General features: G+C 68.9%; 51 protein-coding genes and 4 pseudogenes (1 of these 55 cut by a window edge). 22 read left to right on the top strand and 33 right to left on the bottom strand.

All coding sequences use genetic code 11. From position 1 onward, the window contains the following. Positions 1–22, top strand: the 3' end of a protein-coding gene (locus tag ACWD4J_RS30110) for a TetR/AcrR family transcriptional regulator (RefSeq protein ID WP_451398597.1). 599 nt of this gene lie to the left of the window's left edge; 22 of the gene's 621 nt are visible here — the last part of the coding sequence; its start codon lies off the left edge, out of view; the stop codon is at positions 20–22. Between the two features lie 330 nt (positions 23–352). On the opposite strand, the pseudogene ACWD4J_RS30105 reads toward ACWD4J_RS30110, so the two are convergent. After that, a pseudogene (locus ACWD4J_RS30105) lies at positions 353–949 on the bottom strand (LysR substrate-binding domain-containing protein); the annotation flags it as partial. A 4-nt stretch (positions 950–953) separates the two neighbouring features. On the opposite strand from ACWD4J_RS30105, the gene ACWD4J_RS30100 reads away from it, so the two are divergent. From ACWD4J_RS30100 to ACWD4J_RS30070, 7 genes are all read left to right on the top strand, one after another. After that, positions 954–1,550, top strand: coding sequence for a TetR/AcrR family transcriptional regulator (locus ACWD4J_RS30100; protein WP_451398596.1), 597 nt, complete (start codon positions 954–956; stop codon positions 1,548–1,550). Between the two features lie 471 nt (positions 1,551–2,021). Further along, complete coding sequence (locus ACWD4J_RS30095) at positions 2,022–2,834, top strand: SDR family NAD(P)-dependent oxidoreductase (protein ID WP_451398595.1); 813 nt, start codon at positions 2,022–2,024, stop codon at positions 2,832–2,834. Positions 2,835–2,848: 14 nt separating this feature from the next. Beyond that, positions 2,849–4,066 carry a serine hydrolase domain-containing protein gene (locus ACWD4J_RS30090; RefSeq protein WP_451398594.1) on the top strand — a complete coding sequence of 406 codons (1,218 nt, stop codon included), beginning with the start codon at positions 2,849–2,851 and terminating at the stop codon, positions 4,064–4,066. A gap of 16 nt (positions 4,067–4,082) precedes the next feature. Further along, positions 4,083–6,332, top strand: a complete 2,250-nt coding sequence (locus tag ACWD4J_RS30085; protein WP_451398593.1) for a cytochrome P450 — start codon at positions 4,083–4,085, stop codon at positions 6,330–6,332. A 249-nt stretch (positions 6,333–6,581) separates the two neighbouring features. Then, complete coding sequence (locus ACWD4J_RS30080) at positions 6,582–6,884, top strand: transposase (RefSeq protein ID WP_451398592.1); 303 nt, start codon at positions 6,582–6,584, stop codon at positions 6,882–6,884. A 195-nt stretch (positions 6,885–7,079) separates the two neighbouring features. After that, entirely contained in the window at positions 7,080–7,286 is a 207-nt protein-coding gene (locus ACWD4J_RS30075) for a hypothetical protein (protein ID WP_451398591.1), read from the top strand. 279 nt (positions 7,287–7,565) lie between these two features. Further along, positions 7,566–7,970: an integrase core domain-containing protein gene (locus ACWD4J_RS30070; RefSeq protein ID WP_451398590.1), complete on the top strand. Its 405-nt coding sequence runs from the start codon at positions 7,566–7,568 to the stop codon at positions 7,968–7,970. Between the two features lie 32 nt (positions 7,971–8,002). Here ACWD4J_RS30070 and ACWD4J_RS30065 read toward each other — a convergent pair whose 3' ends face one another. From ACWD4J_RS30065 to ACWD4J_RS30000, 14 genes are all read right to left on the bottom strand, one after another. Then, on the bottom strand, positions 8,003–10,948 hold the full coding sequence (locus tag ACWD4J_RS30065) for an FAD-binding and (Fe-S)-binding domain-containing protein (protein WP_451398589.1): 2,946 nt from the start codon (positions 10,946–10,948) through the stop codon (positions 8,003–8,005). Positions 10,949–10,968: 20 nt separating this feature from the next. Beyond that, positions 10,969–11,802, bottom strand: coding sequence for a 2-keto-4-pentenoate hydratase (locus ACWD4J_RS30060; protein ID WP_451398588.1), 834 nt, complete (start codon positions 11,800–11,802; stop codon positions 10,969–10,971). Continuing rightward, positions 11,799–12,761, bottom strand: a complete 963-nt coding sequence (locus tag ACWD4J_RS30055; RefSeq protein ID WP_451398587.1) for a 3-carboxyethylcatechol 2,3-dioxygenase — start codon at positions 12,759–12,761, stop codon at positions 11,799–11,801. The genes ACWD4J_RS30060 and ACWD4J_RS30055 overlap by 4 nt, the downstream gene beginning before the upstream one ends. Beyond that, complete coding sequence (locus tag ACWD4J_RS30050; protein WP_451398586.1) at positions 12,718–14,433, bottom strand: bifunctional 3-(3-hydroxy-phenyl)propionate/3-hydroxycinnamic acid hydroxylase; 1,716 nt, start codon at positions 14,431–14,433, stop codon at positions 12,718–12,720. Before ACWD4J_RS30050 ends, ACWD4J_RS30055 begins: the two co-directional genes overlap by 44 nt. 29 nt (positions 14,434–14,462) lie before the next feature. After that, entirely contained in the window at positions 14,463–15,332 is an 870-nt protein-coding gene (locus ACWD4J_RS30045) for an alpha/beta fold hydrolase (RefSeq protein ID WP_451398585.1), read from the bottom strand. Positions 15,333–15,384: 52 nt separating this feature from the next. Next, on the bottom strand, positions 15,385–16,401 hold the full coding sequence (locus ACWD4J_RS30040) for a 2-dehydropantoate 2-reductase (RefSeq protein WP_451398584.1): 1,017 nt from the start codon (positions 16,399–16,401) through the stop codon (positions 15,385–15,387). Positions 16,402–16,475: 74 nt separating this feature from the next. Continuing rightward, a complete protein-coding gene (locus tag ACWD4J_RS30035; RefSeq protein WP_451398583.1) occupies positions 16,476–17,915 on the bottom strand; it encodes an MmgE/PrpD family protein in 1,440 nt (479 codons plus the stop codon). Continuing rightward, positions 17,915–18,934 carry a TauD/TfdA family dioxygenase gene (locus ACWD4J_RS30030; RefSeq protein ID WP_451398582.1) on the bottom strand — a complete coding sequence of 340 codons (1,020 nt, stop codon included), beginning with the start codon at positions 18,932–18,934 and terminating at the stop codon, positions 17,915–17,917. The genes ACWD4J_RS30035 and ACWD4J_RS30030 overlap by 1 nt, the downstream gene beginning before the upstream one ends. Before the next feature lie 125 nt (positions 18,935–19,059). Next, on the bottom strand, positions 19,060–19,368 hold the full coding sequence (locus ACWD4J_RS30025; RefSeq protein ID WP_451398581.1) for a DUF4387 domain-containing protein: 309 nt from the start codon (positions 19,366–19,368) through the stop codon (positions 19,060–19,062). Position 19,369: 1 nt separating this feature from the next. Continuing rightward, positions 19,370–20,737: an acyclic terpene utilization AtuA family protein gene (locus ACWD4J_RS30020; protein WP_451398580.1), complete on the bottom strand. Its 1,368-nt coding sequence runs from the start codon at positions 20,735–20,737 to the stop codon at positions 19,370–19,372. 277 nt (positions 20,738–21,014) lie between these two features. Beyond that, positions 21,015–21,896: an ABC transporter ATP-binding protein gene (locus ACWD4J_RS30015; RefSeq protein ID WP_451398579.1), complete on the bottom strand. Its 882-nt coding sequence runs from the start codon at positions 21,894–21,896 to the stop codon at positions 21,015–21,017. Beyond that, positions 21,893–22,675: an ABC transporter permease gene (locus ACWD4J_RS30010; protein WP_451398578.1), complete on the bottom strand. Its 783-nt coding sequence runs from the start codon at positions 22,673–22,675 to the stop codon at positions 21,893–21,895. The genes ACWD4J_RS30015 and ACWD4J_RS30010 overlap by 4 nt, the downstream gene beginning before the upstream one ends. Positions 22,676–22,721: 46 nt before the next feature. Continuing rightward, entirely contained in the window at positions 22,722–23,486 is a 765-nt protein-coding gene (locus ACWD4J_RS30005; protein WP_451398577.1) for an ABC transporter permease, read from the bottom strand. A 149-nt stretch (positions 23,487–23,635) separates the two neighbouring features. Beyond that, positions 23,636–24,625, bottom strand: a complete 990-nt coding sequence (locus ACWD4J_RS30000; RefSeq protein WP_451398576.1) for an ABC transporter substrate-binding protein — start codon at positions 24,623–24,625, stop codon at positions 23,636–23,638. 575 nt (positions 24,626–25,200) lie between these two features. Between ACWD4J_RS30000 and ACWD4J_RS29995 the strand changes: the two genes are divergently transcribed. Further along, complete coding sequence (locus ACWD4J_RS29995; protein WP_451398575.1) at positions 25,201–25,692, top strand: MarR family winged helix-turn-helix transcriptional regulator; 492 nt, start codon at positions 25,201–25,203, stop codon at positions 25,690–25,692. 270 nt (positions 25,693–25,962) lie between these two features. On the opposite strand, the gene ACWD4J_RS29990 is transcribed toward ACWD4J_RS29995, so the two are convergent. The 9 genes and pseudogenes from ACWD4J_RS29990 to ACWD4J_RS29950 all read right to left on the bottom strand — a co-directional run bounded on the left by ACWD4J_RS29990 (position 25,963) and on the right by ACWD4J_RS29950 (position 35,108). Further along, positions 25,963–26,241 (bottom strand): hypothetical protein, encoded by a 279-nt coding sequence (locus ACWD4J_RS29990; RefSeq protein ID WP_451398574.1) that lies wholly within the window; start codon positions 26,239–26,241, stop codon positions 25,963–25,965. A 587-nt stretch (positions 26,242–26,828) separates the two neighbouring features. After that, positions 26,829–27,029, bottom strand: a pseudogene (locus ACWD4J_RS29985) (SUMF1/EgtB/PvdO family nonheme iron enzyme); the annotation flags it as partial. A 546-nt stretch (positions 27,030–27,575) separates the two neighbouring features. After that, entirely contained in the window at positions 27,576–28,226 is a 651-nt protein-coding gene (locus tag ACWD4J_RS29980) for a response regulator (protein ID WP_451398573.1), read from the bottom strand. Further along, positions 28,223–29,482, bottom strand: coding sequence for a sensor histidine kinase (locus ACWD4J_RS29975; protein WP_451398572.1), 1,260 nt, complete (start codon positions 29,480–29,482; stop codon positions 28,223–28,225). The genes ACWD4J_RS29980 and ACWD4J_RS29975 overlap by 4 nt, the downstream gene beginning before the upstream one ends. A gap of 132 nt (positions 29,483–29,614) precedes the next feature. Further along, entirely contained in the window at positions 29,615–30,754 is a 1,140-nt protein-coding gene (locus ACWD4J_RS29970; RefSeq protein WP_451398571.1) for an ABC transporter substrate-binding protein, read from the bottom strand. Positions 30,755–31,140: 386 nt separating this feature from the next. Continuing rightward, a complete protein-coding gene (locus ACWD4J_RS29965; protein WP_451398570.1) occupies positions 31,141–31,761 on the bottom strand; it encodes a flavodoxin in 621 nt (206 codons plus the stop codon). A gap of 92 nt (positions 31,762–31,853) precedes the next feature. Then, a complete protein-coding gene (locus ACWD4J_RS29960; protein ID WP_451398569.1) occupies positions 31,854–32,627 on the bottom strand; it encodes an SDR family oxidoreductase in 774 nt (257 codons plus the stop codon). Between the two features lie 143 nt (positions 32,628–32,770). Further along, positions 32,771–33,622, bottom strand: a complete 852-nt coding sequence (locus ACWD4J_RS29955; protein ID WP_451398568.1) for an aldo/keto reductase — start codon at positions 33,620–33,622, stop codon at positions 32,771–32,773. Between the two features lie 43 nt (positions 33,623–33,665). Continuing rightward, positions 33,666–35,108 (bottom strand): MFS transporter, encoded by a 1,443-nt coding sequence (locus ACWD4J_RS29950; RefSeq protein WP_451398567.1) that lies wholly within the window; start codon positions 35,106–35,108, stop codon positions 33,666–33,668. Between the two features lie 171 nt (positions 35,109–35,279). Between ACWD4J_RS29950 and ACWD4J_RS29945 the strand changes: the two genes are divergently transcribed. After that, a complete protein-coding gene (locus tag ACWD4J_RS29945; RefSeq protein ID WP_451398566.1) occupies positions 35,280–36,197 on the top strand; it encodes a helix-turn-helix transcriptional regulator in 918 nt (305 codons plus the stop codon). Positions 36,198–36,254: 57 nt separating this feature from the next. Here ACWD4J_RS29945 and ACWD4J_RS29940 read toward each other — a convergent pair whose 3' ends face one another. Continuing rightward, positions 36,255–37,169, bottom strand: coding sequence for a helix-turn-helix transcriptional regulator (locus tag ACWD4J_RS29940; protein WP_451398565.1), 915 nt, complete (start codon positions 37,167–37,169; stop codon positions 36,255–36,257). Positions 37,170–37,271: 102 nt separating this feature from the next. Between ACWD4J_RS29940 and ACWD4J_RS29935 the strand changes: the two are divergent. After that, positions 37,272–37,514, top strand: a pseudogene (locus ACWD4J_RS29935) (aldo/keto reductase); the annotation flags it as partial. A gap of 650 nt (positions 37,515–38,164) precedes the next feature. Here ACWD4J_RS29935 and ACWD4J_RS29930 read toward each other — a convergent pair. From ACWD4J_RS29930 to ACWD4J_RS29905, 6 genes and pseudogenes are all read right to left on the bottom strand, one after another. Beyond that, a complete protein-coding gene (locus tag ACWD4J_RS29930; protein WP_451398564.1) occupies positions 38,165–39,517 on the bottom strand; it encodes an MmgE/PrpD family protein in 1,353 nt (450 codons plus the stop codon). A gap of 113 nt (positions 39,518–39,630) precedes the next feature. Next, on the bottom strand, positions 39,631–39,978 hold the full coding sequence (locus ACWD4J_RS29925) for a hypothetical protein (protein ID WP_451398563.1): 348 nt from the start codon (positions 39,976–39,978) through the stop codon (positions 39,631–39,633). Between the two features lie 117 nt (positions 39,979–40,095). Beyond that, the gene (locus tag ACWD4J_RS29920) at positions 40,096–40,842 is read right to left on the bottom strand and encodes an alpha/beta fold hydrolase (RefSeq protein ID WP_451398562.1); all 747 of its coding nucleotides are present in this window, start codon (positions 40,840–40,842) and stop codon (positions 40,096–40,098) included. A gap of 20 nt (positions 40,843–40,862) precedes the next feature. Next, positions 40,863–41,571 (bottom strand): annotated as a pseudogene (locus ACWD4J_RS29915) (2,3-bisphosphoglycerate-dependent phosphoglycerate mutase). A 156-nt stretch (positions 41,572–41,727) separates the two neighbouring features. Then, on the bottom strand, positions 41,728–43,005 hold the full coding sequence (locus tag ACWD4J_RS29910; RefSeq protein WP_451398561.1) for an MFS transporter: 1,278 nt from the start codon (positions 43,003–43,005) through the stop codon (positions 41,728–41,730). Between the two features lie 186 nt (positions 43,006–43,191). Further along, positions 43,192–43,359, bottom strand: a complete 168-nt coding sequence (locus ACWD4J_RS29905) for an NAD(P)-binding domain-containing protein (protein WP_451398560.1) — start codon at positions 43,357–43,359, stop codon at positions 43,192–43,194. A 421-nt stretch (positions 43,360–43,780) separates the two neighbouring features. On the opposite strand from ACWD4J_RS29905, the gene ACWD4J_RS29900 reads away from it, so the two are divergent. From ACWD4J_RS29900 to ACWD4J_RS29875, 6 genes are all read left to right on the top strand, one after another. Further along, on the top strand, positions 43,781–44,863 hold the full coding sequence (locus tag ACWD4J_RS29900) for a zinc-binding dehydrogenase (protein ID WP_451398559.1): 1,083 nt from the start codon (positions 43,781–43,783) through the stop codon (positions 44,861–44,863). A 12-nt stretch (positions 44,864–44,875) separates the two neighbouring features. Then, positions 44,876–46,042, top strand: a complete 1,167-nt coding sequence (locus ACWD4J_RS29895; RefSeq protein WP_451398642.1) for an iron-containing alcohol dehydrogenase family protein — start codon at positions 44,876–44,878, stop codon at positions 46,040–46,042. Between the two features lie 39 nt (positions 46,043–46,081). Further along, positions 46,082–47,254, top strand: a complete 1,173-nt coding sequence (locus ACWD4J_RS29890) for an FAS1-like dehydratase domain-containing protein (protein WP_451398558.1) — start codon at positions 46,082–46,084, stop codon at positions 47,252–47,254. A gap of 63 nt (positions 47,255–47,317) precedes the next feature. Beyond that, entirely contained in the window at positions 47,318–48,913 is a 1,596-nt protein-coding gene (locus ACWD4J_RS29885) for a class I adenylate-forming enzyme family protein (RefSeq protein WP_451398557.1), read from the top strand. Further along, on the top strand, positions 48,910–49,656 hold the full coding sequence (locus tag ACWD4J_RS29880; protein ID WP_451398556.1) for an enoyl-CoA hydratase/isomerase family protein: 747 nt from the start codon (positions 48,910–48,912) through the stop codon (positions 49,654–49,656). Before ACWD4J_RS29885 ends, ACWD4J_RS29880 begins: the two co-directional genes overlap by 4 nt. Positions 49,657–49,694: 38 nt before the next feature. Beyond that, positions 49,695–50,465 carry an IclR family transcriptional regulator gene (locus ACWD4J_RS29875; protein WP_451398555.1) on the top strand — a complete coding sequence of 257 codons (771 nt, stop codon included), beginning with the start codon at positions 49,695–49,697 and terminating at the stop codon, positions 50,463–50,465. Here the strand turns inward: ACWD4J_RS29875 and ACWD4J_RS29870 are convergent. Next, positions 50,445–51,329, bottom strand: a complete 885-nt coding sequence (locus ACWD4J_RS29870; RefSeq protein ID WP_451398554.1) for an alpha/beta fold hydrolase — start codon at positions 51,327–51,329, stop codon at positions 50,445–50,447. The two genes, ACWD4J_RS29875 and ACWD4J_RS29870, sit on opposite strands and share 21 nt — an antisense overlap. A gap of 274 nt (positions 51,330–51,603) precedes the next feature. On the opposite strand from ACWD4J_RS29870, the gene ACWD4J_RS29865 reads away from it, so the two are divergent. Together ACWD4J_RS29865 and ACWD4J_RS29860 are read left to right on the top strand one after the other, a co-directional pair. After that, positions 51,604–53,016, top strand: coding sequence for an aldehyde dehydrogenase family protein (locus ACWD4J_RS29865; RefSeq protein WP_451398553.1), 1,413 nt, complete (start codon positions 51,604–51,606; stop codon positions 53,014–53,016). A 17-nt stretch (positions 53,017–53,033) separates the two neighbouring features. Next, the gene (locus tag ACWD4J_RS29860) at positions 53,034–54,083 is read left to right on the top strand and encodes an NAD(P)-dependent alcohol dehydrogenase (protein ID WP_451398552.1); all 1,050 of its coding nucleotides are present in this window, start codon (positions 53,034–53,036) and stop codon (positions 54,081–54,083) included. Here the strand turns inward: ACWD4J_RS29860 and ACWD4J_RS29855 are convergent. Continuing rightward, on the bottom strand, positions 54,041–54,562 hold the full coding sequence (locus ACWD4J_RS29855) for a SpoIIE family protein phosphatase (protein ID WP_451398551.1): 522 nt from the start codon (positions 54,560–54,562) through the stop codon (positions 54,041–54,043). The genes ACWD4J_RS29860 and ACWD4J_RS29855 overlap by 43 nt on opposite strands. A 23-nt stretch (positions 54,563–54,585) precedes the next feature. Here ACWD4J_RS29855 and ACWD4J_RS29850 point away from each other — a divergent pair, with 23 nt between their 5' ends. The 3 genes from ACWD4J_RS29850 to ACWD4J_RS29840 form a co-directional block, all read left to right on the top strand. Continuing rightward, positions 54,586–54,741: a hypothetical protein gene (locus ACWD4J_RS29850; RefSeq protein WP_451398550.1), complete on the top strand. Its 156-nt coding sequence runs from the start codon at positions 54,586–54,588 to the stop codon at positions 54,739–54,741. A gap of 483 nt (positions 54,742–55,224) precedes the next feature. Continuing rightward, on the top strand, positions 55,225–55,986 hold the full coding sequence (locus tag ACWD4J_RS29845) for a DeoR/GlpR family DNA-binding transcription regulator (RefSeq protein ID WP_451398549.1): 762 nt from the start codon (positions 55,225–55,227) through the stop codon (positions 55,984–55,986). A 95-nt stretch (positions 55,987–56,081) separates the two neighbouring features. Further along, on the top strand, positions 56,082–56,548 hold a 467-nt coding region (locus tag ACWD4J_RS29840; RefSeq protein ID WP_451398548.1), incomplete at its 3' end, for an extracellular solute-binding protein.

Below are 56,548 nucleotides of genomic sequence, written 5' to 3'. Positions count from 1 at the left end.
TCTGGGGCACAAGCACCCGTAACGTTGCTTGGGTATGCGGCCTGACGGTGTGGCAGTCAGCGGGCGTGCTCAATCTAGGTGTGCGCCTTACCGCTTTTGACGGAATGTCAGTTCTTTTTGACGACCGGTTAGGTCCGTGCTCCTGCAGTACACATTGCTGCCGAACTGCGCAGGTTGCCGCTCACTCTGCCTCGGCCTGCGTAGTAGTCGGCTGCGTGTGCCCGTGCGAGCGTCGGGACAATCTGATCCGCCGCTACTTCAAGCCGTCCCCGGAGGCGATCGCCGAGCTCACGAGCCTGCTCGCTCCCGGCGATAACAGCCGTCGAGCCCCGTTCCTTGATCGTTCTCACCGCTAACCCTCGTGGCTCGTGACGTCGTTGCCGCTGGGGTGCCGCTGTGGTGTTGAGCGCTGAGCCCATTTCGGTGTCCAGGTGTCGGTGTCGGGGTGGTCGGGCTGCGTGGAACCGAGGTAGTTGCGGAGTGTGGTGAGTGCGGGGTGCGGGTTGTCGCTGCGCCAGATCAGCGAGTGCGGGTAGACCGGTGTCGGGTCGTGCACGGCGATGCGCCGTAGGTCGTAGTGGGCGGGCCAGACGAGCCGGACCTCTTCACCGACGAAGGTCGCCAGTGCCGAGGAATCGGCGATCACGTCCAGGAGGGCGTCGGTGCCGAAGTTGGGGCCGATCGCGTCGAAGGTGAGCCCGAACTCGGTGGCGAGTTCGTCGTAGTAAGCGGCCCACTCGGTACCGGGGACGATGGCGGGCATCCAGATCCGGTACCCGGCAAGATCGGCGGGCGTGACCGCGCGGACGCCGGCGAGCTCGTGGGCCGGCCCGGTGAGGAGTTGGAGGGGGTCGTCGAGGACCGGCTTCGTCTTTCTGCTGGTCACAGGCCCTTCGGTAGAGTGGACACACGTCCGATCGGAAGGGTCTCTAGTGCCGGAGAAGGCTGCCCGAGTGTCGCGCGCCGAGCAGAAGCGTCGCACGCGCGCCGCGCTGGTCTATGCCGCGCGCGGCCTGTTTGTTGCGCAGGGTTACACGGCGACCACGGCAGACGCCATCGCGCGCGCGGCCGATGTTTCGCGGGCGACCTTCTACCTGCACTTCCGCTCCAAGGGAGAGATCGTCGTTGAGATCATGCGTGGAGTCGAGCCGGACGTGGTGGCCGCGTACGAACATCTGGCGACACTGGAGCCCACGCCTGCCGTAACGGGTGAATGGCTGCGGGAGCACGCTGCCTTGTGGCGCCGGTACCGCATGGAATTCACCTCGATGGAACAGGCGCTGGCAAACGAAGAGGCTGTGGCCGAGGAGTGGTTCGCCCTCTACGGCCGCCTCACGGACGCGATGCCCGCAGCAGTTGGCCGGCTCACCGAACACGGGGTGGCGACGGAGCGGGCTCGGGCGCGCATCATCGCACTCATCATGGCAATCGAGCGTGCGTTCTACTTCGCTGTGGTGCGCGATCGCCCGGCGTTCTTCGACGTGATCGTGCTGGAACTCGCCGATGCCCTCGCCCATGCCCTGAGTGGGCAGCCAAGCCACTCCGACTGATCTCAGTGGATTGACGGCCGTCTAGCCAATATGCACCCCCTGTGCGATGGTGCGCAGGGGCGCGGTCGACGCGTGCCGTCACGTCCGCGCCAGGGGCACGGGGATGCTCGGTGGCCTCCCGCGGGCGATCCGGCTGCTGTTGTGCAGTGGAATTCGGCACCGCATCCCGCGCCATGCGGTTACCGCCCAGAGGCGCAAGGCCGGCCCTGTCGGCAGGAACCCTTCTGTAGCGTGGTAAACCGACGCCGCCTCGGGAGCCGACGGCCTCCGTGGCCCTTGCCTGGCCAGCCGCCGCGGTTTTGCTGCGGGGGCTCGACGCCGCACCACTCGTAGCGGTGCGCCTCACGCCGGAGGGTGGTCGCTGCAGCAAAAAGGCACTCCACTTTCACTAGACATATGTCAAGCAAATGTGCGAGCCTCCGTTGTGCTGATCCCCGGTGTCAGGTGACCTGGGAAGTTGCAGGAGGAACAATGAAGTTCGCTGATCACGTCGTTCTCGTCACTGGAGCGGCGTCCGGCATGGGTCTCGCGGTGGCCCGTGCCTTCCATGCGGAAGGTGCCGTCGTCTACGGCGCCGACATCTCCGCTGAATCTCTGGGCGAAGCGTTCAAGGGCATGGAACGCGCGATCCCGCTTGCCTTCGACATCGCCGACAGCACGGCTGTGGGCGAGGCACTGGCACGGGTGGAAGCGGATCATGGCCGCCTGAACACCCTTGTCAACGCCGCCGGTGTCAACGCGCCGAACCGCGCCGCTCTCGAAGCCCTCAACGAGGAGAACTACAAGGGATTCATCGCGGCGAAGGAGGGGCGCCGCCACAACCCGGAGTTCATCGAGCACATCACGGACGAGGACTTCGACCGGGTGTTGAGGATCAACCTCTACGGCACCTTCTACACGATGCGGGCCGCCACGCCACTGCTCAAGAGGAACGGTGGCGGCGCCATCGTCAACTTCTCCTCGGCCGCGGCGCTGATGGGTGTGGCCATGCCGTCCTACTACCCGGCTTCCAAGGCGGCCGTTCTCGGCCTCACGCGCGAGGGTGCGGTGGAACTCGCTCCGTTCGGCATCCGTGTCAACGCGCTCGCCCCGGGCGCCATCGACACGCCGCTCTTCCGCCAGAGCGACGACGAGTTCATCGACTTCCTCGTCGGCATGCAGCCCATTCGCCGCACCGCCGCACCGGAGGAGATCGCCAGGACCGTCCTGTTCCTCGCCGGTGACGAGGGCTCCTACTACACCGGCCAGACGATCTCGCCCTCGGGCGGGCTCGTGATGCAGTGAAGGGTCTGGCGATCATGACCTCTGACACCACCACCGTCCCCGTCGCCCAAGCCGCCGGACCCGGTGTCGTCGCCCGGGACGACGTCGACCCCCGCGCGCTGGCCCGGCTCGTCGCCGAGATCACGAGCGACATCGCCGACGGCACCTACGACGGCGCGCACATGATCCTCGCCCGGGGCGGCGACATCGTCGCGGACACCGCACTCGGCTGGCACGAGCGTGCCACCGGTCGTGAGCTCGCAATGGACGCCGTGTTCCGTGTGCTGTCACTGACCAAGGCTTTCACCAACGCGATGGCTCTGCGTGCGATCGGCGAGGGGAAACTGGCTCTGTCCACACGCGTCGTGGACCTGATCCCGGAGTTCCTGGGAACCGATCCGTTCCACATGCTGCGCAAGGACAAGATCAACCTCATCCATCTGCTCACCCACCGCTCCGGCATGCCGCCGACGCCCAACCCAGGACTCGGGCCGGACCGCTTCGGGGCGCTCGCGGACGTCGTCCAGGCGCTGGCCACGGTAGACGTGCTGTTCGACCCCGGCACCAACCTCAACTACGCCCCCGCGATCAACCACGCGCTCATGGGCGAGATGGTGCGGCGGGCGTACGGCGCTGCGTCGTTCCGGGACCTGGCGCGAGAGCTGATCTTCGATCCGCTGGGCATGGACGAGACCTCGTTCGGTCTGCCGGCGACGCTGAAGGACCGGGCCGTGCCGCTCAAGGCGTACCTGCCCCAGGGCGGATTCCTACAGCCGAGCGACATCGAGTGCCTCAACGAGCACATCACCGAGGACGCGGAGATGCCGTGGGTGGGCTCCGTATCCACCGCCCGTGACGTCTTCACGTTCGCCGAGATGATCCGCCGCCGTGGCCTGCATGACGGGCAGTGGGTGCTGGCCCCGGCGGTCGTCGACCAGGCCACCACCCTGCAGACCGGTGACATGCCGAACGACCTCTACGCCCAGATGGCGGTAGCCCGCGGCTGGGAGGTCCCTCAAGGCAACTTCGGTCTGGGCTTCTCCCTGTCGGGTACGGGCACCGCGCCCAGCTTCTTCGGCCCGTTCACCTCGCCGCGCACGCACGGCAACTACGGCGCCGGATCGTCGCTGTTCTGGATCGACCCGGACCGCGACCTCACCTTCGTTTTCCTGTCCGCCGGAGTCATGGAGGAGAGCGAGAACGTCGCACGTTTTCAGAAGCTCTCCACCATGGCCGTGGCTGCGGCCCTGTGAGAACCCGGAGTCGGCGATGATCGAAACAGCAATACCGCCCGCCACCGGCCGTTGCCCCGTAGCGCACGGGTTCGACGCGATGAGCGACGACTACTACCACGACCCCTCCATGCACTTCGCCAAGGTGCGCGACGAGCACCCGGTGTTCTGGTACGAGTGGCTCAACGCCTGGGTCGTCACCAAACGCCAGGACGTGCTCCGTGTGCTGGCCGACTGGAAGGAGTTCTCCTCCTCCGGCAACACCGCGACGATCGACGTCCCGCCCAAGTACCGGGACGTCGTCCCCCAGGGCCTGATGTCCCAGATGATCGTAGGCATGGACCCCGACCTGCACACGGTTCACCGCAACGCGGCTCTGCGCGGGTTCAGCAAGGACCGCATGGAGGCGCTGCGCCCGCAGATCGAGGAACGCGCGCACCGCATTTTGGACAAGATCGAAAACCAGGGCTCTGCCGATCTGATGGAGGAGTACTGCCTGGAGCTGACGACCCAGACCCTTCTCGCCCACCTGGGCCTGGGCTGGGAGCACGACGCCATGATGCGCCGGCTGCGCGGTGACATGGGCCGGGTTCTGTCCTCGGCGCAGGAACAGATGCCGCCGGAGATCGTCGACGAGGTGTGGGAGCGGTTTGCCTCCTCCTTCGCCCAGTTGCAGCAGGTCGTCACCGAGCGTCGTGAAAACCCTGGTGACGACTTCATCAGCGATATGGCGACGCAGCGGACCAGCGACGGTCAGTACGTCCTGTCCGTGCCCCAGGTGGCCTTGCACGTCTGCGAGTTCGCACTCGCCGGAGCCGACACCACCGCCCAGGCGATGGCGAACGCCGTGTTGTTCCTCGGCCCCAGGCGCGACTTCGTCGACGAGGCGCTCAAAGATCCCGCGCTGTGGGCGAACGTCTTCGAGGAGACCGTCCGCCGCCGTCCGTCGTCGCCCTTCGCCTCCCGCAAGGCGATGCGCGCCATGGAGATCTCTGGTGTGAAGATCTCTCGGGGCGACATGATCTGGGTCTCCCTCGCGAGCGCGAACACGGACCCGGCCCACGTCGAGCGGCCCTTCGAATTCGACATCCACCGCGAGGACCCGGCCGACCATCTGGCCTTCACCGCCGGCCGGCACACCTGTCTCGGGCAAGCGCTCGCCCGCGTGCAGGGCGCGATGGGGCTCCAGGTCCTCTTCGAACGGTTGCCTTCCCTGCGCCCTGCCGACGAGGTCCCGCTCGACTTCGCGAGGATGGCGCTGCTGCCGGTCCGCCTGTCTCTGCCCGTGGTCTGGGACCCAGCTGACGTCGAGCGTCAGAAGAAGCGGGTCAAGCGCGAGATGGAGCTGGTCCTGGTCGGGAAGGAAGCGGTGGCGGACGGTGTCGTCGCACTGCGCTTCGCCCATCCGGACGGCGAGGCCCTGCCGGAATGGGGTCCTGGCGCGCACGTCGACATCCGCGTGCCGGTCAACGGAGGCGTCGTCGTGCGGCAGTACTCACTGTCGTCGTCGCCGTCCCAGCCGGACGAATGGCGGCTGGGCGTGCTGCGGGAGGCCAACGGCCGCGGCGGATCGCAGGTACTTCACGACACGTGCGAGGTCGGTACCCGACTCCGCCTGGGCTGGCCACGCAACAACTTCCAGTTCGTGTCCTCACCGCGCTACGTCTTCGTCGCGGGCGGCATCGGCATCACCCCGATCCTCCCGATGATCGAACAGGCCGAGGCAGCGGGCGCCGACTGGGAGCTGCACTACGGCGGTCGCACCCGCGCGTCGATGGCCTTCCTCGACGAGTTGGAGAAGTACGGCGACAGAGTGAAACCGGTACCTCAGGACGAGTTCGGCCACCCGGACTTGCCGGGCATCTTCGCCACCGTCCAGGCCGAGACGCTCGTCTACGCATGCGGCCCGGAGCCACTGCTCCACGCACTTGAGGGCGCGCTGGCTCACTGGCCGGCAGGGAGCCTGCACACCGAGCGGTTCGCACCCAAGAAGGCATTGCGCGACCTACCCGACGCAGCGTTCGAGGTGGAGTTCGCCCAGACCGGCGTGCGGGCGGAAGTACCCGCGGGCCGATCCGTCCTCCAAGTCGCAGAGGCCCATGGCATCACCGTGCTGTCCTCTTGCAAGGAGGGGACGTGCGGCACCTGCGAGACACGGATTCTGTACGGAGCCGCCGACCACCGGGACTCGATCCTCACCGCGGAGGAGCAGGCAGCCAACGACACGATGATGATCTGTGTGTCACGTGCCACCGAGGGCTGCCCCCGTCTGGTCCTGGACCTCTGACACCTTCGAAGCAATACACATGACGACGTGGCGGGGCATCCCAACAGCGGATGCCCCGCCACGTCGTGGGCAGGGCGGCGGCCTCCCGGCAGGTCTTCCGCTCGAGTGCTGGAGGTTGCGCCTGTGGACAGCCCCACGAAACCGCGCACCATCAATACGCGCGCGGTACGAGCTGGCGGTGCTGAACCTTCCCCTTGATCGTGGACACCTGGAGACTGGGACGTGAGGTTCCAGAGGAAGTAGTGCCAGGTGGGAAGCAAGAGCAACCGCAGCAAGCGGTACACGGAGGAGTTCAAACGGGACGCGGTCGCGCTCGTGCGCTCGTCCGGGAAGACCGTCACCGAGGTGGCCCGGGAGATCGGGTCAGCGCCGAGAGACTGCGGAACTGGGTCAAGCAGGACACGATCGACCGTGGGCAGGGGGGCGCCGGGAGAGCTGACGACGGCCGAGCGCGAAGAGCTGCGCCGACTGCGGAGACTGGCCGCCGAGCAGGCGGAGACGATCGATGTGCTGCGAAAAGCAGCGGTCTTCTTCGCGTCAATGCCAAAGTAGAGGGCGCCGGCACCCGGGTGGTGTCAGAGTGGCAGGACCGGCGGGGTTGGCTCCCCGCCTGCTCAAGCGTCGTATCTCGGACCGGGTCTTCCGTGCTCTGCTCGCCGATGAAGCCGCACGGCTCCAGTGCAGCCAACCCGTTCCAGAGCCAGTTGAGTTGGCCGCTTGACATAGGAGCATCAAGGAGAGCGATCGATGAGCGAGGTGTACGCGTTCATCGAGGCGGAGAAGACCACCCACAATGTTGCCCTGTTGTGCCGGCTGCTGAAGGTGGCCCGCTCCTCCTTCTACGCGTGGCTGGCCAGCGAGAAGGCGCGCTCGGCGAGGAAGGCCGCCGATGACCTGCCGGTGAAAGGGAGGCGCCCGCCACAACCCGGCGAACCTATGCGGCCACAGCACTAGCTGCGCTCGGCATCAAGGTGCCGGCTCCACCGTCTGGGAGATCCTCGAAGAACACGGCATCGCTCCCTCCCCCAACGCGACCACGGGACCTGGGCCGACTTCCTGCGCAGCCAGGCGGAGGCGCTGCTCGCGTGCGACTTCTTCGAGACGCGCACCCTGACCGGGGCACGGCTTTACGCCTTCGCTGTCATCGAGCACGCCACCCGGCGCATACGGATCCTCGGAGCCACTGCGCACCCCACCGGGCAGTGGGTTGCTCAGCTCGGGCGCTACCTCGTCATGGACCTCGAGGATGCGGGCGCGAAGGCGAAGTTCATGATCAGTGACCGGGACTCGAAGTACACCAGGGCGTTCGACGCCGTGCTCAAGGTTGCCGGGCTGCGCGTGGTGACCACAGGGATCCAGATGCCACGCATGAACTCGATCATGGAGCGCTGGGTGCAGACCTGCCAACGCGATTTGTTGGACCGCACCCTGGTCTGGAATCAGCGCCACCTTCTGCACGTGCTGCGTGAGTTCGAGCGCCACGATATCGAACACCGGCCCCACCAGGCCCTTGGCCAGGCCGCTCCGCTGCATGCACTGCCCGGCCCGGTCACCGATCCGGACCGGATCACCCGCCTCGATGTTCACCGACGCAACCGGCTCGGCGGCACCCTCCACGAGTACCGACATGCCGCGTGACCTGCCCGGATGATGTGTCGGCACCCGCACCGTCAGTCAGTGCCGCCGCCCCTGCCGGTAGCGGTGTTGGGAAGGTGGCGAGCGAGGAGCTGGGCGAGGTGTTCGCCGCGGCGACCAGCCAGGTCGTCGAGCTGGGTACGGCAGCTGAAGCCGTCGGCGAGGACGGTGCCGTCCACGGAGGTGGCACGTACCGCGGGCAGCAGCTGCCCTTCGGCGATGGCGACGGAGACCTCGTGGTGCCCCTGTTCGACCCCGAAGTTCCCCGCGAGTCCGCAACAGCCGCCCAGGCGCTGGATATCTGCTCCGGCCCGGCGCAGCAGGGCGGCGTCCGCCTCCCAGCCCATGACGGCGTGGTGGTGGCAGTGGGGCTGGGCGATGCCGGTGGCGTGGGAGAGGTCGGGTGGTGTCCAGCCAGGCGTGGCGGTCAGTAGCTCGGCGAGGGTACGGGTGGCGGCCGCGATGTCCTTCGCGCCTTGGGCGGCTTCGTCGTCACCAGCACCTGCGAGGAGTTCGGCGGCGTCGGCGCGCAGTACCCCGGTGCAGGAGGGTTCGAGTCCGACGACGGTGGCGCCGCGTTGTACGTGCGGCAGCAGCGCGCCGACCGTTCGCCTCAACTGGGCGCGGGCGCCGTCGAGTTGACCGGTGGAGATCCAGGTGATGCCGCAGCACACGGGTTCGGCGGTGACTGTCACCCGGTATCCGGCGTCCTCCAGGACCGCCACCGCGGCCTGGCCGACCTCGGGCGAGAAGGCGTCCGTGAACGAGTCCACGAACAGCACGACCTCCCCGTGGGGAGCCTGCGCGCCGCCAGGGCGGGTGCGGGAGCCGAACCAGCGGCGGAAGGTGACCGGCGCGAATGACGGCAGCCCGCGGCGGGCGTCGATGCCCGCCGCCCACGCCACCAGGGGCCGAAGCGCACGGGACTGGAGGACGGCGCCTGCGATGCGGGCGCCGTGCGGTATGCGGGCGGCGAGACGGGTCCAGCGGGGCAGCCAGCCGAGCGCGTAGTGGCTGCGGGGTCGCAGGCGGCGCCGGTAGCGCTGGTGCAGGGCCTCCGCCTTGTATGCGGCCATGTCGATGCCGGTGGGGCAGTCGGAGGCGCAGCCCTTACAGGACAGGCACAGGTCGAGCGAGTCGTGCAGCTCCTTCGAGCGCCAGGGGTTGGGGCCGAGTTTGCCGGAGACGGCGTCCTGCAGGACGCGGGCCCGGCCGCGGGTGGAGTCTTTCTCCTCGCGGGTGGCCTGGTAGGAGGGGCACATGACGCCGCCAGTAGAGGTGTTGTCGGCGCGGCACTTGCCGACGCCGGTGCAGCGGTGCACGGCGAGCGACAGGTCGCCGACGTTCTCCTCGTATGCCCAGGCCAGTGTGGGCAGTTCGCGGTGGGTCAGCGGGGACACGGTGGCGGCGCGCAGATCTGCGTCCACAGGCGCGGGGCGCACGATGACACCGGGGTTGAGCAGGTCATCCGGGTCGAAGATCTGCTTGACCTTCTCGAACAGGCCGATGGCCGCGTCGGAGTACATGTGCGGGAGCAGTTCGCCGCGGGCCCTGCCGTCACCGTGCTCGCCGGAGATGGTGCCGCCGTGCCGGGCGACCAGCGCCGCCGCCTCCTTGAGGAAGGCGCGGAAGACGCCGCTGCCGCCGGGCCGGTGCAGTGGGAAGTCGATGCGTACGTGCACACAGCCGTCGCCGAAGTGTCCGTACGGCACCCCGGTCAGACTGTGCTCGACGAGCAGCGCCTCGAAATCTCGCAGATAGGTGCCGAGTTTCTCGGGCGGTACGGCGGCGTCCTCCCATCCGGCGTGCGCGGGGGCGCCGGTCTCGGTGCGGGCGACGAGGCCGGAGCCGTCCTCGCGGATACGGAACAGCGCGGCGGCACGTGCCGGGTCGTCGACGACCATCGCGTCGAGGGCGCCGGAGTCGGAGATGAGGCGCTGGGCGGTGCTGACGAGCTCACCGATGCTCTGGCCGGCGAGTTCGACGAGCATCCAGCCCGATCCGCGAGGCATGTCGGGCACTGCCCGGGCCCCCCGCCGCCGGCGTACGACGTCGGTGATCCGGCTGTCGAGGCCCTCGCAGGCGACCGGGGAGTACGGCAGCAGCGCGGGTACCGCGTCGGCGGCCTCGGCCATCGATGCGTAGCCGAGGACAACGAGGAGCGTCGCGGCGGGCTGACGCACCAGGCGAAGCCGGGCGCCCAGCGTCAGCGCCAGAGTGCCTTCGCTGCCGACGAGGGTGCGGGCGACGTCGAAGCCCCGCTCGGGCAGGAGGTGTTCGAGGGAGTAGCCGGAGACCTGGCGGCCGAACCGGCCGAACTCGGTGCGTAGCACCGCCAGGTTCGCGCGCGTCAGATCGCGCAGCGAACGGAGCAGCGGGTGGTCCCGGTCGGCGTCGGTACCGGGCATCTGGCCCAGGCGCAGCCGGTCGCCGGTGCCGCAGGCGACGTCTAGGCCGAGGACGTTGTCGCTGGTGCGGCCGTAGCCGAGGGCGCGGGAGCCGCAGGCGTTGTTGCCGATCATGCCGCCGAGGGTGGCGCGGGTGCGGGTGGAGGGGTCGGGTCCGAAGCGCAGCCCGTGCCGTGCGGTCCGCCGGTGCAGCTGTTCCTGGATGACACCGGGCTGCACCAGCGCGGTCCCTGCTTCGGGGTCGATCTCCAGGATCTGGTTGAGGTGGCGGGAGGTGTCGATGACGACGCCGGGCCCGACCGCGTTGCCGGCCAGCGACGTGCCGGCACCGCGCAGGGTGAGCGGCACGCCCAGCTCCCGGCAGACTGCGAGCACGGCCACGATCTCCTCCACCTCGCGGGGTGCAACGACCGCGCGCGGCGGGATCCGGTACAGCGAGGCGTCGGAGGCGTACAGGGAGCGGGCCAGCGCCGAGTCGTCCACCCTGCTGACCCCGGCGCGTCGCAGTGCGGCGACCAGCTCCCCGCTGTCCGGCTCCGCCGACCGGGCGTGCCGCATCGTGTCGGTCGTCATGCTGCCTCTCGTTTGGTTTGTCATGCGCTCAAACCGGCCGTCTCGCCGAGGTGGGCCCACACCGATCCTATGCCGGGCAAGATCACTCCCAGCCGGTCCCCCGCGTGCACCTCCACGGCGCCAGACAGCGCTCCGGCCAGCACGATGTGTCCGGCGGGCAGCGCCTCGCCCCGCTCGGCGAGGGTGTCGGCGAGGTGGGCGAGCACGCCGAGCGGGGTACCGGTGACGTCGGATCCGCGCCCCCAGGCGACGAGTTCTCCGTTGACCTCCAGCTCCGCGAGGCACTCGTCGAGGTCCAGCCCGGCCGGCGGCCGGCCGCTGCCCGCCCCGAGGACGAATGCGGCGGCGGAGGCGTTGTCGGCGACTGTGTCGGCGAAGGACGTGTGTCGCATCCGCACCCGCGAGTCGATGATCTCCAGGGCCGGCAGGACTGCGCCGACCGCCCGAGCGGCGGCTTGTTCGTCCACCCCGGGGCCGGCGAGCGGGCGGCTCAGCACGAACGCGAGCTTGGGCAGCGCGCGGGGCGCCAAGAACCGGTCGGCGGGCAGTGTCGCCCCGTCGTCGTAGCGCATGGTGTCCAGCAGAAAGCCGTGGGCGGGCCGGTCGGTGCCCAGGCGGCGGCGCAGCGCGGCCGAGGTGATGCCGACGGTATGCCCGACGAGGCGGGCTCCGGCGGCGGTCCGTGCCGCCAACTGGTGGCGTTGCACGGTGTACGCCTCGGTGGTGTCCAGCTCGCCGGGTCGCTGGTGCGGCGGCGGCACGGGCACGCGGGTGTGCGCGGCCCGCTGCAACTCATCGGCGAGGGAGCGCAGTTCGGCGTCCCGTGTGACGGCGGCGGACGGGAGAGCGGTCATGGCCTGACCAGGCCGACGGTGTCCGCCGGCTGTGCGGTCGTCACGGCGAAACCAGCGATGTATTCCTCGATGGGCCGGTAGTAGCGGGACGTCATGGTGTATGGGCCTGCCGCCGCCAGGGCGGCGTAGGCGGCGATCCAGGTGCGGATCTCGTGCGCGGAGTTGCCGCCCTGCGCGCTGATCTCCTCGCTGGTGTACGCGTCGAGCGCCGCGAAGTCGCCGGCCTGCAGGTGGTCGAGGAAGCGCTCGTCCCATGCCGGGTTGAGGGGGCGCAGCTCGCCGCTGCCCGCTGCGAAGGAGGCCGCCGCGTCGATCACCCGCTGCTGCCGGGCCGCCCGCGCCTGGGGGCTGGGGGCACGGTTGGCGATCAGCTGTTCCCGCACCTGGGGGGTAGCGCCGTCCAGGCGGGGCACCGGCGGGTCGTGGGACAGACCGCCGGAGCCGACAAGCAGCACCCTGCCGTCCAGCCCCGCCAGGAAACCGCCGAGTGCCTGCCCCAGCTCCCGTACCCGGGAGATGGGGGCGAAGGGCGGCGCGACCGAGTTGACGAAGCAGGGGATGACGGGCCGGGCCGTGAGCGAGCCGAGGAGGATCTGAAGCGGCTGCACGGTGCCGTGGTCGACCTGCATGCGCAGCGACACGGCCAGGTCGATGCCCGCGTCAAGGACGGCCTGCGCACAGCGCCGGGCCAGGTCCTCCGGTACGTCCAGCAGGCCGGCGGCGGTGCCGAAGTCGCCGATGCCCTCGGCGGCGAGCCCCAGGCAGTACGGCGGCATCAGGTCGTAGAAGAAACCGTTGTAGTGGTCCGGGGCGAACGCCACGACCAGGTCGGGGTCGTAGTCCGCCACGAACGAGCGGGCCGTGTCGAACGCCGACTCGACGTCCTGGCGGATCTCGGGCGCCGGGTGGGCCAGGTCAAGCAGTGGGCTGTGCGACATGCAGACCAGTGCGAGCGGCATCGACGTCTCCCTTCTCCTTCTCTTGTGTGTCCGTCAGCGTGAGGGCGGCGGCCAGTCGGCGGACGGTGGCCGAGGCGTCCTGGGCGTGGCCGCCGGCGGCGACGAACCGGTCGGGGCGGACCATGACGACCGGCGCCTCGTGTGAGTCGAACCAGCGCTTGAGCGCGCCGGTGCGGTCCCCGACGATCACGACCTGGGACCCTTCGGGCTGCCGGGCGCGGGCCTCGGCGACCTGGCTGGCCGGCACCACCTGGACCAGCCGGGCCCGGATGCGCCGCAGCACTGCTGCGGCGTCCGCGTCGAGGACGGCGGCCGGGTCGTTGCCCCAGGACACGACGGCGAACCACGGGCCGAGCACCTCGTCGAGCCGTACGTTCTTGGCGTGTTCGGTGTCGACGCGGGGCTGGATCAGCAGCCGCCCCACGGGCGAGTTCTCGGTGGCGTCCGCCGCGCCGACGACGGCGCCGGTGGTGTAGCGGGGCATCGGTTTGAACCGCATTTGGGTGAAGTAACTCTTTGCGGCGGGGAAGAAGTTCAGGCCCGCGGCGGCCAGGTCACGCAGCCGGGCGACGGCCTTGTTGGTGGGCGAGATGACCCGCCCGGCCACCACCGAGATCTTGATCATGCCGGCGGCGTGGTCGCGGCGTTCGCTGTCGTAGCTGTCGAGAAGCGCGTCACCGGCGATGCCCTTGACGACCATGGCGAGTTTCCAGCCGAGGTTGGTGGAGTCGCGGATGCAGCTGTTGTAGCCCTGGCCCTGCCAGACGGGCATCAGGTGCGCCGCGTCCCCGGCGATCATGACGCGGCGCTTGCGGAACGAGCCCGCGAGCCGCGCATGGTGGGTGTAGACCCGGTGCCGGATGTAGTCCAGGCCCGCCGGGTCGGCGACGTGCGGGGCCAGCAGCCGGTGCAGGAACGCCGGTTCGGCGGCCTCTTCCTCGCTCTCCTTGTCGAGCAGCATGAACTCGAATCGGCGGATGCCGTGCGGCAGGCCGATGGACACGTAGGGGCGGGTCGGGTCGGCTCCCATGTAGGCGTTGGGAGTGCCGATCGGGTCGTTGCGGATGTCGACGACGAGCCAGCGGCTCGGCGATGAGTGCCCTTCGAAGGCCACACCCATGGTGTGCCGGGTCAGGCTGCGTCCGCCGTCGGTGCCGACCAGATAGGCGGCGCGGACCGTGAGTGGCGCGCCGCCTGGCCCTTCCAGGGCGACCTCCACGCAGTCGTCGTGCTCGGTGTAGCCGGTCATGCGGTGCCCGAAGAGCACCTCGGCGTGCGGGAAGCGGTCGAGGCCGGAGTACAGCTCCCGGTCGACGAGCGGCTGAATGAACGCGTTCTTGCGGGGCCAGCCGAACTCGTCGGTGCGCGGGGCGATCTCTGCGAGCAGCTTGCCATCGCCGTTGACGAACCGCTGGATCTGGTTCGGGGTGACGTGCGGCAGAACCTGGTCGACGAGCCCGACGGCCTGAAAGGACCGCAGGCACTCGTCGTCCATACCGACCCCGCGCGGAAAGTCGATCAGCTCCTCGTTCGCCTCCACGACAAGGACGTTCACCCCGAATCCGCCCAGGTAGTTGGCGAGGGTGAGGCCGGCGGGGCCTGCCCCGACGACGAGGACACCGTCGGTCAGGTCGCGCCCTGTATGCCCGGCGGTGCTGGTGGTGTCCACCATGGTCAATCCCCTTCTCTGACGTCCGTCTCTCAGCGGTCCAGCAGGAAGTCGAGATGGATCCGGTTGAATGTGTCCATGTCCTCCCACTGCGGCCAATGCCCGCACCCGTCCATCACGACGAAGGACGCGCCCGGGATCATCGAGGCGATCCGCTTGCCCTCGGTGACGTCGGCGGTCGGGTCGTCGCTGGTCCACAGCACCAACGTGGGGGCGGTGATCCTGGCGTAGTCCTCGGCGTGCAGCAGGTTGCGCTGCCGGATCTCCATTTCCTGCAGCGCCATCGTGTGCGCCATGGCGCGGGTGAAACCGGGCTGGGCGTAGATCGCCTGGCGAGTGGCGATCAGGTCGTCGCTGACGTCGGCCGGGTCGGCCATCAGCCATTCCAGGCGGGCCTTCACCCGGTCCCAGGACGGGTCCTCGGCCGCGGCCATGGACAGCGACTTGAGGCGGGCCATGACGGCCGGGTCGGCCTGGGAGCCGCCCGCGGTGTTGAGGACGACGTGGTGCACGCGGTCCGGGTGGTCGATGGCGAACCGGGAGGTGACCCAGCCGCCGAGGGACTCGCCGCTGATGTGGGCGCGGTCTGCGCCGAGCGCGTCGAGGACGCAGGCGAGGTGGTCGGTGTAGTGGCGGATCTCCAGCGGGTGGTCCGGCTTGTCGGTCCAGCCGTGGCCGAGCATGTCGATGGCCACGGTGTGGAAGTGCTCGCCGTGCGCGGCCAGGTTGCGGACGTAGGCCTCGGCGTGGCCTGCCACTCCGTGCAGCAGCACGAGCAGCGGCTTGTCCGGGTCGCCGGACGACAGGTAGCGGGTGTGGACGCCGCCCGCGTCGAGCCAGCCTTGGGTGACGGCGGTATACCGCAGATCGGCCCAGATGCTGGAGTGCAAAGTCGCGGTCATGGTGAGGTCCTTCAGTGAGGTGTTGGGGGGCCTGAGCGGGCTGCCGTGCGGGCTACGGCAAAAGGCCGCGGACGCGGGCGCTGAGGCGGGTCAGGCCCAGCAGCGTGTCGATGTTCGGGGTGGGGACGGCGACGGCTCGGGCGAGTTCGGCGACCGAGCCGACCAGCGCGTCGAGTTCGATGGCCCGCCCGGCCTCCGCGTCCTGCAGCATCGATGTCTTCACCGCGCCCAACTCCCGGGTGACGGCGTGTCGTTGTTCCGGATCGGCGTCGATCGGCAGTCCAATGCGCGCCCCGACCTGGGCGGCCTCGCGCATGCAAGCGGTGGCGAAGCCCCGGACCTCGGGGTCGTCGAGGATGCGGTCGAGGGTGGCACCGGTGACGGCGGACAGCGGATTCATGGTCATGTTGCCCCAGAGCTTGAACCACACCTCCCGCTGGATCGCGCTCGTGGTCTCCACGTCGAAGCCGCCCTTGCGCAGCACTGCGGCGACCGCGTCGAGGCGGGCCGTGGAGGGGGTACCGAGGGGTTCGCCGAGGATGACCCGGTCGCCAGCCCCGTGGCGGATCACCCCGGGTTCGGTGACGGAGGCGCTCAGGTGCAGCACGGTGCCGAGCACCTGGCCAGCGGGGAGCGCGGCGCTGATCCGGCCGCCGGGGTCGGTGGCCTCCAGCCGGATCTCCCGGCCCAGGCCGTGGTCCAGGCCGTGGAAGAACCACCACGGGACACCGTTCATGGCAGGCAGCAGCACGGTGTCCGGGCCCATCAGCGGGGCGATACGCCCGGCCACCTGGTCCAGTGCGGTCGCCTTGACCGCGATGACCACCAGGTCCTGCGGGCCAAGAGCGGCCGGGTCCTCGGACGCCTCGACACGGACCGTGCGCGTGATGCGGGTTCCGTCCGATCCGGCCTCGTCAAGGACGAGGCCCCGCTCGCGGACGGCGGCAAGGGTCGCGCCGCGCGCCACCGCGCTCACCTGGGTGCCAGCCCGGGCGAGGCGGGCCGCGACGAGGCCGCCGATCGCACCGAGCCCGTAGACGCAGACCTTCACATCAATCACCTTTCTCATAAGCGGGAGTTGCCGGGCGGCGAACCGGGGGCCGGGCGGGTGCCGTCGCCGTCTTCGAGGCACCCGCCCGTGGCTCAGGCGGCGTCGGGAACGGCCGCGGCGAGCAGACGTTCCACCGGGATGTCCTCCGCGTGCATGCGGCCCACCAGCTCGAACAGCTCCTGGGCGCGGTCCGTGCCGAGGACCGGTTCGGCCAGTGACAGGAACTTGGTGCGCAGTTCGTCGGCGGTGAGCATGGTGTCCGGCTCACCCTTCGGCACGCGCACGTACTCGCGCAGCACGGTGCCGTCGGTCAGTTCGATCTCGACCCGTCCGGGAAACGTGCGCGGATACTCCGCCTCCGCCTCGGCGTCGACGTACACCTCGACGCGCTGGGTCAGCGCGCGCACCTGCTCGCTGTGGAGGGCGTCTTGGTAGTCGACGTCGAGGCGGCCGAGGACGAGCGCGGCGGCGATACACAGGTGAGCGGAGAACTGGCAGTCGACCACGTTCTGCGGGCGGCGCTTGCGTTCCTGCGGGGCGCCGGTGATGTCGACGCACTTGCGGGGCATGCCGACCCGGATCTGCCGGATGTTGTCCGGCTTCGGCGCGTGGCTGGCCCGCAGGGCGAGGGCGGCGTCCAGCGGGGCGTGGATGGCGCGGCAGCACGGGTACGGCTTGACCGCCACCTGGAGCGTCTCCCAGACATTGCCGAGTCCGCGCACCGCTGCTTCGGGCTGCGGGGCTGGCGAGTAGAGCCGGAAGAACCCCGCGTCGCCCTCGAACGCCTGGGCGGCGCCGGTGTAGTCCTGGGCTGCAAGGGACGCGGCGAGGAAGCCGCCGGCGGCGGCGTTGCCGACGTGGAACCGCTTGGTCCAGGCGCCGTTGGTGAGGAACTGTCCGGAGCCGGCGCTCTGGCTGAGCGCGGTGCCGAACGCGTGGGCCAGCTGGTCCGCGTCCAGGCCGAGGATCTTCCCGGCCGCCGCGGCGGCCCCGAACACGCCGGTGGTGGCGGTGAGATGGAAACCGGCGTCCTGGTGGTGGATCGGCACCAGGCCCAGCGCGACCCGGGTCATCACCTCGTACCCGGCGACCACGCCGAGGAGCAGGTCGCGGGTGGAGGCGCTGGTGAGCTGGGCGGCGGCGAGCGCGGCGGCGACGACCGGGGCGCCGGGGTGGATGCCGGCCGGGGCGTGGGTGTCGTCGTAGTCGAGGCTGTGCGCGCTCGCCGCGGCGACGAGGGCGGCGCCGTAGGGGGTGAAGCCCTGCGCGGTGCCGGGGACCCGGGCGGTGCCGGCGGCCAGGCCGGTGGGGGCCAGGCCGCGCAGCATCGCCGCGGTGGAGTCGACGCGCTGCCCGGCGACGACGATGCCGAGGGTGTCCAGGAAGAGCAGCCCGGCACGGGCGGTGACCTCCGCGGGCACATTCTCGTGCGTCAACCCGGCGACGAACCGGGCGAGTTCGTCGGTCACCTCGGGGACCGGAGCGCCCGGCAGGGCCGTCGTCGCTGTGCGTTCTGCGGCGGTGGCAGTCATCAGGCGGCCTTCTCCGTGGGCTTGGCGGGGATGCCGCGGCGCACCAGGCCGGCGAACTCCGGGGACAGCTGCACGCTGTTGGGCAGGTTGATCCACATGCGCAGCAGGTAGCGCTTCCGGCCGTCCTGATGGTCGATGTAGTTACTGCGGGAGTGCAGGGTGATGTAGTTGTTGATGAGCTGGATGTCGCCGGGCTCCAGCATCATGTCGATCCGCATGTCCTCGCGCAGCGCCAGGTCGTGCACGTACTGGACGGCCTTTTCCTGGAGCGGGGTCAGCGGGACGCCGCGCTTGGCGGCGCCACGGTGGATGATCTCCTTGGCGAAGGCGCAGCTGACCCGGCCGTTGTGGTATTCGAACACCGGGATCGGGGCCGGGGTGACCTCGTTGGGGTCGCGGTTGGGGCCGTAGCCGCGGTAGTCGTGGTAGAAGCCCTCGTAGAGCGGCTGAAGGTACTCCGGGTGGTTCTTGACGATCTCGTTGTGCACGGCGACGGCGCTGGCCAGGGTGGACTGGCCGCCTTCCCTGGCCTTCTCGATGCAGATCAGGGAGACCACGTCGGCCAGGTCGGTGTGCGGGTCGAGCGGCCGGTTGGTGGTGTTGTTGCGGCGGTTGGGATCGTCGTCCTTCAGGCCCTGGTCGACGACCGGGCCGACGAAGTCCCCGGCGTCGTTCTGGGAGATGACGGTGCCCAGGTAGCAGCCGAGGCCCCAGTACAGCGTCTTGACCTGGTCCAGTGTGTACTTCTTGACCGGCACGCCGCGGATCAGGCAGAAGCCGCGGCCGCCTCGGATCTGCTCGTCGACCTCGGCGAGCTTCTTCTCCACGCGCGGCAGCGGGAAATCGGCGGCGGTGAAGTCGCCGGCGGCAAGTCCCCGGGCCTCGACGCCGGCGAGCGCCTGGTCGATCTCGGCGAGGTCGGCGTCGTCGAGCTGGTAGATCCAGGACTGGTCGTTCTTGAGGTCCTCGCCCTTCCAGGCGGTGGAATCGGTGACGAACTCACGCAGAATCGGCTTCATGATGGCGTACGCCCTTTCTTTTCAGGCTTGCTCTCGGATTTTTTGGGAATCAGCTTGGATTTCACCGCGCCCAGCGAGGCAATGAGACACTTTTCTTGCCTCTTTCTTGTCTGACGGCTGCTTTTTCAGTCGACGGTGACGTCGACGAGCGCGGCAAACTGTTGGCCCCCGAAAAGGTCCGAGTCGAGCGGGTCGCCGGAGGAGGCCGCGCGTGGAATGGTCACCTTGATGGAATTCGCCGGGCTGTAGTGGAAGAGCCGGATCTTCTCCTTGTCCACCTTCAGTAGCGATTGAAGGGAATCGGCGGTGAGGGCGCCGCTGTCGACGACCCTGCGGTAGGTGGCCTCGTCCTCGAACATGACGTCGAAGGTCAGCTCGAAGGGGCCGGCGTTCTTGCTGCGAATGAGCTTGGCGAGGTCACGCAGGCGCGTCATCTCAGACCTCCTCGAAGGTGGTGGTGAACAGCTCCATGGGGTCCTCGACCGCGACGGCATGGTTCAACGCGAAGCGGTAGGCAGGACCCAGCGGGGTGATGTGCGGGGAGATAGGGAAGGCCAGGTTGGACACCAGCCCCTGCCACTCGGGCACGGCCCGGTGGTGCACCATGTGGGCGGCCTGGGCAGCGACGGTGTAGGCCATGTCCTGCGTGTCGGCGAGGGTCACCATCAGCAGGCCCACCTCGTTGCCGGTGGCCGGCTCGCGGCTGTCGCGCTCGCCCATGACGCCGTTGCGGCCGTAGACGCGGTATTGGATGTCGTACTCGCCGGACATCGGGCGGCCGAAGACGGCGTCCACGTTGTGCGCGATGCTCTTCTTCGCGCCCTCCAGCCACTCGTCGAGTTGTTCGAGCAGCACCGGGTCGCTGACCCCGCCGAGCACCATGGCCCGGTGGCCGGCGAGTTGCGCGCCCTCCAACTTGACGCTGTAGGCGGCCTCGGTGAAGGCACTGCCGGTGACCTTGACCCGGCGCTCGTCGACCGCCTCGTAGCGGGCCTGCGAGAGGTCCATCACGCCGCCAGGCTCGCGCATGGTGTAGGGGTCGGCTGTCTCGTACAGGGCGTGCGAGGCGACGGACGTGGGGGTGACCGACTGCTCGGGGCTCACCGGCTCAAGGACGAAGCCGTCGGCGGTGATCGTGCAGATCATGCCCTCGGGCTTGGACATCTGGGCGACGGCGGCGCCGCCGCACTCCATGATCTTGGCGGCGTGCCAGCACAGCCCCGCGGGGAAGCCCTCGCGGGCGGGGATCGCCGCGAACAGCGCGGCGTCGCTGGCCCGGCCGGCGAGCACCACGTCCGCGCCGCCGTCGAGGGCGGCCAACAGGGGCTCGGGGCCCATCATCGCGACTATGTGCTCGCAGTCGGTCAGCGTGAACTCGTCGATCTCCGGCGCGTTGGCCAGGGGGGCGAAGCCTCCGTTCCGGTACTTCTCCACCAGCGCCTCCCGCTCCGGCTCGGCGTAGATGAGCGCGGTACGGAAGTGCAGATCTTCCTCCTTGGCGATCTCGCGGAGGATGTCGGCCATCCAGTCCAGGTTGGCGTTGGCGCCGCTGCCGCCGCAGGAGCCGATCAGCAGCGGGATGCCCTTGGCGCGAGTTCCGGTGAGAAGGATCCGCAGGTCGCGCTTGACCGCCTCGCGGGAGAAGAACTTGTGGCCGGCGCCGAGGTAGGCGGGGCCGCCGTCGGTGGATCCGGAGTCGCAGGCGACAAAGGTGATGTCCCGCTCGAGCGCGGCTCTGAAATAGCCCTCGCTGAATCCGACTCCGAGCATTCCGGTCGGCGCCAGATAGGTGATCGATTCCATGCGATTCCTTCCGGTGATTCAGCGGCCTCTTGTTCCGCCATTCAGAAGCTAACTTATGTTAGCGATTGTCCGCAAGGGGGTCCGGGCAGTTTTCCGACCTACCCCCGAGACCCTGCTGGCACCGCTCCCCCAGCAAATTCCCGCGCTTCTCCCCGAGGGCATGCTGAAAGACTTCGGCAAGTATCGGAAAGGAGCCGGGAAGCAGCCAGGGCCGGGACATGCGGTATGCGGGTGTGCCCCCCCGTGGGCGGGGCACACCCGCATACAGGTACCCGTCCTACGGCACGGACGGCTCGGCGGGAACTTGCGCAGGCTCTCGCGCGGGCGCCTGGGCACCGCGGATCTCGCGGTAGATCTCGGCCCGCAGCTGGGCGAACTCGGCGGTGGCCTTGGTGGAGATCTGGTCCCGGTCGGCGCCGAGCCCCACCTGCACCGTGTTGGTGACCCGTGCGGGTTTGCCGGAGATGACCAGGATCTTGTCGCTGAGGTAGACCGCCTCGTCGATGTCATGGGTCACCAGCAGCACCGTGATCCCGAGCCGGTCGCGCACCCGCAGGGTCAGGTCCTCCAGGTCGGCGCGGGTCTGCGCGTCGACCGAGGCGAACGGCTCGTCCATCACCACCAGCACCGGACGGTAGGCCAGCGCGCGGGCGATGGCCACCCGCTGCTGCATACCACCCGACAGCTGCCACGGGTAGGAGCCGCCACTGTCCGACAGGCCCACCTCGCGCAGCGCCTCGGCGGCTCGCTCGCGCCGCTCCGCCTTCGGCACACCGGCCGCCCGTAGGGGGAGTCCGACGTTCCGGGCCACGGTGAGCCAGGGCATCAGGGAGCGGCTGTAGTCCTGGAAGACGACGGCGACCCCGGGCGGCGGCCCGGTGACCTCCTCGCCCTGGAAGGCGATCCGCCCCCCGGTGGGCCTGCGCAGCCCGGTCAGGCACTGCAGCAAAGTACTCTTGCCCACGCCGGACGGGCCGACGATGCAGACGAACTCACCGGCGTCGACCGTGCAGTTAAGGCCGCGCAGGATGTGGTTGTCGCCGTAGCTGTGCGTCAGGCCCTCGACGGTGAGGATCGGGCCACTGCCGCCGGCGGCGGGCCGGGCCTCACCTCCCGTACTCGCGGTGGATGTCGTTGTTGCCTGGGTCGGTCGTATCATCGGGTCCCTCCCGAAGCGTGGGCCGTCATCTTGCGGTGCCAGCCGAGCACCCACGCCTCGACCAGCCGGAAGACGTTGTTGATCAGATAGCCGGTGATGCCGAGCGCGATGATGCCCGTCCACATCTCCACCAGGTCGAAGTTGCGCTGGGCGTTGAGGATGAAGTAGCCGATTCCGCCCGGGGTGCCGACCATCTCGGTCACCGCCATCACCACCACGCCGACCGCCAGCGCGGTCCGCGCCCCGGCGAAGATCTGCGGGCAGGCTGCGGGCAGCACGATCCGGGCGAGCCGGTGCCGGTAGCCCATCCGGAAGGAGCGGGCCACGTCGAGCAGGACCGGCTCCACGGAACGGACCCCGTCGATGGTGTTCAGCAGGATCGGCCAGCACGCCACGAACGCGATCATCGTGGTCTTCATCTCGGAGCCGGTGCCCAGGACGACCATTGCCAGCGGCAGCACCGCCAGCCCCGGGATGGCCCGGACGAACTCCATCAGCGGGCGCAAGGCGCCCTCCAGCGGGCGGGCCAGCCCCAGCACCGTGCCGAATCCCACGCCCACCACCACCGCGGCGGCGAAACCTATGCCGAGGCGGCCCAGGCTGGGCAGCAGGTCCACCGGCACCTGCTCGAAGAGCCACAGGTCGCGGAAGCGGGAGGCGATGTCGGTGAACGGCGGGAAGTAGATGGACTCGCTGCCCGCACTGACCGCCCACCACAGCGCCAGCAGCACCGCGGGCAGCCAGATGTCCATCAGCACGGTCCGCACATGCCGTCTCATCGGCGGCCTCCCCAGGGCTTTCGGGACGAGGGCATAGGCTGCGGCGTCATCGCCTGCCGCCTCGAACGGTCGGATGCCAGTGCAGCAGCACCCGCTGCCCGGCAGTGAACAGGGCGCTTTGGGCCACGCCGAGGACACCCGCGGTCAGGGCGTAGGCGAAGACCGCGGCGTTGTCGCCTGCGAGCAGCACCAGGTTCAGTTCATTGCCCAGGCCGGGCACCCCGCCGAGGAGTTCACCAGCGATGGAGACCAGCAAGCCGAGGTTGGCGCCGATACGCAGCCCCGTCCACACAAACGGCAGCGCGCTCGGCAGCCTCAGCCGCAACGCGGTGAACCACCACGGGAAGCGGAATGATGCGGCCACCTGCTGCAGCGTCGGCTCCACCTGCTGGGCGGCATAGGTGGCCTGAACGAAAAGCGGCCACACGGCACCGATGACAATCAACGTGACGACCATCGGCCGGTTCGGGCCGAAAAGCATGATGGTCAGCGGGATCAGCGCGACCGGCGGGATGGTGCGCAGGAAGTCGACGGTGAGCCGGCTGCTCGCGGTCGCCGTACGGCTCGCGCCGACGGCGAGGCCGGCCGGGACGCCGATGGCGACGGCGAGAGCGAAGCCCACCGCCCAGTTGGCGAGGGTGTCCCCGACGGCGCCCCAGTAGGTCGCCTGGCCCGCCAGGTCGGCCAGGCGCTCGGCGGTGTCCCAGGGGTGGGGGATGTCGCCGGTCTGCGCGGCCACCGACCGCGACGCCACCTCCCAGACGACCAAGAAGACGGCGATGGCCACGAGCTGGCCGGCCGTGCGGTGCACGCGGCCCCTGCCGGCGGCGGCCGTATCCGCAGACGGTGGCCGCTTGCGGAGAAGACGGCGCAAAACGGGGGGTGGCGAGGGCGTGGGGAAGGGACGGTCCCTTCCCGAGCCAGAGAGCATGGCGCACATGTGCGGCTCCTTGTGCAGGCTCAGCGGAGGTGGGCGATGAGGGAAGCGGGGCTCGGTTCGTTCTCCGGGGACACCAAGTCGTAGCGCACCGCACGGTCCACGACCGCCCTCAGCTTCCCGGCCTTCAGCGGCTCCTCCCCGTACGTCGGGTAGGTACAGGACTTGAGCACGCCCGCCGGTACAGTCGTGAACTCGGCCGCCGCGGCCACCGCCAAGTCCCGGTCGGCATTGAGGGCCTTGTTCGCCGCGAGGACTGCCGCGGTGAACTTCTGCACCATCGCCGGATGCTCAGCGACGAACTGCTCGGTGGCGACGAAGACATAACTCGGCGTCCCGGTGAGCGGATTGTCCGTCGGGGTGAGGAGCCGTGCCTCCTTGGCCTGCACGGCCCGGCTGGCGTTCGGCTCGGACACCGCGGCCACCTCGACCTGCCCCTGGCGCAGCGCGCTGAGCACGCGCGGACCGGGTATCTCCACGTACTTCACCGCCGCGGAGTCGACCCCCGCGTCGTCGAGGACGGTACGGATGTCCACCCAGCCCTGGCTCTTGAGCCCGCTCAACCCCAGGCTGCGCCCAGCGACGTCCTCGATCGACCGAATCGGGCTGTCGTTCGCCACCAGGAGGTTGCCGTAGCCGACGCCGTTACGCGGCTCGGCGGCCACGGTGTTCGGGGCGACCATGACGAGCGGCACCCGCTTGCTCCTGGCCACAGTTGTGGTGCTGACGTCGACCATGCCGAAATCGACGGTGCCGCTGAGCAGGGAGGGCACGACCTGAGCAGCAGAGGTCACATTGGTGAGTTCGGCGCCCAGGCCCTGCTTCTCGAAGTACCCCCTGGATTGGGCGACGTAGGCGGACAGGCCGTTCAGGCTGCTCGGCACAGCCACCTTGATCGAGCCGCCAGCCAGGCGCGCGGCCGCGGCAGCCCCCGCCCCAGAACAGCCGGCGACGGCGAGCATCGCCACCGCACCGGCCACGGCTCCCAGCAGCTTGGAGAGGCTTTTTCTCATCCGGATCCTCGTTTTTCACCGACGCAGGGCCGGAAATTCGAATTAACGGAAACAGGCGAATCGAGAGGGAGATCAATTCACCAAAGGAGAAGAAATAAAAGGGAGATGGGCGGGCAGGCGGCCTCCTCCCATCCCGGCCGCACTGCCAGATGCTATCGATCGATAGCAAATCCTGGGGCGCGGCGAGTGTCAAGGGTCGTGACGCGACTGATCTGCCGAGCCATCCAGGAGCACATCGTCACCGCAGGTCAAAAGCAGTGACGACGGAAGGGGAGGAGAGAGGTTGCGGGATGGGTAGACGGGCACCGGCTCCGCAAACCCCGGTACATCAGCAGCCAACTACTAACAGTTGTTAGGCTTCTGCGGGGTGTGGGACATTCCCCCACGCGGGCCCGGGTGCCAGGGTTTTCGGCTACGCTTTGCGCACGCGGTGAACACGAGGGAAGGTCCTCGCGGAACGCATCCACCGATGTGGCCGCCCCTCCTGCACTGCTACGTGCGAGCCCACCGCCTCGGCACCCCGGTGAGCCGCACACCCCCCCCGCCCACGTCAGCACGAGAACCGGAGAGCCAGCGTGCACGCAGCAGGTGGACCCGACACGGACCGGGTTCCGGAGAAAACGGATCTGTCCCGTCTGACCCCCGATATGGTCGGCTTCCGACTCCTGAAGCTCACCAACCTCCTCAGCCGGCCCTTCCGCGACTTCGCCCGATCCCACAGCCTCACGCTCAACGAATGGCGCGTGATCGTGGTGGTGGCCGCCCGCCCCGGCAGTTCCGCCAGCGAGATCGCCACTGCGACCGGCCTGCTCCCCATGAACATCAGCCGTGCGCTGGCAGGACTGCGGAAATCCGGACGGATCATGGAAGAGCGGGATCCAGCGGACCAGCGCCGCACCCTGGTCCACCTGACCGCGCTTGGCCGCCGCACCTTCGAGGAGATCGCACCGCACTCCGAGGAACAGGCCAGGCGGCTGCTGGAAGTCCTAGACGACGAGCAGATCGCCGCCCTCGGCAAGCTCGTGGACGTACTGATCTCGCGCGCCGAGCAGATGGTCGGCGAGTGACGGCCACAAGGAGAGAGGCAGCGGCAGCGATGCCATCACCATAAGGTGCTTGACGTCTACACATCAGCCCGCGCCTGCGCACGATGCTCACAGCCTCGCTGAGGTCCACACTCACTCGAGCCGCCACCAAGGGTAAGAGCGCCGAGAAAACGCGCGCGACGAATGACCCTGCCGCCTGCCGTATGCGGGCCGGTGGCAAGTACGTCGACAGGACCTGGATCAGGTGGGCGCGGAGGGTGGCGGTGGCGGCCTTGGCGTGAAAGGCGGAGGTCAGTGTGCGCCGACTGCCCGCAGCAGGTTGTAGGCCATCGCCCACAGGGTGAGCCAGGCGGCGTTGGCGTTGAACTTCCCCGACGGCAGGTGGGCCAGGGCGGAGGCTTTGCTGTCCGCGATGACCTGCTCGACGACGGCCTGGTGACGGTGTTCCCGCTCAGCTTGGAGGGTCTCGGCGGGGATGTCGGTGAAGAACGGCTGGTGGCGCCAGACCGGGAACAACTCGCCCTCCTCTTCGACGACCGCGGGTTTGGCCAGGTCACGGACCCGGCGCACGATCAGCCGGGTCGCCCCGCCGGCTTTCCAACAGCGGTCGGCTGGACGACATCAACGGCATTTATGGTCCGAGGGAGGCCACCGCCCGGGGGCCACCCGTTCGCGCAGCCAGCTGTGCGCCGGTCCTCGCCGTGGCTCGCGCCCCACCGGTGCTGCACATCCGGCAGAGAGCGGATGTGGCGACGCTCGTGTCGCAACATCGGGAGGCGGTTCCTTTCCGACATGAACATCTGAGGCGGCGGTGCGACAGGACGGCCACCATGGTTGCCATGGGCGCGCGGTGGCGGCAGGGGCGATATTCACGGACCGCTGCCGATAGCCGTCGACCGGTTGAACGCGGCCCTCGCGCCGGTCGAAGTCGCGGTCGCCCTTCCCGAGGGCAGCAGGATCCCCCGTGAGCCGGGTGGGCAGGTGGAGCTGAGCTCCCCTCCGGCCCTGCCCCTACCACGTGCATCGAGGCGAGGGCCGCGGATCTCGCCGTACTGCGCGAGGCCGTCGGACGGGCCGGCCTCCCCCCTGCCGCTGACGCCACCTACGCGGCAACCCAGCCGCTCTGTCAGAACGCACGGCCCGTCCCCTCGGACGACATCTGGTGGCGGCCGGCCCGCACCGTCTCCTTCCCAGGGGTAGCGTCGGGAGCGGCCCGTCGCGGGGTCATGCCGTGCCGCCTTCTCCCACTCGGCCTCGGTCGGCAGCCGCTGTCCCGCCCAGCGGGCGTACGCGTCCGCCTCGTACCAGCACACGTGCAACACGGGCTCGTCGGCGGGGACCTCCTCGGTGACACCGAACGGATTCAGCGCGATGTCGAGGCAGTGCGAACCAGTGACAACGGCTGACATCCCGGCCATCGAACGCTGCTCCCACAGCTGAGCCGACGCTCAGTGCGACCACCCGGAGCGGACTTGGAACTCCGTGCTCCTGAACGGCCTCGATGTCCTGCCAGGAGAGCAGTGTGGCCAGCGGTCGGCAGTGTTCCCGCCCAGCCCGGGTCCCTCCTCCGCGGCTGCGCCAGGGTTTCGCGCAGGGGCCGCATTCCGTCGGGCAGGTCGGGGAGCTGGAAGGAGTAGCGGCCGAGCTCGGCTTTCGCCATGCCGCCGAGCCCCGCCGCCTGGTCGATGATCACACTGAGCCGATGTACGCCTTCACCACAGACGCATTCGCGATGTCGAGCTCCTCGGCGAGGTAGTCCACGACCCTCACGGCCCCCTGTGGGGTTGCCCAGGAGACTCCCCACGTAGCGCACGCTCGCCCATCGAGCGCCGGGAGGGCTCAGCTCCGGTCTTCGCGCCGATGTTCCTCAAGCCCTGGTGGCAGTGGATACAGCCTGCCCAGCCTTACGGTGCGAGATCGAGCAGGCCCCTGCGGGCGGCCTCGGAGACGGCTCCGGCCCTGTTGTCGACGCCGAGTTTCCGGTAGATCCGCACCAGATGCGATTTGATCGTCGCTTCGCTCAGGAAGAGGGACTCGGCGATGGAGCGATTGCTGTGCCCGTCGGCCATCAACCGGACGACGTCTCTCTCCCGTTGCGTCAATTCGCTGCGCGGATGGACCACTTGACCGACAAGGTCGCCGACGATCTCCGGCGCCAGGCCCATGCCCCCGGCGGCGGCACTGCGCACGGCCCGGAAGAGATCCTCGGGTGGTCCCGCCTTGAGTACGTAGCCGCGTGCGCCGGCCTCCAGCGCGCGCACGACGTCGGCGCGTCCGGCATAGCTGGTCAGCATCACCACGGGCGTGCCCGGAGCCTCGGCGGTCAGCCGACGGACCGCTTCGACACCGTCGATGCCACGGTCGGTGCCCGCGAACCGCAGGTCCATCAATGCGACGTCTGGTGCCAGCTCGACGGCGAGGCGAACGGCCTCTTCGCCGCTGCCTGCCTCCGCGATCACGTCGAGATCCGCCGCGCCCTCCAGGAGGGCCCGCAGCCCGGCTCGTACGACCGCGTGGTCATCGGCGATCAGCAGGCGCAGCGCTGAGGCCGTCATCGGACCGCCGCCGAGGCCGTGGGCACCACCGGACCGGGCCTCCACGCGCGGGCGGGAACGGTGGCCCGAATCCGCGTGCCCCGTCCCGGCACGCTGTCGACATCCAGGTCACCACCGTCCTCACGAAGCCGCGACCGGGCCGAGGGCAGACCGAACCCCCGGCCCGACTGGACTGCCCAGCCGATACGGGAGGGGTCGAAGCCGACACCGTCATCGTGCACATCCAGTTCGACGCGGTCCGTGTGATGGTGCAGCGTCACCAACACGTTCGTGGCGTACGCGTGTTCGCGGACGTTCGCCAGCATGCCCTGCGCCACCCGGAACAAGGTGGTGGCGGCGTGTTCGTCCAGGTCGGGGCGATGGGTTCCGACCGAGCGGAACTGTACGCGCGCCGCGGCTTCGGCCTGCTGCGCCTGATCGCACAGAAGTCGGATAGAACCCTCCAACCCTGCTTCGGCGACGGTGGACGGCGCGAGGTCCTGGATGATGCGCCGGGTCTCGGTGAGCCCCGCGGACAGGCCGTCGGTGACCGCGCGCACCCGGGTACGAGCCACGTCGGGCCGCTCCTCCCAGTCCCGCTCGGCCGCCTGCAGCAGCATCAGGCTGCCGGACAGTTCCTGGGCGAGGGTGTCGTGCAGGTCACGGGCGAGGCGCGCGCGTTCCTCGAGCACACCGGTCCGGTGCCGCTCGTCCGCCAGTACATCGCGCGTGCTGCGCAGTTCGTCGACCAGGCGCTGGCGCTCGGCGACGTTCCGCTGCTGCGCCCGATACAGGGCCACGGTGCCCCACGCCGCCGTCACAGGGATCAGCACCATCTCGGCGTCGAATCCGCCTGCGGTCCGGGTGAGTTGACCGACCAGCAGCAGGGTGATTGCGGCCACCGCCACCATGGCGGCACGGTGCCCGAGCACGCCCAGCGCCACGCATGCCAGCGGTACGGCGCACCAGACGTAGGCGCCGGTCAGGGGCGGCGGGGTCAGGAGGACGAGGATCGCCCACTGAAGGAGGAGGACCGCGACCCACAGGTGCCGGGCGAGCGGGCCGAGCCTGCTCCACAGCGCCAGTCCAGCCGCGTAGGTCACGGCGAGTAGCCCGCTGACGGTCACTACGTCCCAGCACAGCGAGACGTTCAGACGGGCGAGACGGACCAGCGCGGCACCGACGACGAGGAAGAACACGAGGTGTGGTGCCTGCCTCGGGCCGAACCGGCTGCGGTTGCCCGACGCCGGGGCGTGGGCGAGGCCGGGGTCGGACACGACGAACCCCCTGGATGAATGATCCACTGGGACAGGGAGTCCGAGTCTATCCGCCGCCTGTATGACCGATGTGAAGAGCGGTGCTGCCGTTCCCGCGGGCGGGGGAGCGCGGAGCGGCAGCCCCCCCGACGGCTAGGCGCCCGGGTGCAGTCCGAGCCAGCCCGGCGTGGGGTCGCCCTTGACCTCGCCGAAGTACAGGGCGAAGGTCTGCTTCCAGCGCTCCACCTCGGCGCGGTCGGCCATGAAGCGGGGGAAGCCGTCCACGTGGGCGTTGGGGTACTCCCAGATCTGCTTCAGGCCGGCCGGGGGAGTGACGTCGGTGCGTACCGACCAGCCGTTGAAGGATTGCTGCTGGTGTTCGGTGGACAGCTGCCAGTTGAGGAAGAGCTTGGCGGCCGTGGAGTTCTTGGCCTGCTCGAGGATGGCAGTGCGCTGGCCCCAGGCCATGAACGGATGCTGTGCGTCGATCGCGAACGTCACAGGAGACGAGCTGGCTGCCGAGCCCGCGGTGCCGATACCGATCGTCTTCTGCCCGCCGAAGACGGCGTCGCCCGGGGAGTTGCTGCCCCGCCCGAACTGCACGTCCTGGGCGGCGAGCTTGGCCACCCAGTCCCAGCCGTACTTCCGGGCGTACAGCGTGTAGAGGTAGAGGACCGCGTCGTCGTCGTGCGGGTAGGACGAGGCGATCTTGCCCTTCCACTTCGGGTCGACCAGGTCGCGCGGGGTGAGTTGCAGCCCCGAACCGACCGCTGCCGTGCTGTACATGAAGCTGAAAGCGATCGCTCCCGTGGCAACCCAGGCGCCCTGGGGATCCTTGAACTTGTCGTAGACCTTCGAGAACCCGGCGGGCTTGTAGTGCAGCAGGCGCCCCAGCTGCTTCCAGCGGTCGAAGTCCTGAAGAGTCTGGAACTGCACGACGTCGGGAACGAGGGTGTCGGTGGCGAACTGGTTGTCGACACGTACGTCGTGGTACTTGCTGTAGTCCACGATCAGCGTCAGGTCGATGTCCGGGAAGCGGTCCTTGAAGGCGGCCTTGGTGCCGTCCTGCTGGGTCGGTGTGTCACCACCGGCGTAGACGACGAGCTTCCCGCCCTCCGCGAGGGCGGCCTTGTAGAGCTCGTCGAGCGTCCTGGTCTCCTCGCGCCCGATCGAGCGCTGTGACGCGGCGGGAGAGGCCGACGCCGGAACCGCTGAGGCACCGAACGCACCGGCACCGAGGGCGGCACCGGCACTGACGGCAAGGACACGTCGTCTGCTGGGGAAGCTGGGCATGCGGAGGAGACCTCTCTCAGGGGGGTGGCTTACAGGGCCCAGGCGCCATGGGCGATCGTCATTCTGGCGCGGTCGAGAGTATCTTCGCGTCGTCCGTACGGAGCGATGAGTCCTCCTGGTGGTGGAAACGGCGTTCAACCGAACGGTTGAATGCCGCTGCTGCCGACCCCGGAATGGCCGGCGCGTGCTTCCTCGGTTATGGCGATGGTGTTTACGGTCCGCCCGCCGCGATGACCATTTCGGCTTTCGCCCAGCCTCGTGGGACAACTGACCCTGCGACAGGGCGGGGTTGTGCCGGAGAACGGTCAGCCAGCGGGGTGAAGGGCCCTCTCCCACCTATCTCACAGGGCACTGGGCTGTCAGACTGTTCGGTTCGAGAAACGGGGTCAGCCCTGGAGAATGCCGATGCGCCGTAGCCACGACCGGACTTCGGCATCGGCTTTCCGGACTTCCTCGCCGCGAACCGCGAGCCCTTCCCCGATGGTCGCGCCCCGGCAGGACGCCGCGTAGTCGCGCTCGGTGGTGCCCAGTCCACTCATCGCATACGTCGTGACCGGATGGACCGTCTTGCCGCGGAAGTAGTACCTCTCGGTGAAGGTCGACATGATCATGGGTGCTCGGACGTTCCAGATGGGGCTGCCCAGCAGCACCACGTCGTAACGGTCCATCGAGGACGGGGGGTTGACGATGGCCGGCCGCGCATCGGCGTCCTGTTCGCGGACATTGCGCGCTACCGTCTCGTCGTAGTCGTCGGAGTAGGGGGCGACGGCTTCGATGCGGTGCACGTCGCACTCGATGAGCTCGCTGATCATTCGGGCGAGGACTTCGGTGTTTCCGATCTCGAGGTCGGTACGCCCGCCGTAGTAGTAGTTCTCGCCCGGCCGGGAGAAGTAGGCCAGCAGGACCTGCTTCCCGGGCGAGGCCGTGGCGGCAGGTTGCTCAGTGGACTCCGGCGCCGCCCCGCCTGACGGCGACGGGGAACAGCCGGTGACCTCGACACCGGTCATGACTGTGGCTCCTCCCAGAAGTACGCCATGAAGGAGCGCGCGTCGCCCCAGCGCGGCGGGTCTGCCTTTCCTGGCGCCGAGTCCGCCCGCTGTCATCCGCTGGTTCCACGAAGGGAACGGACGGCATCGAGATCCGCGCGCACTGCCTGCGGCTCGGCTTCGACGGGGAGGTCGGCCGGGTCCAAGACGCCGTCCACGGAGCCGGACTCGTCGCTCTTCAAGGCGCCGAAGAGCTCTGCCCAGTCGGACGGCTCTTCGCCCTCGGCGGCGATGAGCTCGAACGTCTTACCCAGTGCGGTGCCGGTCAGCAGGCTGCGCACCAGTGTCTCGGCGATCTGGTCGCGGGCGATCCCGCCGTCGGCCGTACCGCCCTGTTCCAGGACGAGCCGCCGCTGGGTAGGGCCGGCGTGGTCGAACCAGCCGGGCCGGACGATTGTGTAGGGCAGGCCGCTGGCTCGCAGGAGGCGTTCGGAGCGCCGCTTCCATGGGGTGGCGCCGGGGATGTCGCTGCGCGTGGCGTAGACGGAGGTCATCAGTGCCACGCGCGGCTGGGCGCCGTCTAGGGCTCGCAGGATGTTGCGTACGCCGCCGTAGTCGACGTGCGCACGGGCGTCCGGTCGGGGGTCGCCACCGGATCCGTGGGTGAGGACGATCGCGTCGGCTCCATTGACCGCGCGCTGCAGGGAGGCGGGATCCTCGAGGTCGCCCTGTGCCAGTTCGATGCCGGGGAGCAGTTGTTCGGCTCGTCGCATGTCACGCACGAGTGCCCGCGGGCGCAGGCCGTGTCGCTGCGCGGCGCGCACGGCGAGCTGTCCGATGCTGCCGGTCGCGCCGACCATGAGTACGTCGGTGATGTTCTGGGACATGATGATGCCCTCGTCCGTGAGATGGGTGGCGCCGTGAGGACGGCGACGAGGTGGAGAGCCTCTCGCGCGGGTGCCTCGGTCCGGGCGGGTGAAGGCACCCGCGCGCGAGAGTTCTGCGGCGGCGGTTGTCGCCGTCTGCCGGGTCAGCCGTCCAGGCGCCGCGCGCTGAGCCAGTTGACCATGGCCGGGTCACGGTGGTCGAAGAACAGGGAGGCGCCGGTTTCCAGGGTGGCGATGGACGCCATCTGGTCGTCGGTGAGCTCGAAGTCGAAGACGTCGATGTTCTCCGCCATGCGCTCGGGGCGCACCGACTTGGGGATCGCGACGACGCCACGCTGGATCAGCCAGCGGAGCACGACCTGCGCCACCGACTTGCCGTGCTTCTCACCGATCTCGCTCAGGACCGGGTGAGAGAAGATGTTGTTCTTGCCTTCGGCGAAGCCGCCCCATGACTGGATCTGGACCCCGTGCTCGCGCATGAGCTCCTGGTCGACGGTGCGCTGGAAGAACGGGTGGGTCTCGATCTGGTTGACCGCGGGTGTGACCTCGTTGTTGATGACGAGGTCGAGAAGCCGGTCGGGGTAGAAGTTGGCGACGCCGATCGCCTTGATCCGGCCCTCGCGGTACAGGTCCTCCATGGCGCGCCACTGCCCGTACACGTCGCCGTAGGGCTGGTGCATCAGGTACAGGTCGAGGTAGTCCAGGTCGAGCTTGCGCAGCGAAGTCTCGAAGGCGCGCTTGGTGTTCTCCTGCGCGGGCGCGTCCTGGACCCACAGCTTGGTGGTGACGAACAGCTCCTCCCGCGGGATGCCGCTGTTCTTGATGGCGCGGCCGACGGCCTCCTCGTTCAGGTACGCGGCGGCGGTGTCGAGCAGCCGGTAGCCGGCCGCGAGCGCTTCGGTGACGGCCTGCTCGGTCTGCTCCGGCGGGATCTGGTAGACGCCGAAACCGAGGATCGGCATCTTGACGCCGTTGTTGAGGGTGACGGTCTGCATGGGATTTTCTTTCTGTACGGGATGGGGTGGGGCAGGTGACCGGTCAGCGTTCGAGCAGGCGCGTGCCCGCTTCGGTGTTGGTGGCCGGAATCTGATGAGGGACTTGAGTACGCAGCAGCACGGTGGCTACGACGCTCGCCGCCACGGTTGCCGCGGCGATCAGGAGACTGGTGTGCAGACCGGAGACGAACTCGGCCCGGCCCGCGACCAGCGCACCGAAGACCGCCACGGCCAGGGCGCCCCCGAGCTGGCGGGCGGCGTTCAGCACGCCACTGGCGACGCCGGCCCGCTCGGCGGGCACCTTCTCCAGCAGCAGCGCCGTCAGCGCGGTCACGGCCATTGCGCCGCCGGCGCCGACGGGCACCATCAGTACCACCGACAGCCATGCCGGCGCGCCGGCGGGCAGGGTCACCATCGCCAGAAGGCCCGCGGCCATCAGGCACTGACCGGTGATCACCGGCATCCGTGCACCGAACCGGGTGGCCAGGCGCGCGGCGACGGGGCCCATGAAGGAGGTGAGCACGGTCATCGGCAGGAAGGCCACGCCGGTGGCGAGCGCGCTCAGCCCGTCCACCTGCTGGAGATACAGCCCCAGCAGGAAGATCATCCCATAGAAGCCGACGTTCAGGGCGAACCCGATGGCTACCGAGAGTGACATTGTGCGGGAGCGCAGCAATGGCAGCGGCGTCATCGGATGCCGTCCACGGGCCTGGGCGACCGGGTAGACGCCGGCCGCCACGATCGCCAGGGCGAAGGCGCCCAGAACCCGCGCGGTGCCGAAGCCGTCGGCACCGGCCTCGATGACCGCGTATGTCAGCGCGCCCATGGCGGCGACGGCGGCCACCTGGCCGGTCCAGTCGAAGGGCACCTCCTGGCCTGGGGAGGGCTGGGCGCGCTTGAGCAGCACCAGGGCCACCGCGCCGACGGGCAGATTGACGAAGAAGATCATCCGCCAGTCGATGAGGGTGAGCAGCCCGCCGGCCACGGGCCCGGCAGCGGCGCCGACAGAGCCGCCCACGCCCCACAGGGCGATCGCCTTCGCTCGGGCCGCCGCGTCGGGGAAGGTCTCGCGCAGCAGGGCGAGGGAGGACGGAACGACGACCGCAGCCCCGACTCCCTGCACCAGCCGCGCCGCCACCAGAACGCCCAGATTCGGCGCCATCGCGCAGACTGCGGACGCTGCCACGAACAGGCCCAGGCCGCAGGCGAACGCCTGGCGGGCCCCGATACGGTCACTGACCGCGCCGGCGGACAACAGGAACGCGGCGAAGGCGAGGGTGTAGCCGTCTACCACCCACTGCAGCCCGGTCATCCCGCTGTCGAAGCCGCGCCCGATCGAGGGCAGGGCCACGTTCACGATCATCGCATCGACCATGATCGTGAAGAAGCCGAGCAGCACGGCGGCCAGCGCCGGACGTGCGCCGGACTTCCTCTGCGGCGGCGGATCAGCCGCGCCGACTTGGAGCGGTGTGGGCGACGCGGACATGGACAAGGGACGATCTCCTGGACTGGGAAGGCCGGGTACTGACGGAAATCGAGCCTCGCGCCTTTCCGGCCCAGGTGGCAGGCCGGGCTGTGCCAGGGAGCGGCGTTCAGGGGTGTGACAGGGCCCCCCACACGCCTGCCACGCAGGTCAGCGCGGTGTGACACTGTCGACATGGCATCCGAGCAGAGCACCAGCAGGAGCGCAGACATGGAACTGGGCCGGTTCCTGCGCGCGCGCCGCACCCAGACCAGCCCCGACCAGGTCGGCCTCACCCTGGGTGCAGGTATACGCCGCACCCCCGGCCTGCGCCGTGAGGAGCTGGCGACGCTCGCCGGCATCAGCATCGACTACTACGTTCGTCTGGAGCGCGGCAAGGAGACCCGTCCCAGCCCCTCCGTGCTCGACGCCCTCGCCCGCGCCCTGCACCTCGACGACGCCGAGCACCAGCACCTGCGCGAGCTCGCCGCCCGAGCTGCTAGGTATGCTCCCGAACCCTCGCCGCCGCCCAGTCGAACCGTGCGCCCGCACCTGAAGCTGGTCCTGGAGACGATGCGGCCGAGCCCGGCCTACATCGTCAGCCGCAGCATGGACCTGCTCGCTTGGAACCCCGGCGGCCTTGCCTTGTACGCGGGCCTCGCCGACTGGCCCGCCACCCAGCGCAACCTTGCCCGCTACCTGTTCCTCCACCCCACCGCGCGCACTCTCTTCCCGGACTGGGAGAATCAGGTCCGCGGCTGCGTCGCCCGGTTGCGTGCCTTGGCGGGCACCGACCCGGACGCCCCCGATCTCACCAGCCTGGTGGGTGAGCTCCTGCTCAAGAGCCCCGACTTCGCCAAGTTGTGGGAGCGCTACGACGTCATCGGGCGCAAGAAGATCGAGAAGACCTTCCACCATCCGCAGGTCGGCATCCTCACCCTCAGCGGTCAGAGCATGCAGCTTGAGGGAACCCCGGGCCAGCGCCTCGGCGTCTACATCGCGGAACCCGGCACTCCCGACTACGACGCCCTCGTCCTGCTCGACATGACCGCACCGCAGCCCGCCGCGCGTCCCGATACGCAGGCCGAACAGCGACGCCGCGCACAGCCCTGACGCACGCCCACTGCCTGCCGGGCACCTCCCCGTTTCCGCGGGGAGCGCTGCGCGGGCTCAGTTGGAGGACGACGTGGGTTCGTCCTCGGAAGACGTCGGTTCGTGGGGCGTCGGCTGCGAGCCGAGCATGTCGAGAAGGACGAGGGCGTCGTAGTCGGGCGTGCCTGGCTCGGCGTAGTACGTGATGAGCCGGTGGCCCGGCGTGCCCTCCAGTTCCAAGGTCTGGTAGCCGAGGGTGAGGTCGCCGACCTCGGGGTGGTGGAAGGTCTTGCGGCCGTGGGAGAGGCCCTTGATGTCGTAGCGCTCCCACAGGCGGGCGAACTCCGGGCTCTTCAACAGGAGTTCTCCGGCAAGCCGGGTCAGGTCGGGAGCGTCCGGGTCGGTGCCGGCCAGAGCGCGCAGGCGGGCGACGCAGCCACGGATCTGGTTGTTCCAGTCGTGGAACACGTTGCGGGCGGCGGGGTGGAGGAAGACGTAGCGGGCGATGTTGCGCTGCCTGGCCGGCCACTCTTCGATGCCGGCGAGGAGTCTGAGCCCGCTGGGGTTGGCCGCGAGCAGGTCGTTGGTGCGGCTGACCACGTGGGCGGGATTCGGCCGCAGGCTCTCCAACAGCAGCTTCACGCCCGGCCTTACGGTCCTGCTGGGTGCCGTCGGGGGTTCCGGTGCGGTGCGGGCGGCGAGGACGGCCAGGCTGCGCAGATGCTCGTGCTCGTCCTCCTCCAGGTGCAGGGCGCGGGCCAGGGAGTCGACGACCGATGGGCTGGGGCGGGTCTCCTTGCCGCGTTCCAGGCGGGTGTAGTAGTCGATGCTGATCCCGGCAAGGGTGGCCAGTTCCTCACGGCGCAGCCCGGGCGTGCGGCGCAGCCCGGAGCCGATTGTGAGACCGGCCTCGGCGGGGGTGATCCGGGCCCGGCGAGCACGCAGGAAGCGGCCCAGCTCGGTGCCCCCGCTGGTGGGCTGCTCACGTGTCATGCCTTCGAGTGTGCGGGCGCATGGTGACCGGCCGGTAGGCACTTGGGGGGCCCTGTCATACCCCGGAACGCGGTTCCCTGGCACAGCGCGGTCTGGCACGTGATGCGCCTGCGAGGAAGCGTGGCCGGTGTCGGGATTTCCACCCCCGAGATCCCTTGGATGTACGGAGCCTCCGCCATGGCCATGTACGCCGGGTGGCCGAGCGCTATGAGCGCGATCACGCGACTCAAACAGGTCGGCGAGGGCATCAAGCGTTCAGGCGTGGACCGCGACGAGGTCTTCGTGACGGCCAAGCTGTGGCTGACCGGCTACGGCTACGACTCCGCGCTGCGTGCCTTCGACACGAGCCTGGACAAGTTGGGGCTGGAGTACCTCGACCTGTACTTGTTGCACCAGCTGGCGCCGCTGGAGTACACCGCATCGCGGAGGACTTCGACGTCTTCGACTTCACGCTCACGCCCGACGAGGTGGCCGCCATCGACGCCCTCGACACCGGTCTGCGGAGCGGTCCTGACCCGGAGAACATCCGGCTGGACACGTTCGGCACCCGCTGACGGCACGTCCGCATTCTTTTCGGCGGATTCGCCCACTGACCGCCCGCCGTCATGTCGAGGAGACCATCGCCCTGTCCTGTGTGCAGGGCTCGGCGTCGAGAGCGACATGGCGGCGGCCGGGGGAGCCTCCCACGGCAGGAATTGGCAGCCGACATCCGGGTGGTGGAACGTCTTTCAGCCGCCGGGCGCGCCACTCACCTGCCCTGTCGAGGTCAGTATCTGCCGAGAAAGCGGGGGCCGTACCACACCCCCGAACACCGTTCCCCGGTATAGCTCGGCCCCCGCAAGGAGACAGAAGCGAGGAAGATGGATCTTGAACGGTCTCCCGCTCGCTGTTTCCGACGGGACGTGTGAGGCCAGTGCTCCCGCCTGCGTCGACGGAGCCGTGGGCCTCGGGTCACCCGCTCCGAGACCCACGGTCGTACCGGTCGCGTACAGCGATTACGGCTGCTTGCTGAGCAGGCCGACGAGCTGTCCCACGTTCTCCAGGTCCTCGAGTTTGCGGGCACCGGAGATCCAGGAGCCCACGTCCTCGTCCGGTTGGGCTTCGCGCCACTTGGTGGCCAGGTCGTCCCAGGTGACCCCGCCCCGGGCGCTGTGTCCGCGCGGGTGGTCGAGGCGTTCGGCGACGGTCCTGCCGTCCTCGGTCCTGATGGTGACGACGGCTCCACGGCCGTCGGGGGCCTGGGCCTCCAGAATCGGATTCACGACCACGGTGATCCGGGCTCGCAAAAGGGCGAAGGCGGGGTCGTCGAGCACGGCGGGGAAGTACGTCTCGTCCAGCCGGAGCCCTCCGCGCAGGAGGGCCACGGCAAGCATGTCCTGCACACAGATGTTGTGCATTCGTCGGCCGTCCACGACCCGTAGCGCGCGGGCGGGCATTCCCACCTCCACCGCGGAGATCGTCTGGGTGTCGATGCCGTGGCGTGCCACGAGTGACATGGCTGCCTCGACGGGAGCGTGGATCGGATAGCCGGCCCGCAAGAACTTGAAGTTCGCTCCCATCACGGCAAAGTCTTCGCCCAGGCCGCGCGTCACCATCTCTGAGGCGGTGTCCTCTCCCCAGGCGTCGAACAGGCCGTGCGGCTCACCCAGAATGTCGTCGCATCCCTCGAATCCGGTCGCGGTCATCAGTGCGGCGCTGACACCCGCCATTGCGTATTGGCCGTTGCAGAACGCCTTGCTGATGTGCCGCCGCTCCTGGAACAAGGCGCACAGCCCGTTCGCCTGGAATGTGGCGAGTGCCATGGCATGGCAGTACCGCTCGGGGGCAAGCCCGATGAGCCGACTGCACGCCACCGAAGCGGCGATGGCGTGCAGAAAGTCCGAGTTCAGGTGATGGCGTTCCTTGACGCCGAAGAGACCCCCGCAGGCCTCGATGAGCCGGACACCGACGTCGTAGCCGAGAACCACGGCGTTGAGGAGTTCCCCGCCGGTAGCGCTCTGCCGCTCCGCCATGGCGACCGCGGCGTGGACGAGCGTCGCGCCGGGGTGGCCGCCGACGGCATGCGCGCCGTCGATCTCGTCCGCGTGTCCTGCCGTTCCGTTCGCGAGAGCGGCGAGGGGCGCCGAAACCCGCAGAGAGGTACCCAGCACCCGGGACTCCGGAGGGCCTGCCATCCCGGCGACGTAATGCGCTGCGAGCGTGCCGGCCGGCTGCTCCCTACCGAAGTGGGCACTGGCCATCTCGTCCAAGATCACCTGCTTTGCGCGTTCGCGTACCTCCTCGGGAATCCTTTCCAGTGAGGTGGAAGCCGCGTACTGGGCGAGGGTGAGAGTCAACGACTGAGTCATGATTGAGGTACGTCCTCCTGGTTCGCCATCGGTCGACCACCTGTCAGAGGTGCGATTTCGGCGCCGCCCCCGACCGGGAACTCGGCATGCGCACCTGTGATCCGGCGGACGGCTTACGCGCCGGCACCCCCGCCATTGGACTGACCGACGCCGAGGCCGAGTGCGCGGAACGTGTAGACGAAGCCGCCGTTGTCGCCGCCGACCACCAGGTAGCCGTCGCGGGTTCCGGGCTTGATGACGAGGTTGGTGGTGAGCAGCTGCGGAGACTGGGCGGTGATCGTCTTCCCCGCGTTTCCGGACAGGTCGGCGTGGCCCGGTTCCGAGCCCTCGGCGTCGGCGCCCGTGAGGCAGGCGGCGACCAGCGCAGCCCCGGTCAGGCCGACGGCAGTGAGGGGGCGGCGACGGCCGCGGCGGTTGGCACCTCGGCCGATCGCCTGCCCAACAGCATGTCTGAACGTCATCCGAGTCTCTTTTCTGTCGTTGCGCGTAGCTCCACAGGCACCGAACGTGTGCGCTCAGCCGAGGCGGCTCGACATGCCCTCGCCGACGATCCAGCCGCCTCGGCCAAGCCACGGCCGTCAGACGATGTCCACCGCTTCGAGGAGCAGCTCGGTCACTGCTTCGGGCGCCGTGACCATCGCGTCGTGCGTCGCGTGGAGGACGCGGTACGGGAACCCGGGATCATCGGCATGTCGCTTTCGCGCCCTGTCCAGGACGTGCGGTTCCAGAGAGGACGGCACGCATTCGATGAACATGCCGGGATGGCTCCACGCGCGTTCGGTGTTGCCCACCGCGTCCTGATAGGTCTTCAACGGCTGTGCCGTGATGCGGCTGTTGACCCATGCGGCGTCGTCCGGATCGGTGACGCCATACCAGGAGGCGTCGGAGGGCGGGATGTACCAGCGGGAGCCGCCGCTCTCCGCCCTGGCAACGTGTCGCGCGGCGCGTGCCGGGCCGATCATGTCGAAGACGGACTCCCCGGTCCGGGGGAGGTGCGCGTCGAGGAAGACGATCCTGTGCACCCGGTCGGCGATCCGTTCCATCGCGCCGGAGGCGACCACGCCACCGTAGCTGTGGGCTACGAGGACGGCGTCCCGGATGTCCTCGAACTCGAATGTCGCGACGAGGTCCTGAACGTGAGTGTCCAGGCCGATCTCCGGACTCAGCAGGTGCGCTCGCTCGCCGAGGCCCGTCAGTGTGGGCGTGTACACCACGTGACCGGCCTGCCGTAGGGCAGAGGCCACGCGCTTCCAGCACCAGCCACCGTGTCGGCCACCGTGGAGCAGCACAAAGGGTGGACGTGTCGAGATCGGGGCTGCCGACATCGCAGGTCACCTCCTGGTTTCTAGTGAGACGAAAGGTGGGCGCCGCCGGGGACGAGCGGACGGAGCGCGTCGGTGAGGTCGTAACGCAGAGGGACACCGGTCGGGATGTTCAGCCCGGCAATGGCGTCTCCGGTGATGCCATCGATGATTTTGACGAGGGCCCGCAGGGCGTTTCCGTGCGCCACGACGAGCACGGTTCTGTCCGCACGCAGGTCGGGGACGATGGCCGATTCCCAGTAAGAGCAGCCGGGCAACGACGTCCTTGAGGGACTCGGCAGAAGGAACCCGCACGCCCAGTTCTCGATAGCGGATGTTGGTGTTCTGGTCGAGGGGGTTGCCCTGCTCGGCGTGGGGTGGCGGCACTTCGTACGACCTGCGCCACCGCAGGAGCTGCTCCTCACCGAACTCGTCCCCGACCTGTTTTCTGTTCCTGCCCTGTAGAGACCCGTAGTGGCGCTCATTGAGGCGCCAACTGCGGTGGACGTCGATCCAGTGCCGGTCGGCGGCATCGAGTGCGAGGTCCGCGGTCGTGATGGCGCGACGCAACAGGGAGGTGTGCACGACGTCCGGCAGTAGCCCGGCCCGTGCCATCAGCTCGCCGCACCGGCGGGCCTGGTCCCGTCCCCGGGCGGACAACGGGACGTCGACCCAGCCCGCGAAGAGGTTCTGTGCGTTCCAGACGCTCTCTCCGTGCCGCAGGAGCACCAATCTCCGTGATGCACGCATCATGTGGAACCTTTCGTACGGTCACGCTGCCCGTGTCGTCGGTTCGGGGCGGTGCCGTACGATCAGGCCCGCGCCACCTACGTCCGGATCACGGACGTAGGTGACACTGGGCGTCTCGCGTCCCGCACTGACTCCGCCGGCACCCGCTTCGAGGTCGGATCAGGCCGTGGCTTCCACCGTGACTCGTTCGAGGTCGAGCTGTCGCGTCTCGCCGACGGTGAGCACGCAGATCAGGCTGATGAGGCAGACGCCGGCCAGGACGCACCCGAAGGTGAAGCCGCCGAAGGAAGCGATGATGGAGGCGGCCACCAGGGGCGGAACACCGCCGCCGAGCATGCCGGCCAGGCTGTAACTGAGACCGGCTGCGGTGTAGCGGTAGCGGGTGTGGAAGAGCTCGGAGAGGAACGCGCCCTGCGGCCCGGTGGCGACACCGGAGATGAACATGGTCACGGGGAGCCCGATCGCGAAGACCGCGCGGGAGCCGAGGTCGAGGATGGGGAAGAGGGCCAGTGCCCATACGACGGCTACGGAGGCCGCGCCGACGATGACCCAGCGCCGTCCGATGCGGTCGGAGAGGGCCGCGCCGAGCACCACCCCGGCAGAGATCGTCAGGCCGCCCACCATCGCCATGCCCAGCACGAAGGTGCGGGGCAGTTCGAGCACCGTCGTACCGTAGCTGACCAGGTAGGTTCCGCCGATGTAGGTCAGAGCGAAACCGATCATCACCGTGCCCGCGGCGAGCAGCACCTGGAGCGGCTGGTGCTTGAACGCCTCGATGAACGGCATCCGGGAGGTGCCCGACTGTGCGATCTGCTTCTTGAACACCGGGGTTTCGTCCATCCGCAGCCGGACCCACAGGCCGAAGATGACGAGCAGGAAGCTGGCGAGGAAGGGGACGCGCCAACCCCAGCTGAGGAACGTCTCGTCGCTCATGAGCAACGTGGTCAGGAAGAACGTGAGGTTGGCGAGCGTGATGGCAGCGCCGCCGCCGAAGTTGGGGAACATCGACCAGAAGCCGCGTTTACCCTTGGGGGCGTGCTCGGAGGAGAAGAGGACGGCGCCGGCGAACTCACCGCCTGCGGCCAGCCCCTGCAGGACCCGCAGCACCACGATCAGGATGGGTGCGACCACGCCGATCTGGTTGGCGGTGGGCATGCAGCCTACGAGGATGGTGGCCAGACCCATGAGCAGCATGGTTGCGATCAGTGACTTCTTGCGTCCCAGGCGGTCACCGAAGTGCCCGAACAGGATGCTGCCGAACGGCCGGGCCACGAAGGCGACACCGAGGGCTGCGAATGAGGCGATGGTGCCTGCGGCCTGGCCCAGGGCCGGGAAGAACACCTCGGGGAAGACCAAGGCTGCCGCCGTACCGTAGATGCCGAAGTCGTAGAACTCGATCACGGTGCCGATGAAGCTGGCGGTGGCGACTCGCTTCATCCCTGGATGAGTCGCTGCTTCGCTCGGCGAAGGTGCTCCGACTTGCGGAATCGTCTTTTCCTGTGAGTGCGTCATTGCATCTCCTGTTGTCGACGAGGCTTCGTCGCGATGTCAGAAGGGCCGACAGCCGGGGAAACCGGTCCGTCGACAGGGTGCGGCGTTGCGCCGCGCATGCTCTGATGAGCGTCAGTCGAGGAGCCCGCGAGTTCGGAGCACCTCTTCTGCGATCCGGAAGGCCTCGCCGGCGGCGGGTCGTCCGCGGAGGTCATGGACGACGAGGTCGTAGCCCGCTTTGCGCAGATTGAGCGCCATCCCGGTACTCATAGCTCCGAGACCGATAAGGCCGACCTTCATAAACCTGTCCTTTTCGTCGACGGACGAGAACTCGGCTGGCCGACTGGTGACACGGCCGTGCTTCTAGTAGGAGTTCGCATATAAGAACTCGAGACCGTATGTGCGATCGACGGTAGGGATGTCACGCCGTGCGTGTCAACGCTCGCGCACAGGGCTTTTTTTGTGGATGTAACACGGGTCGCCCCATTGACATCATCGACGGCCGTTCCTAGCCTCGCGACTGTAAATACGTACTAAGATTCGTAAATACGAACCCGCGCCCCTCGTTACCACGGTCCTCTCGGCGGCGCGGAGTGAGCGGACGGCACCTTGGTCAGGCGCGGACCGCGGCGTTAGCGGGGCATGTCGCCCGATGAGATCGCCAAGCTGCCCGATGCCGACGTCATCTGAGCGGCCGCAGAAGGAAAGGAGCTGGACAGTCATGACAGTTGACGCACGCATCGCGGTCCTCCAGGCCGGGCAGGCGAAACTGGAAGTCCGGGACGTGGTGCTGGACGGCACAGGACCGTACGAGGTCGTCGTACGGCAGAAGGCGTTCGGGGTGTGCCACAGCCAGCTGGACCGGATCTACGCCCCCTCGCGCACCGAGTCGATGCTGCTCGGACACGAGTCCATCGGCACGGTGGTCGCGGTGGGCGACCAGGTCCGCTACGTGGCGCCCGGAGACGAGGTACTCATCACCTGGATCCCGCGAACACCGCTCGACGGCCGCCCTCCGGTGCCCTCGCAGGTCGCCTTCCCGGACGGGGACCTGGCCAGGACCCACAACACCTTCACCTGGGGCACCCACGCCGTCGTCGACGAGCAGTATGTGGTCAAGGCGCTGGAAGGCACCCCCCTGGACCTGGGCTCGGTCATCGGGTGTGCGCTCATGACCGGTGCCGGTGCGGTGATGAACAGCGCCGAGGTCCGCCCCGGGCAGAGCGTCGCGGTCTGGGGCGCCGGAGGCGTCGGACTGTGCGCCATCGCAGCCGCCGCCATCCTCGGGGCCTCTCCCGTCGTGGCCGTGGACGTCGACGACGACAAGCTGAAGCTCGCGCGGCAGTTCGGGGCGACCGATGTGGTCAATGCCAAGAAGACCGACCCGGTGGCGGCCATCCGTGCGCTGACCGGGCACGACGACGGGACCCGGGGCGTCGACTACGCCTTCGACTGCACTGGCATCGGCGCGAACATCCCGGTGAGCCTCGCATCCGTGCGCCCCGGCATCCGCGGCGCCGGCATCCGCGGCGGCGCCAACGTGCTCGTCGGCATCCCACGCGTCCCCTTCCAACTGGACAGCATGGACCTACTGAACGGAGAAAAGAGCCTGCTCGGCTGCGTCGGCGGGAGCTGCGCCCCGGATCACGACTTCGAGACCTTCGTCGAATGGACACGCGACGGGCGGTTCGACCCGAGCGCACTCGTCACCGACCGGTTCGCGCTGGACGAGCTGAACACCGCAGTCGAGGCGCTTCACGGGGGCCGGGTCCGCGGCCGTGCCGTCGTCGAACTCGAGGGATGAGCCCAAGTGAGCATGGACTTCGACCTGAGGCTGCGACACGTGAGCCCGGCCTTCCGCACCTTCTGCGGTGAGGACGCTCTCGCCGCCCTGCCACGCGAACTCGCCCGAGTGGGCGCTCGCCGGGCGGTCATCGTGTGCGGACCCTCGATCGTCAAGCACGCCGACGCCCTGAGCCGTGTGCACGAGGCGCTGGGGGAGCACCTGGTGGGGCAGTTCGACAGCGTTGCCGAGCACAGTCCGCTCCCCGTCGTGGAGCAGGCACGGGAGTTCCTCGCTGAGCACGACGCCGAGGCCGTGATCGCCGTCGGCAGCGGTTCGGCGGTGGTCACCGCACGCGCCGCCTCGATCCTGCTCGCCGAAAAGCGTGACGTCCGGCAGCTGTGCACCCGGCATGAGACGGACGGGAGGCTCGTGAGTCCGAGGCTCACGGCCCCGAAACTGCCGCAGTGGGTCGTACCGAGCACGCCGACGACCGCCTACGCGAAGGCCGGCAGCGCGGTGCGCGACCCGGAGACGGGCGAGCGACTGGCCCTCTACGACCCGAAGACCCGGGCGCAGGGCGTTCTGCTCGATCCGGCGATGGCGCTCACCGCGCCCCCGCGGCTGGCCTGGTCGGCCGCGCTCAATGTCTTCGCGATGGCCGTGGAAGGCCTGCAGTCGCGTCACATCGACCCCCTGGCCGACGCGCAGCTGGCGCACGCGCTCCGCACGGTGGTCGCGTGGCTCCCGCATCTGCGTACGGACCCGGCAGGCTCCCGGCCCCGGCTGTATCTGATGCTGGCGGCGCTGATGAGCGGTCAGGGAAGCGACCACACCGGCGGCGGTCTCGCTCAGGCCCTGTCGCACGCCGTGGGACCCCGCTCCTCTGCCGCCAACGGCGTCGTGGAAGCGCTGCTGCTGCCCCACGCCATGCGCTTCAACTCAGGCGTGGTGGGCCACCGCCTCGCCATGCTGGCCGACGTCCTCGGTCTCTCCGACAGGTGTGCGGAGGCCGTGATCGGAAAGATCGAACGGCTGCTGGAGGTGTTCGAGGTCCCGGCCCGGCTGCGGGACGTCGGCATCTCCGAGAAGGATCTGGTCGAGGCGGCTGATCACGCCCTGGACGACTGGGCCATCACCAGCGGGCCGCGGGTGCCGGACCGGGTCGACGTCCTCGCGTTGCTGACCAACGCCTGGTAGGCGACCGACCACCACAGAGCACGACTCATAGGAACTGTGATGACCACAACGGAAACCGAGAAGAACGCCGGAATCACCAAGGAACTGGCAACCGGCAAGTTCACCGACGAGATGCTCGACGGGATGCGTGCCCTCATCGGCACCGAGCTGCGCACCGACGCCTGCGTCAACAACGAATACGCGACCCGACTGGCCATCCTCCGCTTCGCGGAGGGCATCGGCGACGACAACCCCTTGTGGACCGACGACGAGTACGCGGCCAAGGGACCGTTCGGCGAGATCATCGCCCCGCCGAGCTTCATCTTCGCCTGCCTGGGGTCGGTGCAGGTCGGATGGCGGGGCCTCGGCGGTTTCCACGCCGAGACGGATGTGAGTTTCCACCGCCCGATCCGCGTCGGCGACAAGATCACCGCCCGTGTGTACTTCGACGGCTTCGACGGCCCGGATGCCAGCAACTTCGCCGGGCGGCGCATCAAGGACTACCTGCGCCAGGAGTACTGGAACCAGAACGACGAGCTGGTGGCGCGCTTCATCTGCTCGCGGGTGAGGTTCGAACGCAACGAGGCCCAGGCACGGCGCAAGTCCCGAGAGATCGAGCTCCCCCACCCTTGGACCGGCGAGGAACTGGAGCAGATCGAGGAGGACATTCTCGCCGAGAAGCCGCAGGGCGCCGAGCCGCGCTACTGGGAGGACGTCGCGGTCGGCGACGAGATGGACGTCATCACCAAGGGGCCGATCGGCCTGACCGACGAGATTGCCTACATCGCCGCCGGCGCCGCCCCCATCCCGCGGCTGTCCGCTCACGGCGTCGCTCTGCGCCGGTACCGCAAGCACCCGCGCTGGGCGTTCCGTGACCCGAACACCAACGCCCTCGAACCGGTCTACTCGGTGCACTACAACGACTACGCGGCCAAACTGCAGGGCGCCCAACTGGCCTACGACGTCGGCATCCAGCGCACTTGCTGGCAGATCCACTCACTCACCCACTGGGCCGGGGACGAGGGCACCCTGAAGGCGATCCACGGGCAGTATCGCGCGCACGTCTACCTGTCGGACGTCGTCCGCCTCGGCGGCCGGGTCGTGGCCAAGGAAGTCGGCCAGGACGGTGACTCCGTCGTCCGCCTGGAGACCTGGGCCTACAACCAGCGCGAACAGAACGTCATGCCCGGCACGGCCGTCGTCGCCCTGCCGCGCCGCGACACCACGCAGTAGCCCACCGTCCAGCACTCAACGGGCGGGTGCCGCGCAAGGCGTCCGCAGCCCATGGAGGAATGCATGAACACAACGACAGCCGTCTGGGGCGACGAGATCGGCATCGAGGAAGTGCGGGGAACCGCCTTCCGCACGTACAAGGGCCGTCCCCGCAATATCGGTAGCCTGCTGGCCTTCGCGGACCGGTGGGGGGATCGGCCGCACATCGCGCAGGGCGAGAAAGAGGTGACATTCGCGGGGCTGCGCAACGCGGTCGCGGCGAAGGCGGAGGAACTCTCCTGCACGGGTCTCGGACGCGGTGACCGGGTGCTGCTCCTCGGTTGGAACAGCCCGGAGTGGATCATCAACTTCTGGGCCTGCGTGACGGTCGGCGCGGTACCCGTGCTCGCCAATGCCTGGTGGGGCAGGGCCGAACTCGCCGACAGCATCGCACTGCTGGACCTCAAGCTCGTCCTGGCCGACTCGCGAGGCGCGGCGAATCTTCCCGTCGGCACGACGTCCGGCCGCTGGGAGTGCGACATGTCGGCCCATTCTCCGCTGCACCCGCTCCCTGCCGAGATCGAGCAGGAGGACGAGGACGCACCGGCGGTCATCGTCTTCACCTCCGGAACATCCGGCCGCCCGAAGGGGGTCGTGCTTTCGCATCGCTCTCTTCTGGCCGGGCTGCACATGCTCCTGCACATCACCCGGCGGCTCCCGCAGCAGGTCGACGAGTCGACGGGAGACGCGGGCCTGCACACCGGGCCGATGTTCCACATCGGAGGGGTCCAGACGCTCATCCGTGCGATCACGGTCGGCGACACCCTGGTCATGCCGGACGGCAAGTTCGACCCGGAAGAGGCGCTGCGGCTCGTCGAGGAGTGGGGGATCACTCGCTGGAGCGCCGTACCGACGATGGTCTCCCGGGTACTGGAGCACCCCGATGTCCACCGTCGCGACCTGACCTCCCTACGCTCGATCACTGTCGGCGGGGCACCGGTGCACGCCGAGTTCCTCGACCGGCTGCGCGCCGGGCTCCCGGGCGTCGAGCCACGGGTGCCCACGGGCTACGGGCTGACCGAGAACGGCGGCCAGGCGACAGCGGCCTCAGGCCGGGACACCAGCGAGCGCCCCGGGACCAGCGGTCGGCCGCTGCCGTGCGTCGAGCTGAAGATCCTGGATTCCAGTGACAACGAAGACGGCGAGATCTTGGTTCGCAGCCCGACGCAGATGATCAGCTATTTCGGTGTGGACGAGTCACCCATCGACGCCGAGGGATGGCTGCACACCGGCGACCTCGGGCGCGTCGACGACGCCGGCTACCTCTGGATCACCGGGCGGGCGACGGACATGATCATCCGGGGCGGGGAGAACATCGCCCCGGCCGCCGTTGAGGAGGCCCTCGCGGGCATCCCCGGCGTGGTCGAGTCCGCGGTGTTCGGCGTCCCGCACCCGGACCTCGGGGAGGAGGTGATGGCTGCCGTGGTCGTCGAGGACGGCCTCACCGTCGAGCAGCTGCGTGAGGAACTGCGCCCCAAGCTGGCCTCCTTCGCCGTTCCCAGCCGGTGGCACCTGCAGCACGAGCCGCTGCCGACCAACCACTCCGGCAAGATCGACAAGAAGGCACTGGCGGCGCAGGCACGAGCGGACCTCGCCGTCCAGGCGGGTGATCGGGCATGAGCGACGTCTTCCACGAGCAGGTCGCCGACCGTGTCGTACTGCTCGAGCTGCGCAGGCCACCGCACAACTTCGTCGACGAGGAGGTGCTGACCGATCTGGCCGATGCTCTGCTGGCGTACGACGATGACGACGAGGTCTCATGTGTCGTGATCGCCGCGCAGGGCAAGCACTTCTGCGCGGGGGTCGACCTCCGCGGCATAGGAGCGGCCGGTATCCGCCGTTTCTATCGGCAGGCCCTCCGGGTCTTCTCCGGGCGCAAGCCGGTGGTGGCCGCTGTGCACGGCGCCGCCGTCGGCGGCGGGCTCGGGCTGGCCATGGCCGCGGACTTCCGAGTCGCGGCTCCTGACGCCCGGCTCATCGCCAACTTTGCACGCCTCGGCTTCCACCACGGCTTCGGCCTGAGCGTGACCCTGCCGAGGGCGGTGGGGCAGCAACGCGCCCTGGAGTTGCTCTACACCGGCCGGTCCGTGGGCGGCACCGAGGCCGTCGAGTTGGGCCTGTGCGACCGGGTGGCGGACGATCCGCGCAGTGCGGCGATCGCCTTCGCCTCGGAGATCGCGGCCTCCGCGCCGTTGTCGCTGCCTGCGATTCGGTCCACTATGCGGCGCTCGATGGTGGCGGAGGTTTCGGCGGCCCTCGACGTCGAAGCGAATGCCCAGGCCGCCCTCCTGGGTACGGCGGACTTCGCCGAGGGGATCGCCGCCTCCGTCGAGAAGCGGCCGCCTCGCTTCACGAGTTCGTAATTATGAATTCCTGGTCGGCCTCGGCTACATTGGGCACCGTGACGGACACGCCTTCAGCTTCCGACGACAGCGGCCCGAAGAACCACCGGACCGTCGACCGGGTGACGCAGATCCTCGAGGAGGTCGTCTATCACCCGGGCATCGGCTTCGCCGAGATCGCCCGGGCGCTGGGCGCCCCGAAGAGTTCGGTGCACGGCTTCATTCGCGGCCTGCAGGCCAGGGGGTGGCTGTACGAGGACAATCGCCGCTTCTACCTCGGCCCAGCGGTGTACGGCCTCACCCTGGCCAGCGGTCACATCCGCGCCGGGCAGGTGACGCAGGCGGACCTCGACGCGCTGCACAAGGCGACCGGGCTGACCGTTTTCCTCGGGGTCGAGGCCGGCGACCACCTGATCTACATCGGAGAGTCGGGCACTGACGCGCTCACCGGGTTCGCGGCACGCAGCAACATCCGACGCACGCTGCTGACGACGGCAGGCGGCAAGGCCCTGCTGGTGGCGCGCCCCGATGCCGACCGGGAGGCCTACCTGCGACGGCAGCAGTCGGAGAACGCCGAACTCGTCTCGGAGTTCCTCGCCGAATTCGCAGACATCAACAAGAGTCGCGTCGCGACAAACGTCCTCCACCATGGGACTCAGCTCGCGCTCGCGGCTGTTGTGCGCAACCAGGCCGGTGACAGCGTCGCCGCGGCAATCCTCGTCGGCCAGGCCGCCGAGATGAGGCCCCGCGAGGCAAAGCTGCGCAGGGCACTTCTCAAACACGTCGACTCCTGGTCGCGGCAGACCGTTTCAGCCCGAGAGCCGATCTGACCGTCGATCGGCCTCGCTGTTCAGGAACTCGTGGACCTCGCGGGTGAAGACGTCGTTGTCGTCACCCGCGACCATGTGACCCGCGGGGACCTCGACCAGGCGCGCGGTGGGGATGAGCGCGAGCAGTTCGGCGGCGGCCTCAGCGGTGACCATGTCCGAATGACGGCCGCGAACGAGCAGTGTGGGTGCGGTGATGTGACGAGCGGCTCGGATCATCCGCTCTGCAGAGGTGTTCGCCGGGTCGGCCGTGAAGCTCAAGAACTCCGGATCCCAGTGCCAGTACCAACGGCCGTCCCTACGCAGCCGGACGTTCTTCTTCAGACCCTCCAGGCTCGACGTCAGGCGACGGCGCGGGTTGTAGGAGCGGACCGCCTCCGCGACCTCCTCAAGCGAGGAGAATCCGTGCGGGGCGCCCCGCATGAAGGCGCGAACCCTGGCCTGGCCGGCAGGGTCCAGTCGGGGCGCGATGTCCACGAGCACGAGCCCCGCGACAGTTCCGGGGTGCTCGCCCTCGGTGACCAGGGCGGTCCGGCCACCCATTGACGCACCGATCACGACGGGCGGTTCGCCGAGTTCCTCCACAGCCCGAAGGAGATCCCCGACCATGTCGTCCAGTGTATAGGCGCCGGACGAAGACCAAGTGCTGTCGCCATGCCCGCGGGCATCCAACGTGATGGCTCTCCAGCCGCGTGCGGCCAGACGGCGTGCCGTTCGCGCCCAGGAATGGCGTGTCTGCCCGCCACCGTGCAGCAGCAACACCGTGCCCTGCGGATCGTCGGGCTCCCAGCAGTCGGCGGCAAGGCCGATGCCGTGGACACCCTCGAACGTGACCTGGCCGTGCCGGGCGCAGCTTGTCTCCCTCACGGGTCCTCCTGTGAACCGTTGACACTGTCGGCGGCTCAGCGTAGCTTGCAGTGAGTCGAAATAACGATCTCTAGTTCGCATATACGAAGACTGAGTGTCCGGGACGACACCCGATATGTCACCAACCGCCGGACGAGAGCTGCCTCCTTGGCGTCCGGCGCCGCCAGAGCCTGATGGTCGGCGGCTCGTCACACATCGCATGCAGCCCGCGGATTCCCGTGCCCGGGTCGACCGGGCCGTCCTGACGCAAGTCGAAGAGACAGGAGTGTGTCCGGTGATCGAGCGCGATCAGATCTTCATCAACGGCAAGTGGGTGGCTTCCTCGGGTGACGGGGTTATTTCGGTGACCAGTCCGGTCACCGAGGAGGCCGTGGCGACGATCCCGGCCGGCTCGGCCGAGGACGTGGATCTGGCGGCACGGGCCGCGGCGGACGCCTTCCCCGCGTGGTCGCAGACGTCGGTCGGCGAGCGGGTCGAGATGCTCAAGAAACTTGCCCGGCTGACCGAGGCGCGTAGCGAGGAGATCACGCGGGCCATCGTCAGTGAGATCGGTCAGCCCGCGAAGATCGCGCAGGCGTCGCAGGGAGCCGCAGCGGTCGAGGACCTCAGGAGCATTGCCGAGAGCCTGCCCGACATCACCTGGGAGGAGCAGGTGGGGCACACCGTGGTGGCCCGCGAGGCGGCGGGTGTGGTCGGCGCGATCACCCCATGGAACGGGCCGATGCGCATGGTCTGCATGAAGGCCGGAGCGGCGATCGCCGCCGGGTGCACGGTCGTGCTCAAGGGCACGGAGGTCGCGCCGCTGAGTTCGTTCATCTTCGCGGAGATTGTCGCCGAGGCCGGCCTGCCCGACGGAGTCTTCAACCTCGTCTCAGGCACCGGCCCGGACGTCGGCGAGGCCCTGGTCACCCACCCGCTGGTCGACATGGTCTCCCTCACCGGTTCCGTGCGCGCCGGACGCCGGGTGATGGAGCTGGCCTCTGCGTCCATCAAGAAAGTCGCCCTGGAACTCGGAGGCAAGTCGGCCAACGTCATCTTGGAGGACGCCGACCTTGAACAGGCCGTGAGCGTGGGCATCGAGGACGCGTTCCGCAACTCCGGGCAGGTCTGCGGTGGCCTTTCCCGGATGCTGGTTCCGCGTTCCCGGCTCGCCGAGGCGGAGGAACTGGCCGTGCGCAAGGCCGAGAGCTACGTGCTCGGCGACCCGTACGACCCGGCGACCACGCTCGGCCCCGTGGCCAACGCCACCCAGCAGCAGCGCGTCCGGGACTACATCCGCTCCGGCCTGGAAGAGGGAGTCCGTCTGCTCACCGGCGGCCCCGAAGCACCGGAGGGCTTGGAGCGCGGCTACTTCGTGCGGCCGACGGTCTTCTCCGGCGACAACACCTCGCGGATCGCGCGGGAGGAGATCTTCGGACCGGTCATCGTGATCATCCCCTTCGACAGCGAGGAGGAGGCCTTCGACATCGCCAACGACACGCAGTATGGACTCGCCGGCGCGATCTGGGCCGGCGACCCGGACCGGGCCAAGGCTCTGGCACGGAGACTGCGCGCGGGCCGCATCCGCATCAACGGATCGCCGGTCAACCAGCGCGCTCCGCATGGCGGGTTCAAACTGTCCGGTATCGGACGGGAGTTCGGGCGATACGGCATCGAGGAGTTCCTCGAGTACAAGGCCATCGGCTGACGAGGACGAGAAGAGCCATGATCACCGTCAACGCACGCTCCACGGCCGGACCCGGCGAGCCGTTCAAGGCCACCACGATCGACCGGCGCGACGTCGGCCCGACAGACGTCCTCATCGACATCGCTTACTGCGGCGTCTGCCACACCGACGTCAGCCGCGCGCGCAGCGAATTCGGGACGACGACGTACCCGCTGGTGCCCGGACACGAGATTGCCGGCGTGGTGTCGGCCGCGGGGCCCGAGGTGACCAGATTTTCGGTCGGCGACCGGGTGGGAGTCGGCTGCATGGTCGACTCCTGCCGGGAATGCGACTACTGCCGGTCCGGCCTGGAGCCGTACTGCCGCGCCGGACACGTGAGGACCTACAACGACACCGGCCGCGACGGACAGCCCACTCTGGGCGGATACAGCGAGAAGATCGTCGTCGACGAGGCCTATGTGGTCCGGATCCCCGACTCCCTCCCACTGCACACCGCCGCGCCACTGCTCTGCGCCGGGATCACGACGTACTCGCCGCTGCGTCACTGGAAGGCAGGCTCGGACAAGCGCGTCGCGATCGTCGGCTTCGGCGGCCTCGGACACGTAGGAGTGCCCATCGCGGCGGCACTGGGCGCGCCCCCCACCGTTTTGGACCTCACCCCTGACAAGCGCGACGATGCCCTGCGGCGCGGTGCCCGCGACTACCGCCTCACCACCGACCCCGCGACCTTCACCGATCTGGCGGGAGCCTTCGACCTGATCGTCTCGACCGCGCCGGCCAACCTCGACTACGAGGCCTTTCTCGAACTCCTCTCACTGGACGGCACGTTCGTCAATCTTGGCGTGCCGAAGAAGCCGATCAGTGTCGACGTCTTCTCCCTGCTGTACAACCGGCGATCGCTGGCGGGCACGCTGGTCGGCGGCATCCAGGAGACACAGGAGATGCTCGACTTCTGCGCCGACCACGAGATAGCCGCCGAGGTCGAGATCATCCGGGCCGACCAGATCGACGCTGCCTTCGACCGGCTTGCGACCGGTGACGTCCGCTACCGGTTCGTGATCGACATCAGCACAATGTCGGCCGACTGACCACGATCGAGCTCAGACGGGTGTTGGATCAAGGCTGTCATCATCCGTCCGGCGGCTAAGGCTTTGGTCGTGTGCGCCCGCCCACGTGTTATCGGTGTGGCGGGCGCCGTCGAAGGGCCGGTACTACACGGCTTGCGGAACCGCGCTCGAGCCCGCTGTCGAGTCCGGAAGGCCCTGCTCGACCCAGATGATCTTGCCGTCCGCGGTGTACGGGTGCCCCATCGTCGTGCGAGCTGCGCTACGAGGAACAGGACGTCCTCCAGCGTCCGGGCAGGGGCGGCCAGGGCCTCGGCGAGCCGAGTCAGCGCGACATCGATGTCCTGGTCGCGGTCATCGATGCGGCCGTTGGTGAACAGGGCGAGCATCGCGCCGTCGGGCAGCTCCAGCTCGGCGGACTCAGACGGCAGGAAGTCCAGGCCCAGTGGAGGCCCGGCCGGTAGGTCGGGCTGGGCGACCGTGCCGTCGGCCGTAACGATCACAGGTGGCAGGTGGCAGGTGGCAGGTGGCAGGACTGCCCTGGAAGATCGGCGCCAAGGGGCGTCTCGTCGGGCTGTATGGCGACATCCCCGAGAGGGGCGACACGACGGCGACGGCTCTGGTGCCCATCGATGAGAGCGATGCGGCTGCGCCCTTGGTCTTCGCGCATGTGACCGTGTAGGTCGTCGAGCGGAGGCAGGCGATGTGCGGCCCTCGCACTGACCCGGCTCACCCGATCCGACCAGCAACTTCGCTGGCGGGAGCTGTGGCAGGCGCGGCGCGTGATGCACCGCTCCTCTTGCATGCCGTGTCGGACAGCGACCCCACGGCGGTCAGCACGTCGTCGGCCGGCACGGTAGTGCCCAGTTACTCAACAGGTGACAGCAGAGATCCCCACCGCCTGTCCGACGAAACGGGCAGCGAACGGTCATGCCCAGTGGACACATGGGCAACAACCTCCCACGCGCCGAGGTCCTCCACCGCCTGGTCCAGGGGCTGGGGCTCCAGAAAACGGGCACAATCGGTCATGAAGTGCTTCACGGCGAGCCTGGTCAGCGGGGCAGCCTGCTTGTAGAAATTAGCCACGGACGCCCGAACGGGCAGGGCTTCCGGAAATCTTCTGGCGCGGGCTCACTGCGTCGAGCCGTGGAACGGAGGTGTCGCCGTGGACACCGAGAAGCGAAGACGCGGGATTCTGGAGACGGCACGCCGTACCGGATCCGTGGACGTCGGAAAGCTCGCCGCCGACCTCGGAGTCTCCAAGGAGACCGTGAGGCGCGATCTGAATGTACTGGAGGGGCACGGTCTGGTGCGCCGTACCCATGGCGGTGCCCATCCCGTGGAGAGCGCGGGATTCGAGACCACGCTCGCCTTCCGCACCACCATGCACGTCCCCGAGAAGTCCCGGATCGCGGCTGCCGCGGCCGAGCTGCTCGGCGACGCCGAGACCGTCTTCGTCGACGAGGGCTACACACCGCAGCTCATCGCCGCCGCCCTCCCCCGTGACCGGCCACTGACCGTGGTTACCTCGTCCCTGGCCACTGCGGGTGACCTGGCCTTGGCCGAGAACATCACTGTGCTGCTGCTCGGCGGCCGGGTGCGTGGCGGGACGCTGGCCACGGTCGACCACTGGGCGACCCGTATGCTGTCCGGCTTCGTCATCGACCTGGCGTACGTCGGTGCCAACGGCATCTCCCGCGAGTACGGACTCACCACCCCCGACCCCGGCGTCAGCGAGGTCAAGGCCCAGGTCATGCGGGTCGCCAGGCGCCGCGTGTTCTCCGGGGTCCATACGAAGTTCGGTGCCGTGAGCTTCTGTCGCTTCGCGGAGGTCACCGAGTTCGAGGCGATCGTCACCGACACCGGTATGCCCGCCTCCGAGGCGCACCGCTACTCACTGCTGGGCCCTGAGGTCATCCGGGCCTGAGCAGCGGTTCACCTTCATATCCCCACCCTCACTCCACCCCCGCAAGCCCGGGGCCTGGTTCCTCACGCCCTCGAAACATCCCCCTGGAGTCAGTCATGCGCGCACGAAGAATGACCCATGTCCTCGTCACGGCCGCGACCGCCGGCTCGTTGCTGGTCGCCTGCAGCGGAGCGGGCGGCTCATCGAGCTCCGGCGGCGGTAAGAGCATCAACGTGTTGATGGTCGGCAACCCGCAGATGGAGGACATCGCGAAGCTGACGAAGGACACGTTCACGAAGGACACCGGTATCAAGGTGAACTTCACGGTCCTTCCCGAGAACGAGCTGCGCGACAAGGTCACCCAGGACATCGCCACCCAGGCCGGCCAGTACGACGTCGCCACCATCGGCGCCTACGAGGTACCCATCTGGACCAAGAACGGCTGGCTGCACGAACTCGGCTCCTACGCCGACAAGGACACAAACTTCGACAAGGCCGACCTGCTCAAGCCGATGACGAAGCTGCTGTCCGGCTCCGACGGCAAGCTCTACGCCCTGCCGTTCTACGGCGAGTCCTCCATGCT

It is taken from the genome of Streptomyces sp. NPDC002577, from assembly GCF_053594815.1.
Note: the sequence above shows the minus strand (reverse complement) of the source record. Positions and strands in the feature narration are given on the sequence as shown.

What these genes read in the sequence shown, in the direction of transcription:
- ACWD4J_RS30085 (WP_451398593.1), top strand. Translation starts at nt 4,083, where the DNA reads ATGATCGAAACAGCAATACCGCCCGCCACCGGCCGTTGCCCCGTAGCG.
- ACWD4J_RS29885 (WP_451398557.1), top strand. Translation starts at nt 47,318, where the DNA reads ATGAACACAACGACAGCCGTCTGGGGCGACGAGATCGGCATCGAGGAA.
- ACWD4J_RS29970 (WP_451398571.1), bottom strand. Translation starts at nt 30,754, where the DNA reads ATGCCCAGCTTCCCCAGCAGACGACGTGTCCTTGCCGTCAGTGCCGGT.
- ACWD4J_RS29910 (WP_451398561.1), bottom strand. Translation starts at nt 43,005, where the DNA reads ATGAAGCGAGTCGCCACCGCCAGCTTCATCGGCACCGTGATCGAGTTC.
- ACWD4J_RS29950 (WP_451398567.1), bottom strand. Translation starts at nt 35,108, where the DNA reads ATGTCCGCGTCGCCCACACCGCTCCAAGTCGGCGCGGCTGATCCGCCG.
- ACWD4J_RS29965 (WP_451398570.1), bottom strand. Translation starts at nt 31,761, where the DNA reads ATGACCGGTGTCGAGGTCACCGGCTGTTCCCCGTCGCCGTCAGGCGGG.
- ACWD4J_RS30050 (WP_451398586.1), bottom strand. Translation starts at nt 14,433, where the DNA reads ATGGTGGACACCACCAGCACCGCCGGGCATACAGGGCGCGACCTGACC.
- ACWD4J_RS29880 (WP_451398556.1), top strand. Translation starts at nt 48,910, where the DNA reads ATGAGCGACGTCTTCCACGAGCAGGTCGCCGACCGTGTCGTACTGCTC.
- ACWD4J_RS30090 (WP_451398594.1), top strand. Translation starts at nt 2,849, where the DNA reads ATGACCTCTGACACCACCACCGTCCCCGTCGCCCAAGCCGCCGGACCC.
- ACWD4J_RS29860 (WP_451398552.1), top strand. Translation starts at nt 53,034, where the DNA reads ATGATCACCGTCAACGCACGCTCCACGGCCGGACCCGGCGAGCCGTTC.
- ACWD4J_RS30030 (WP_451398582.1), bottom strand. Translation starts at nt 18,934, where the DNA reads ATGAAGCCGATTCTGCGTGAGTTCGTCACCGATTCCACCGCCTGGAAG.
- ACWD4J_RS30075 (WP_451398591.1), top strand. Translation starts at nt 7,080, where the DNA reads ATGAGCGAGGTGTACGCGTTCATCGAGGCGGAGAAGACCACCCACAAT.
- ACWD4J_RS29890 (WP_451398558.1), top strand. Translation starts at nt 46,082, where the DNA reads ATGACCACAACGGAAACCGAGAAGAACGCCGGAATCACCAAGGAACTG.
- ACWD4J_RS30045 (WP_451398585.1), bottom strand. Translation starts at nt 15,332, where the DNA reads ATGACCGCGACTTTGCACTCCAGCATCTGGGCCGATCTGCGGTATACC.
- ACWD4J_RS29980 (WP_451398573.1), bottom strand. Translation starts at nt 28,226, where the DNA reads ATGACGGCCTCAGCGCTGCGCCTGCTGATCGCCGATGACCACGCGGTC.
- ACWD4J_RS30020 (WP_451398580.1), bottom strand. Translation starts at nt 20,737, where the DNA reads ATGGAATCGATCACCTATCTGGCGCCGACCGGAATGCTCGGAGTCGGA.
- ACWD4J_RS30060 (WP_451398588.1), bottom strand. Translation starts at nt 11,802, where the DNA reads ATGACCGCTCTCCCGTCCGCCGCCGTCACACGGGACGCCGAACTGCGC.
- ACWD4J_RS29945 (WP_451398566.1), top strand. Translation starts at nt 35,280, where the DNA reads ATGGCATCCGAGCAGAGCACCAGCAGGAGCGCAGACATGGAACTGGGC.
- ACWD4J_RS30040 (WP_451398584.1), bottom strand. Translation starts at nt 16,401, where the DNA reads ATGAGAAAGGTGATTGATGTGAAGGTCTGCGTCTACGGGCTCGGTGCG.
- ACWD4J_RS29940 (WP_451398565.1), bottom strand. Translation starts at nt 37,169, where the DNA reads ATGACACGTGAGCAGCCCACCAGCGGGGGCACCGAGCTGGGCCGCTTC.
- ACWD4J_RS29930 (WP_451398564.1), bottom strand. Translation starts at nt 39,517, where the DNA reads ATGACTCAGTCGTTGACTCTCACCCTCGCCCAGTACGCGGCTTCCACC.
- ACWD4J_RS29955 (WP_451398568.1), bottom strand. Translation starts at nt 33,622, where the DNA reads ATGCAGACCGTCACCCTCAACAACGGCGTCAAGATGCCGATCCTCGGT.
- ACWD4J_RS30070 (WP_451398590.1), top strand. Translation starts at nt 7,566, where the DNA reads ATGGACCTCGAGGATGCGGGCGCGAAGGCGAAGTTCATGATCAGTGAC.
- ACWD4J_RS30055 (WP_451398587.1), bottom strand. Translation starts at nt 12,761, where the DNA reads ATGCCGCTCGCACTGGTCTGCATGTCGCACAGCCCACTGCTTGACCTG.
- ACWD4J_RS29920 (WP_451398562.1), bottom strand. Translation starts at nt 40,842, where the DNA reads ATGTCGGCAGCCCCGATCTCGACACGTCCACCCTTTGTGCTGCTCCAC.
- ACWD4J_RS30010 (WP_451398578.1), bottom strand. Translation starts at nt 22,675, where the DNA reads ATGAGACGGCATGTGCGGACCGTGCTGATGGACATCTGGCTGCCCGCG.
- ACWD4J_RS29895 (WP_451398642.1), top strand. Translation starts at nt 44,876, where the DNA reads ATGGACTTCGACCTGAGGCTGCGACACGTGAGCCCGGCCTTCCGCACC.
- ACWD4J_RS29900 (WP_451398559.1), top strand. Translation starts at nt 43,781, where the DNA reads ATGACAGTTGACGCACGCATCGCGGTCCTCCAGGCCGGGCAGGCGAAA.
- ACWD4J_RS30095 (WP_451398595.1), top strand. Translation starts at nt 2,022, where the DNA reads ATGAAGTTCGCTGATCACGTCGTTCTCGTCACTGGAGCGGCGTCCGGC.
- ACWD4J_RS30000 (WP_451398576.1), bottom strand. Translation starts at nt 24,625, where the DNA reads ATGAGAAAAAGCCTCTCCAAGCTGCTGGGAGCCGTGGCCGGTGCGGTG.
- ACWD4J_RS29905 (WP_451398560.1), bottom strand. Translation starts at nt 43,359, where the DNA reads ATGAAGGTCGGCCTTATCGGTCTCGGAGCTATGAGTACCGGGATGGCG.
- ACWD4J_RS29925 (WP_451398563.1), bottom strand. Translation starts at nt 39,978, where the DNA reads ATGACGTTCAGACATGCTGTTGGGCAGGCGATCGGCCGAGGTGCCAAC.
- ACWD4J_RS29960 (WP_451398569.1), bottom strand. Translation starts at nt 32,627, where the DNA reads ATGTCCCAGAACATCACCGACGTACTCATGGTCGGCGCGACCGGCAGC.
- ACWD4J_RS30065 (WP_451398589.1), bottom strand. Translation starts at nt 10,948, where the DNA reads ATGACGACCGACACGATGCGGCACGCCCGGTCGGCGGAGCCGGACAGC.
- ACWD4J_RS30035 (WP_451398583.1), bottom strand. Translation starts at nt 17,915, where the DNA reads ATGACTGCCACCGCCGCAGAACGCACAGCGACGACGGCCCTGCCGGGC.
- ACWD4J_RS30025 (WP_451398581.1), bottom strand. Translation starts at nt 19,368, where the DNA reads ATGACGCGCCTGCGTGACCTCGCCAAGCTCATTCGCAGCAAGAACGCC.
- ACWD4J_RS30015 (WP_451398579.1), bottom strand. Translation starts at nt 21,896, where the DNA reads ATGATACGACCGACCCAGGCAACAACGACATCCACCGCGAGTACGGGA.